The sequence below is a fragment of the Chitinophagales bacterium genome, from assembly GCA_013816805.1.
Classification (GTDB): Bacteria; Bacteroidota; Bacteroidia; order Chitinophagales; family UBA10324; genus MGR-bin340.
In genome coordinates this window covers 115344-173014 of sequence record JACDDS010000007.1, presented here as the reverse complement: position 1 = coordinate 173014, position 57671 = coordinate 115344, and the positions used below count along the sequence as shown (strand labels likewise).

Below are 57671 nucleotides of genomic sequence, written 5' to 3'. Positions count from 1 at the left end.
ATACCACTTATATCCTTACAATTGTAGATAGCTTTAATTGCACTAACACCGATACCGTCAATATAAATGTGATAAACTCGGTTACAGCCACTGCAGGCCCCGATACCACAATTTGCTACGGCGCTGCAGTCCAGTTGTCTGGTTCAGGTGGCGCAGATTTTACATGGACTCCTCAAACCGGATTGAATGCTTATACCATTTCAAATCCAATTGCCTCCCCTCTATCTACCACAACGTATCTTTTCAGAACCTTTACCGGTTCCTGCTCCAGCACAGATACGGTTACAATAGAAGTTAAGCCTATCCTGCCATTTGAGCTTAGTCCGGATGATACCATTTGCAAAGGCAGCACCATTGAACTTTCTGCCTGTTGCGGAACATCTTATAACTGGTCTTCTCCGAATGGGTTACAAGATCCTGCTTCATCCACTCAAATGATTACTCCTGACATTACTACTGTCTTCACAGTAACTATAGTCGATACCAGCAAATGCCCTGTAAGCCGGCAGGGATACATAACCATTTCAGTTGCTGTTCCACCTGTATTGACCACCATTCCGGATACATCCGTAATAAGCGGAAACAGCATACAATTGTATGCCTTTGGCGGTGGTACTTATGAATGGCTTCCGGCTGCGTCCCTGAGTGACAGCCATATTTCCTCCCCTGTCGCTACTCCTGATGTCACAACTACTTACACGGTTGAAGTAACATCTGTGGAAGGTTGTAAAGATTTCGGAACGGTGACGGTAAGGGTGAATGAAGACGTAGTGATTATTTTTCCCAATGCATTCACTCCAAATGGTGATGGTGTCAACGATTTTTTCAAGCCTTTTGTAAGCGGAGACTTTGAAACCGGAGTGTTTCAAATTTTAGACCGCTGGGGTCAGGTAATTTACGAGTCGAATGATCTTACTGCAGGATGGAATGGAAAAAGTAAAGGGATCCATCAACCTATTGGTACCTATATTTATTTCCTTGCGGGAAAGTCTCTTTTAAGTGGCCTACCGGTTCAGAGGAAAGGAAGCGTGACGTTACTGAGATGATACGATTTACTGAAAGAAGTTTTTATTTTCGCGGTCTTATTCCTTGCTGAGAAAACCATTATTATCAATTAAGCAATTGATTTTAAAGCCCGGGTGGTGAAATTGGTAGACACACCATCTTGAGGGGGTGGCACCGAAAGGCGTACGAGTTCGAATCTCGTCCCGGGCACTAAAACACCAAGAGGTGCGGGTTTCATCAAGCAACAAGAAAGTTCGACAAATAGTCGTGCTAATTGGTACTTCGAGATTCTAAATTGCACTTTCCATTAAAACGTTGTCATAGTATTACAATCAGCCTATCCAGCCGAAGGTGCGCTTAAACCTTTACCCTAAACCATCGCTCTAGCAGAGGATACGGCGTCAATACCTAACTTGCACTTAACTTTAGCTTATTCTCTATCAGTAAGAATAGTTCACAATCTGCCTCACGAACTTTCTATGCACTTCACCTAACATATGCTTTATAAAACAAGGGCTGTGATATTCACGCCGTGTTCAATAAAAAAAAATTCACCGTAAATTTGTACTGATTTCTTATAGTTAATAACCTATCGATACATAATTCAATCCACCATTTTTTAAATCCATAAAATGAGAATTATTTCTTCTCTAATAATTTTAATGTCTCTGTTTCGTTCGATTTCAGCCTTTTCACAAGCAGGAACCCTTGATAGCACCTTCGGTACCAACGGTACCCTTATCATTAATACAGGTCACCGGTACAGTGCAGGAAATGCAGTAGCCATACAGTCAGATGGAAAAATTCTGGTGGGCGGATCTGCAGCGGATGATGTTCTCTTTAAAGATTTTGCATTGGTCCGTTATATGCCAGACGGGACACCGGATAATACGTTCGGAACAAATAGTGTGGTAGTTACCGATTTAGGTATTGAAAATGGTGAAGCAAATTCTATTGCCATACAACCTGATGGAAAAATTATTCTGGCAGGATTTTATGGAAGCAACGGCGCCTCGAACTTTACTTTAGTGAGGTATTTTCCGGATGGCTCCATAGACAATACGTTCGGGAAAAGCGGGATTGTAAATATGGACTTTGCAGGATATGATATTGGGCATGCCATAGTACTTCAGCCGGATGGAAAAATAGTGGATGCAGGGGCCAGTTATCCCTACGACCTGGACCATGAGGTGGTAAGATTTACTACCGATGGATCACTTGATGACACTTTTGGGAGCGGTGGTAAAACCGTAACTCCGATAGGCTCCGGCGATGATGCAGCGTATTCTGTAGCGTTGCAGCAGGACGGAAAAATAGTGTCGGGCGGATATGCAAATGTGGAAGGCTATGTCAACTTCGCACTGGTGCGATATAATGAAAACGGATTTCCCGACAGTACTTTCGGAGTTAATGGAATAGTTGCTAATGAACACGGCTTTGGAAAAGGCGTTGGGGTGCAGGCCGACGGAAAAATCTTGCTATGCGGATACTCACACAATGACTTTGCCTTAATTCAATATAATAGCGACGGCTCGGTCGATAGTTCCTTTGGTACTGATGGCGTAGCCATCACTGACTTCAGCGGTAATTTTGACCTGGGAAATGCCATGGTCATTCTTCCCGAGGGAAAAATTGTAATTGCAGGTGAGTCTGATGTTGCTTTAGAAGGTGATTTTGCTTTAGCTCAGTACAACCCGGATGGCTCTGCAGACAAATCTTTCGGAAGCAAGGGAAAGCTGACCACTTCTTTCGGAAACAGTTCGAGTGCGCATGCTATAGCCTTGCAACCCGATGGTAAGGTAGTTGCAGCAGGTGTGGTTGATGATAGCGCAGGAACCAGCATAGCAGTGGCAAGATATACAGATGGCTTTGGAACTGCTGTTCAGAGTATACCTGCAATATTAAATTCCATTTCCATTTCTCCTAATCCATTCCACGATTTTGCAACTGTTGAATATGCGCTGTTGCAGGATGAAAAGCTGGCTGCCCGGCTAACCGATGCAAGCGGTAGTACCATTCAAAATATTTTTTCTGATCAGATTCGTTCTAAAGGCATTCATCATGAAATGTTGCATATGAATAAATCATTACCCGCCGGAAATTATTTCCTCGTTATTACAGACGGGCTGCACGAGGTAAGTGTCGCTGCGGTAAAACAATGATCACTTTTGCAAGGCATAAAAGTTTCCATCACATGACTCCACACACAATACAACAGCTCTTTTAATGTTGAGCTGGTAGATTGAATCTCCTGTAATTTTATTTAACGCTACAGAGTAGCGGCTGCTTCCCGATGCATAAATAATTTTATTGCCGTAAACAACCGGACTCACCGTGATCCAGCCATGGTCATTAAACCGATGCCAGATTTACTTTCCTGTTATCGCATTCAGGGCATTTAAATAGGAATTCCGGCAACCAAAATTGAGCATACTGTCAGAGATAAGCGGAGAACTTGTAATGCCGGTCTGGCTATAAATATCGGTATCATCGCCGTTTTAATCTCAAGATTTCACGTCCTGTTTCGGCATTAGGAGCGTGAATATAAGTGTTCCACCCTCCAAAGTAAACATCCTGGAGATGCACCTCCAATATCTCAGTATATACCATCAATAAAGAAACGAGTGGAAAAAATCATGATTCGTCAGAATTTGATTGTGATTTTTTATGGCCTCAAAAAATAACCTGTGAGGTAAAAGATAAAAAAGTAACAATCTATTTAAATAATAAACCTGTTTTTACAGATTCGTATTTAACAGAACCTGGCCATTTAGTCGGGCTGAGCATAAGCTTTGAAGGCACAGGTAAGATTATGGATGTGGATCTGAAATAATAATTAATCAAATAATATTGATTAATTATCCACCTTTAAAAATGTTTTCCTTTCCCATTGCGCAGGCACCTGGTTATTGGTAAAAACAGAATTCACCGCAACTACATATATATCTGGCGGAAATTGATTTGTTGCTATTTGAAAATGATTTACTCCAGCCTGCATTTGTAATATTTCACTTTCATATACCACCTTGCCCATTTTATTAAATATAGAAATGCGGCAGCTTTGCGGTAAAGCAGGCTCAAGAGTGAGATCAAGTACATTTGGAATAATGGCTTTAGCAATTAATTTAAAAGCACTTGTTATGAGGCCATTTTCTTCCAGCAAAGACAACGGTACCCGGATAAATTTCGGGCGATAAGTATCAGGGTCGAAATGATCCCTGAACACATTTTTACACTGAGAAGGGCATGCATCCGTACCGGTTGTATCAACTTTATCGTTCAGGTTATAAGAAATTAACAGTTCATTATTTTTTGTCCATTCGGGGTGGGGAAAAGCATTATAAGTGAGCATGTAATGTCCGAAAAGCTGATCTTCTATAGTATAAAGCAAGATTTGATTTGTAAATGGTCCGGTAGGGCCTGAACTTTTATATGCATAAATATTCCGGCCAAGTCCGCAGGTGAGATAGCCATTTTCCTGTGTGATAATGTAATAAAAATCTTTATCCCTGACTACACCGAAAGTTGGTGACACTACCTGATTAGAAATTTTTTTAGCAGCATTTGCACTTGATGACCAATCACTTCCCGTATAAAATTCCCAGGCGCCAGACATCAGGTTATCGAAACTGGTCCTGGCGACATATGGCTCATACACAATCCAATTAACCTTATTTCCATAGAGATAATATTTATCATCATCCGGATTATAAATTACCGCTTTCCCAAAAATAATTCCATTCATATCCGGTAGCCTGGTCATGCTTACAAGAGTAAAATCATGCAATGTAACTTTTGCAATGTATTGCCCAAGAAAAGCAAGCAGGCTGTTATATTTTCCCAGGAAAACATAAACGGTATCTCCCCTCACAAAACCATGATCGGGCCAAAACCAGCTGTTGCCAACTGTGCCTATTTTAAAATAAGTTTGGTTGACACCGCTTTTGGTTGTATCAATATATGTTTTCATATGATTAGGATCCGCTGAATCCAGAATGGTAAAACAATTGTGAACCTGGAACAAGCAGGGAATGGTATTATTAGAGGTATCTAAATCATTGATGTGGCTGTCTCCAAAAAGAAACATGGACTTACCATTTGGAAGTGCAATAGATATCGTGGCATCACCGGCAATAAAGCCATGAGTTTCACGAAAGTAATTTGTGAAAGTAGTATCGGCGTAAGAAGATTGCCCAAAAGATTGCAGGCTTACAAAAGCGTTAAGGACAACAATTAAAAGTGTATATTTTATTTTCATTTCAGATTCATTTTAATTACTATCAAATAAGGCAAAATTAATTTTACAGGCGAAAAGGTATTAATTCCGATGCAATAAAAGAACTGTATCCAGGCAGATGTAATCAGTCCTTAATTCATACGCTCGCCCATCAATAGAGGAAGGAACAGGAAAATAACAACATAGAATACAAGTGCAATAAGCGGTAAATCTAGCAATAGGCAAGCCCATTTTAACTTGCCGATGCGATACCAATAATAACTTCCTGTTATTAAACATGCCCCAATCAAGATAAAGAATATCATCGATGTTAAGGAAGAAGCATCCAAAGGATGCAGCTGAAAAAGGGTATTGATCAGCCCTTTTATTAAAAATAATTCTATAACAACAATGATAACCCACATAATCCAAAAAAAAACCTTCATTATCTACATTTTAAGATTTTGTCACCATTCCATTCTGGCTTGTGGAGCAGCATCTAATGAGGCAAAATCTCCTGCAATGTATTTATAGTAACCCACCATTGCAATCATTGCGGCATTATCGGTACAATATTCCAATCGGGGAATATAGAGGTTCCAGTTATTTTTTTCGCTTCGTAACTGAGCTTCCTTTCTTAACCCTGAGTTAGCAGAAACACCTCCTGCTATTGCAATCTCATTTATACCAAACTGAAGGGCAGCCATTTCGAGCTTGTTAATTAAAATAGAAGCAATTCGTGATTGAACAGAAGCGCATATATCGTTTAAATTCCCCCTTATAAAATCGGGATTCTCCTTTACCTGATCCCGTAAAAAATAAAGTATGGAAGTTTTTAACCCGCTAAAGCTAAAATCCAGACCGGGAACTTTGGGCTCAGGAAAAGAAAAACGCTTTGGATCTCCTGCTTTTGCATAGGTGTCAATGAGCGGACCGCCTGGATAAGGAAGACCCAATAACTTTGCTGTTTTATCGAATGCTTCCCCGGCTGCATCATCATTTGTTTCTCCCACGATTTTCATATCCAGGTAATCTGCTGCCAATACAATTTGGGTATGGCCGCCAGAAACCGTAAGGCACAGAAACGGGAAAGCAGGTTTATGGATTGTGTTCTGTTTAACATCATCTCTGCTGACAATAAAATTAGCCAAAACATGTGCCTGCATATGGTGGACACTTATGAGGCGAATATTCCAGGCAAGCGCAAGTGATTTAGCAAAAGAGCTCCCCACCATCAGCGAGCCTATAAGACCCGGGCCGGCAGTAAATGCAATAGCATTCAACTGTTTTCTGTTAATCCGTGACAGATTAAATGCTTCTTCAATAACCGGAATAATGTTCACCAGGTGTGCCCTGCTTGCCAGTTCAGGAACCACTCCTCCGTATTGCTCGTGTACTTTTTGCGAGGCGACCACGTTCGATAAAATAATGCCGTTTTCTAAAATTGATGCAGACGTTTCATCACAGGAAGATTCAATAGCTAATAGCGTGACATTCATGATTTATATAAATCCTGCTTGTGAAAATATGAAGTAATTTTATCGCTGGCTGAATGGTAAACTTTTCATTTGAATATTCTTAAAAAAATCGGGAATGCATTTCTGATATTGCTCGGAACTATTCTTGTACTGAGCGGGCTGCTTTCGGCGAAGCTTAACGATACCGATTTTCAAAATTACCTGACACAAAGGTTCACAAAATATCTTTCCCAAAAACTTAATACAGACGTCAGGATTGATCATGTTTCATATAAACTATTTCATAAGTTTTCACTCAATAATTTTCTAATAAAAGATTTAAATAACGATACCCTTATCTATTCTCAGAATATAGATGTTGAAGTCGCTTTTATTAATTTACTGGAAAAGCGGTTTGTCATTAATAAAATTGATCTGAATAATTCCCAGGTTTATCTGCACCGCGGGCGTAACGGTGACTACACCTTCCAATTTATTATAGATGCATTAGGAGATACAACCTCTTCTGCTTCCACTGATTCATCATCAAGCCGCGAAGAAAATGCACTGGTATACCTGCAACTGGACAGAGTTGAATTGCAAAAGATGCACCTGGTGTTGCTCGACGAACCTAACGGAACTATGTTAAACTTTCAGTTCCCGAAGACAAATATTGAAATTGAAAAGCTAGACCTGAATCAGCCGCAGATTGAGCTCAGAGATCTACTCTTCGAAAATGCGGATCTTCAAGTTTCAAAAATTGCTCCCTTAGAAATACCAGGTAATCCTGTTGTTACTTCTGCTCACCTGTTACCCGATACAGCAGTTATTCACATAAATACTCAACCGGTAAAACTATTTGTAAAAAACCTGCAGTTCAAAAATTCCCGCTTTACATATGACGATACTGCTGAACCGGTTACCCAAAATCAATTCGACAGCTTTCATCAATCTTATAAAGATTTGAACCTGCAGTTTTCAAATGCTTCGATGATAATGGACACCATAAAAGCAAAAATTGATAATATAAGCTTTGAAGAAAAAAGTGGTTTTAAAGTAAACCATATGAAATGTGAGGCCCGGGTTACGCCTAAAAGTGCAGAAGCAAAAATGTTGAGCATAATAACGCCGAATAGTGAATTGAACAATTTTTTCTCAATGAGTTACCTGAATTTTCATTCTTTTTTCGATTATAATTCCAGCGTGGTGATGAAAGCAATTTTAAAATCTTCTACCATTTCGACGACAGATATTTCTTATTTCTTTCCCCAGTTAAAAAGCAATAAGGAATTAGTGCAGGCTAACGGAATATTTGAGGGAACAGTTGACCATATTCACGGAAAGAATTTAAAACTACATACTGGCAGTGTTACCGAACTGGAAGGTGACTTTGATTTAAATGGATTACCGGAAACAGAAGAAACATATATTGATTTCCATGCAGAGCGCCTTACAACCGATTTTCAGGATATAAGGAAACTTATTCCGGCAATCTCATTTCCTGGCCAATTGTCACGCCTGGGCAAAGTGAGCTTTAAAGGATCTTTCACTGGTTTTTTTAATGATTTTGTTGCCTACGGAAATTTCAATACGGCGATCGGTGAGCTTACTTCAGATGTAAATATGAAACTGAATACGCGCTTCGATAATGCAACTTATGGCGGCCATCTTATAGCGAGAGATTTTAATATCGGCGCTTACGGTGGTAATGATAGTTTATTTGGGCCGGTAAGCTTTGATGCCCTTATTGAAGGTGAGGGATTATCCTTAGAAAATATAGATGCTAAACTGAATGGCTCTATTTCAAAACTTACTTTTAATAACTATCAGTATCAGAATATTCTGATGAACGGTGAATTTCAAAAAAAATACTTTACCGGTAAGGTGCTGATGGCTGACAGTAATATCCACCTTGATTTTACAGGGAGTGTGGATCTTAACCAGGCTTTGCCGGTCTTTGATTTTAAGGCATTAATAAATAATGCAAGGCTAAACGAGTTAAAACTTTCCCGTGAAAATTATAGTCTCTCCACGCAGATAGATATAAATATGACAGGGAATAATATCGATAATTTTATTGGATATGCTAAAACCATAAATACCACATTTTCTAAAGCAGACCAAACGCTTTTCATGGATACCATTGCACTTCATGTTACTGAGTCTAATGGCGTGAAGACATTTTCATTTAAATCACAGCCTGTTTCAGCTAATTTTAAAGGTGCTTTAACACTCACAGAACTTCCTAACACTTTTTTATTTGTGCTGAATCAGTATTTTCCTTCGCTGCCGTTGAGGTATCGCCATGACATGGTGCTGGAAGATCTTGATTTTGATATAAATGTGAAGGATTCAAAACCTGCCTTTTCTTTTTTTGTTCCCTCATGGCAGGGTATAAATAATTCTTTTGTAAAAGGCCATTTCAATTCCACTACCAATACCATTGCATTTACCGGCTTCATACCTTTCTTAAAATATCAAACCCTGTCGCTCGATTCACTGCATTTTAATGCAACCACATCCGGCAATTCTTTTCATTTTGTTTCAATGGCTACAGACATGAAAATCGGGGATTCAATACACATTTTTACTCCGGTTTTTGAAAGTAGTGTGGGAAATGATACCATGCATTTTAATTTAAGAACTGAGGAAACCAAAAAGAATTCACTGAATGTGTTTGCTGCGCTCACAGGCGATACTTTTGGTATTCGCATTCATTTTTTACCCAGCAATTTTATTTTGAATCATCTGATCTGGAAGGTTTCAGATAATAACCTGGTAACGTACTCTTTGGAGCAATTACAATTCTTCAATTTTACCATTTCGAATGAAAATCGCTTTTTGACTATATCCAATGGAGATTTTCAGCAACGAGCAACAAACCTGCATTTCAATTTTCAAGACCTGCCTATGGTTGATTTATACAACTTTGTTCGTATAGAAGGTATTGATTTGAAAGGCAATTTAAGCGGCAGCATGGAGGCGCTGAATATATTTCATAAGCCTCGCTTTCGGGCCAATACTATTATGGATAATTTAACCCTGAATAATCAGCATATTAAAAGGGTTAAATCGGATATCGATTTTAAACCACGTGGCGACATGGTGCTTGTTAATCTTGAAACAGAGGATAGCGCTTACGACTTTCAGGTGGAAGGTGTTCTTAATCCGGGCCGGGTCGATAGCCAGCTTAATCTCAGCATTAATATAAACCGGATGGACCTGAGACTCGGTGAAAGCTTTATTCCTGATATTCTTTCTGACAGCCGTGGTAATGCAAAAGGTAAATTATTGCTTAGCGGAACATTCACAAATCCTTTGCTTACAGGTCAACTCTTTATTCCTTCTTTAAGCACCAAAGTGAATTACCTCCAAACCACCTATCATCTTAAAAATGAAAAAATAACATTTTATGAAGATTATATTGAACTGGATTCAATAAAATTATACGACGAGAATAATGATATAGCGATTGCACACGGAGAAATTGTACACGATCATCTGCGTAATTTTAATTTAAACTTGTCGGTTTTCAGTAATCGTATCCTTGGTTTAAAAACAACTGAAAAGGATAATGACCTTTTTTATGGCACTGCTGAAGTTGGAGGCCTTATTCAGTTTTTAGGACCTCCGGATAATATGGAGATCCGGGCCGTGATTTCTTCTAAAAAAGGGTCTTCCATTGCAGTACCTGTTGATTATACGACTTCGGTATCGAATCAATCATTTATCCGGTTCAAAAAGCACGGAGTACCAGAAAATAATTTTAGAGGAATCTCAGAAATCAAGCCGGGGTTAACGCTCAATTTTAACCTTGATCTTACTCCGGATGCCAATATCCAAATCATCTTCGATAAAAAAGCAGGTGATATTGTAAGGGGTACGGGACTTGGAAATATCCGCATGGAGATTGATACCCGGGGTGATTTCAATATGTATGGCACTTATAACATTCAAAAAGGAGATTACTTATTTACAAAACTCAACTTCTTCAATAAATACTTCACTATAGAGAGAGGAGGAACGGTTTCCTTTTCCGGTAATCCGTATGATGCACAGATCAACATTTCCGCTATCTATAAAACACGCGCTTCCGTGGCAGACCTGGTTTCGGGCACTTCTGTATCTTTTAATGAACAGGATCGAAAAGAGCTTGAACAGCGATTACCGGTGGATGTTTATCTCAAGCTTACAGGTTCCTTATTATTACCGGATATTACTTTTGATATCAGGCTTCCGGATATTAACACGATCAACAGCACTGCTTACCAGCAATTAGAAAAGGTGAAGCAGGATCAAAATGAATTAAACAAGCAGGTCTTTGGCTTAATGGTATTAGGTCGTTTTTTACCCACTGCTTCAGGCCTCGGTAATCAAAATGTAGGTACTGATGTAAACAATAGTGTGAGTGAGTTCTTATTGAATCAGCTCAGTTACTGGACATCCCAAATCAATAAGGACGTAAATTTTAAATTCGATTATTCCTCTTATGAATCAAGTCTGAATGCTACCAATCCGAACGACGTTACAAAAAGAAATGAGCTGCAGGCTGCCATTACTTATCGGCTTTTTAATGACCGTCTGGCGCTGGAGGCAGGTGGCAACTTTGATTTTGGCGGACAGCCGCAAAGCGGAAGCACTTCTAATACAAACAACTTCGCGGGAGATTTTGCACTCGATTATGAAGTAACACCTGATGGGCGAATTGTTGCCAAAGCATTCAGCAAAAGTCAGTATGATGTAGTAGACGAAAGGTATAAAACCAAAAATGGGATCTCACTTTCATTTCAAAAGGAATTTGACAAGCTGAAGGAATTGTTTAAAAAGCAGCGATAGCTCTTTTATACGTTTAGTACTAATTTATATTGATACACTTTGTTTTATATTAATTGTGTAAGTATACTTCAGTTTTCGACATATATTTCTTTGTGTTCGACTAATCGATTTTTTCCAGTGTAATTAGTTATTAGATTTGCTGCCTGAAATTTTCGTTAAAATCATATAAACATGAAGCGTTACCAATTAATTTTAGTGTTCCTGTTCGTATTTTGCAGCATTACCAAAGCGCAAAATCATTTACCTCCTAATTTCTTTTTAAGTACACTCGACAATGGGCTGCAAATATTAGTGGTAGAAGATAATAGCGTTCCATTATCAACAATAGAGATATGTGTGAAAAACGGGAGCTATACAGAATCCGATGAATTCAACGGGCTCTCTCACCTTTACGAACACATGTTTTTTAAAGCAAACAAAGATATTCCCTCACAGGAAGCCTATCTGAAGCGTGTAAATGAATTAGGCATTCAGTTCAACGGGACTACTTCAGAGGAGCGTGTTAATTATTTCTTCACTATGCCTGTGCACAACCTGGATGCCGGCTTGCAGTTTATGAACAGTGCCATACGCTATCCTCTTTTCCTTCCTTCAGAAATGAAAAAGGAAGATCCGGTTGTAGATGGAGAATTTCAACGGGCAGAGTCTGATCCTACTTTTTCGCTCGAAGATAAATTTAACCGCAAGATGTGGGGCGGCTTATATAGCAGGAAAAATCCTATCGGAGACCATCAGATTATTCTATCTGCCACACAGGAAAAAATGAAAGTTATCCAGGGGAAATATTACTGGCCTAATAATTCCATCCTCGTTATAGCCGGAGATGTACACCATAACGAGGTTTTTGATAAGGTAAAAAATATATTTGGTGACTGGCAGCCATCCGGCTTTGATGCTTTTCAAAAATGGCCCATTCCTGAAGTAAAGCCCCTGGGTGGCGACACGTTAAATTTTGTGCTCACCAATCAGAATGCCAGAGTGCCTATCGTATTCCAGGGTTGGCATGGTCCCGATACGCGAAATGATGTGAAATCAACATATGCTGCTGATATATTCTCTACGATCTTAGGCCTTGCTTCTTCAAAATTCCAGCGTGAGTTAGTAGATAGCGGCCTTGCACTCCAGGCTGGTTTAAGCTATCAGTCTGCTAAGTATACAGGCCCCATCCAGCTTTTTTGTGTGCCCAATCCCGTGCACCTTAAAGAGTGTATGAAAAAACTGGAAGGCGAAATTAATCAGTTCGACAATGCTGATTATTTTACTGATGAACAATTAGAAACTGCAAAAAATCAACTAATTATCCAGGATACGTATAACAAAGAAAAAACATCCTCGTACGTGCATACTGTTACTTTCTGGTGGGCTTCAGCCAGTATAGATTATTATACAACATATAATGACATGGTAAAGCAGGTAACACGCCAGGATATACAAGACTATATCCATAAATATATAAAAGGGCACTCCAAAGTATCCGGCATCTTGCTTCCACCCCAAATGCAGGATGCAATGAAAATAAATAGTTATAATGATCTAATGAATTAAATTAAACTTTAACAATAGAAAGCATGAAAAGAATTTCATTGAACATAGTTCTCTCGTCAACATTATGTCTGCTTATGTGGACAGATGCATTTGCGCAGAATGGTGTTGAAGAATTAAATGTTGATGGTTTAAAAGTGTATTTTAAGCACACTCCTAAAGAAGTAATAAGTGTCAGGTTATTTGTTGATGGCGGTACTGCAAATTATACCCTCGATAAACAAGGAGTAGAGGCCATGGCATATAACCTGGCAGTTAATGGTGGAACTACTTCTAAAAACAAAGTGGCATTCAAAACTGCTGCTGAAAAAATAGGCACCGAATTCGGTTTTCAGGCCACACTTGATTATGGCGATATTGACATGACGTGTGTTAAGCCTTTTTGGGATGAATCCTGGGCACTGTTTACGGATGCGGTTATGCATCCTGCTTTTGATCCTTATGAGTTCAAGCTTATACAGGATCAAATGATAGCGAGTGCCAAACAAGCCGAGGCAAACCCTGACGCATATCTTCAAAAGCTTGCCTTACAGATGTCTTTCAAGCAGAAGAATTATGAAAAAGATCCCCAGGGCTCCTCTGCTTCTTTAACGGGCCTGACGGTAGATGATGTGAAATCCTATTACAGCAGCGTAATTGGAAAGGGTCGTTGCTTTCTGGTGGTGGTGGGCAATATTTCTGAAGATGATGTAACTTCAAAAGTGAAAGCAACACTGGCTTCTTTAACTAGTAAAAGCTTGGCAAAGAAAGGATCGCGCGTAGTGCTTAGCACTTCAGGTCAAAATATTGTAGACCGCGATATTTCTACTAATTATCTATGTGGTGTAATGTCAGGACCGCTTCTGAATTCGCCTGATGGCATTCCCATGATGATGGCGATGAATATCATGTACGATCGCTTTTTTGTAGAGTTGAGAACCAAGCGAAGCCTGTCTTATGCACCTGCTGCATATTTTAATTCCAATGCTATTACCAGTCCGTACAGCATGCTTTATATCTCTACCGACACGCCTAAAAAAGCCATTTCCGTAATGGTAGACCTGTTAAATAGTGTGAAGCGGGAAGGGTTTAAGCCTGAGGAATTAACAGACAAGAAAGAACAATTCCTTACTGCATATCTATCAGGGTTAGAAACATCTGCCGGTCAATCTAATGCCATTGGCAGATGGGCATTGCGCGGAAACGTAAAGATGTACGATGAATTTGTAACAAGGGCAAACGCAGTTACCCTGAAAGATCTTAACCGTGTGATTGACCAGAATACCGGTGCCATTATGTGGACCTATCTTGGACATAAAGCGGATGTGCAGCCAACAGATTTTGTACAAACCACCGTATATAAGAATAAGCCTTATTAAAGACCAATAGAACTCAATGTTATTTCAAAACGGGGATCCACTATGGCTCACCGTTTTTTTATTTTCAAACATTATATCACGCTGTTTCTCCTGAAAATTGCCTAAGTTATTAGAACAAGAATCTGCACTTCGTGATGGTCCAACCAATACTCAAAGATTTCTTCGATACCGATCATCCATCTATAGGTCAACAAATGAAAGCACCTTCCTGCATCCAGCTTCGGAAGCCGCCTGCACTTGCAGAGCAATTTGGACCAAGGTGCAACCTTGATTTCGGAATAGTGGCACTAATACCTAAATATCCGCCAGAAGTAAGTATCATTCGTGGAAGGTTATTGGTAAAAAAAATTATGTTTTGTGCTTGAGTTGTTTTGAGATTTAAATCTTCATTATGCCTCGCTTACCTTTGAGCCCGAATCCTCTGCTACTTTAGGTTTTGGTTTTCGATGTGGCTTTCTCGGAATGCTTCACCTTGAGATTATACAGGAAAGATTAGACCGCGAAGTGTTACTCCAATTTTGGCACACTATTTTACTAAACAGAAACTATTGCAAATAAGCCTTGCTGAATATCAGAATACATTACAATTATCCGCACAATATATTCTCAATAGATCATCACCTTCAATTGGCGATGGGTAGTAATGTATCCGCGAAACATCCCTTCAGTATTGTACGGCATTTCAATATGACCGGAGCGATCAATGGCAATGCAACCGCCCCTGCCCTTTTTTTGAGTGAGCTTGGTTTTGATGACGTAGTTGGCAGCATCATGCAGGCTAATAATCCGGTATTGCATTAGGGCTGAAATATCATACGCAACCACATTACGAATAAAATCTTCACCATGTCCGGTGCATGAAACAGCACACGTTTTATTGTTTGCATAAGTGCCGCAACCTATTAACGGCGAATCGCCAATGCGTCCGAAATTTTTATTTACTATTCCGCCGGTAGAAGTTCCCGCTGCAAGATTTCCGTAGCGGTCAATCGCAACACACCCGACTGTTCCAAATTTATCTTCTTCATTTTTATCAGCAGGACGTATCATTCCGGTTGTATCATTTAGATTTAGCGGAGTTGTATCACCAACAATTACTTTTTGCAATTGCAACTGACGGTAAGGTGTGAAAAAGTAAGAAGTGTCTACTGTTTCAATGCCCTGATATCGTGCAAATTTTTCTGCCCCTTCTCCCGAAAGCAAAACGAACTTGCTGCTGTCGAGAACTTTTTTTGCTGCCGTAATTGGATTCTTAATCGTCTTCACTCCCGTCACTGCACCTGCTTTAAGATTTTTTCCATTCATAATCGCAGCATCCATTTCAATGGATCCCTCATGTGTGAGAACTGACCCACGACCTGCATTAAACAACGTGCAATCTTCCATTACTTTTATTGCAACCACCACGGCATCAACGCTCGTTCCTCCGTTCTGCAACACTTCATAACCTGATTGCAGCGCAACTGCCATGGTGTCTTTGTAAGCCTGCTCTTGCTGAGGAGTGAGATTAAGCTTTTTTAGTGCTCCTGCTCCACCGTGTACAGCAATTGCAACCGGATGATTCACTTGTTGAGTTGTTGATTGAGAAAACATATTTTTTGAAAAAGAAGAAAGAAGAATGAATGTTATTAGAATTAATTCTGCAAAACCACAAGGATGCGCTTTCATTTTTTTTATCCTGTGCATTGCAAAAGCTATCTTCATTATTTAAAGCAGCGACCAGCAAATGAAAATTTAAATCCGGAAGTATGATGAAAAGCTAATCGCATAATTCCTTTTCTTGTTTGACTGATTTAGCTCATGTGTTATAGAATAGTAAAGCTCAGTTTTGAAGTGATCATTAAAGATATAGTAAAATCCCAGCGCACCGCGAATCCTGTCAACTTTATCGTGTGTTGGGTGATTAACAGGATACCATAGCTCTCCATAAATAAAAGGCGAGAAATAATAATTGTACCTGTAACGGATCGTTAACTTATCACGATTGTATAAAAGTGAATTTTGCCTGGTTTCGTTGATCACGATCGGGTAATATGAATTCTGAATTCTTGCACGAAGAGATGCCGAAAACTTTTTTAACCCTTTTGAATAAGAAATATCACCATAAATCATTTGTCGTGGGTGATAAATATTATTAAGATCGCGCTGCTGAATGAACCTGTAGTTTACACCGAAAGCAATATTCCGGTTGAGTTTATAAGTTATTCCTGCCTCCATAAATGCGCTGCCAAGCTCTGATAAATTTTGATTGAATAGCTGTTGGCTATAGAGGTTAAACGAAAACGACGGAGAGGCCTTCTTTTCCAACCCTAATCCTACTATACCCTGAAAATCTTTTTGCTGACCGCTTAAATCTTTTTGTAATAGAAAAATTAACAAAACTGAAACAATTACAAGGTATGAAAACCTATTCGTGATTTTTTCAGTCATTAGTATTCGATAGAATAATTTCTGGAGTAAATTAATCCACCCTTCTCATTATAGATTTTTTTTGAAATCAGCATGCCTTTGCTGTCGTATTCATAAACAGTTTTGCGAATAATGTTCCCTTCTTTGTTGCTCAAAGCTTCAGATACCAAATCGTTCAAGGTATTGTAAGTGTAATCAATTTTTTCGGTGATGTTGCCGGTTGCATCATAAGAAATTTTTCCAACCAAGTTGTTCCACTTGTCGTATTGCGTTTCTGTTTTCATCAGCACCAGGTTATCCGGTGAAAGATGAATGTATTGTACTTCATCATTATGACGGTTGAAGTGAAACTGCTCGTGATCTTTCATATTTCCATTTGCATCGAAGTCAATGCTCTCTATCACGTTGCCACGGGCATCATAGCGTAAGGTATTCTTCTTGATGATCGAGTCACCTTTTCTTGTATCAATTGTAACCGTGCTGATGGATTTTATCTTCCTGGCTTTTATATCCACTTGACTTTGAGAGAACAAAGGATTTGCATGAAGAAGAGCGATTAAAATTAAAAATTGCAATATGAAATGCCGCAAAGAAGGCACAAGGGAACAGAGACAAAAGTGAGTCATGATCGCTATTGAAAAATATTTATCGTGCCCACATCCACCGTTTGTTTTCTGTCAGTGATGGTTATGTTTTCAATTACAGGAACGCTTCTTCCCGGAACTGTGAGTGTTGAATCAAGAGAGTAAACATAAAGTGTGTAATCACCTTTATATAGATATTTGAATTCGAACTTACCATCGTACGTAGTTTTTATTCTCTTGTCGTAGCTGATGTCATTACCAAAAATCAAATACACATACACATCTGCACCGGGGTATTCGCTGATGAACTGTGTGAAGGTGGTGTTGTAATGCTTAACAAACAGAGAACCTTTAATTGAAGCATCACCGCCAATGCCGGCTTCTTTTTGGCACGATGAAAAAGAACACAATGTGCTTGCAACAACAATGCAGAGAAGGATGATCTGGCTGCACCGTTTGGCAGACACTATATAGCGAAAATTGTTGTTTTTGATCACCACTCCTGGGTTAAATAATTGAGATATGCGAAACGTATCTGAATTTCCATTTTATGATATTGCTATTTGATCTTCAAAGCAAAATTCATTGAGGTTAATCACCTGATCAATTTCTAATTCATCAGGAAGATTATTTGCCGCAATGATCATCGTTCGTTTCCTTTTTTGCTTGTTGATGCGTTCAACAATAATCTTTTTTGATTCAGGATCCAGATCATCGAATGCTTCATCGAGCAGCAAAATTTTTTTTCGTGTCATCAATGCACGGGCAAATATCAGTTGCTTGCGTTGACCGGCAGAAAGGTTTTTTCCAAAATCATCAAGATGGTAATCCAGGTTTTCTGCTTCAGTTTCCGCCACATTAAAATTCAGACGCTGCAACCATTGCGAAGCTCTTACTCTCTTTTCATCAGCCCTGCTGTATGAGACGGCTTTGAATACCGTGTTACCAATCAGCGGCGCTTCATCAGAAACAATAGCTATGTTGCGGCGAACAGTATTTGGCGTAATCAAATCGTAATCGTATTGATCAAGAAATATTTTACCTGATGTAGGTTGATAGATACCCTGAATCATTTTCATTATGGTGCTTTTGCCGGAGCTCTGCTTTCCTTTAATAAATGTTATAGTAGCTGGTTCAATTGTAAATGATATATTTTTTAAAATTGGTTGGTCAGCATTTGGATATTGAAAACAAACATTTTCAAAAGAAATTCTCCCTGAAATTTCTGCAATTTCACGATCTCCGGATTTCCGTTCACCAGCTAAATTTAGAATACGAAGCAGCTTGGTGAATGATACATTTCCCATATTCCAGACCATATTCGCTTTCAAAATTCTTTTAATCACCCCTTGCATGTAAAGAAACAGCAGCACAAAATCAAGCACATCACCGCGGTTAATTCCGTATGGTTTTACTTCCCTCTTCAAGCTCACAAAATACAGCAGCACGGTGAGTGTGCCAAACATCAATAGCGGCAACAATGCCTGAATTACTGAATAAATTTTCCAGTAAGTGATTCCGAATCCGTAAAGCTTCGCTGACTTTTTATTGTACTGAGTTTCTTCCGGAACTTCGCGATTGAAACTTTTAATCGTTAAGAATGCCTGCATTCTGTTGGCTACAAATCCCAGCAACGTTGAGCGCTGATTTCTCCTGTTCAGTGTTGCCATTCTCACTTTTTTATTTAGCAGAATGATGGTGGTACATGCAACAGCAATACCTGCAAGCATTATGAGTGTGAGCGTTGCGTTAATGGAGAAGAGCACAGCGACGGAAGCGAGCATGAAGATCACATCCCCGGTGAATTGAATGACTCCCTTAGTGATGAAGTGCTGAATGAAAAGCAAATCGCCGCTGTATCGAAGCAAATATTTTCCTGTTGGTTTTATTTGATTTATGGCAACCGATTGTGAAAGCTGGGTTTTAAAAAGCAGCTCGCGCAAGTCTCGTGAGAATCGCTCGCCTATCATTCCCGTAAAAAATTTTTCTACGAATGTGATGAGTGATTTTGCTATGATGATAAGAATAAAGAAGAGAAAAAAGTCAGAAACAGAATGCAGTGAAATGTGAAGTGCATTGAATAGCTTTCCCTTTACAGAATTATCATGCAGCACCAATTGATAAAATCTGCCTATGCTGAGAGGTATAAGAACATTAAGCAAACTACTGATGATGTTCGCAAGGAAGGTGAAGACCACCACAAGCTTATTGCGCTGAAAAAATTCAATTATGAGTTTGCGCTTACTTTGCATAATTTATCATTCACTGTACAATCATTTTCCAGAATAGACGGTTAGCTGAGTTGCCACAAATTTTTTTCCGGATTTATTTTAGCATCTGCAAATTTAATGATTCGCACAGGAGTGTTGCGGAAGGCAAATCAATCTTATTTAAGCTTCAGGCAGCTACCACCATCCTGTGTGAAATTAAGAGATCATTAAACTCACCGCTCATAATCTGAAACATGTCGAGTACAGGCATTCCGCTGTGTTCCTGCACTTCCTGGATCAGCAGCGGACTCATGGTGAAGCGACCGCTTAGAAATGCGGGCGTGATGTGCAATTCATTTAAAACTTCAATTCCCTGGAACGCGCTTAAGCTGTCACCGCAGCTGAACACCACCGAGTTGATTGTTGATATAAATTCTTTTGAATTCAATAGAAAATTTGTTTCGCGCTGCAGCAAGCCATCTGCAATTTCTACAACAATATAATCTGGTTTTTCTGAATAAAGCTTTGCAAGCAATGACTCATATAGATCGAGCAACTCTTCTTTATCTGCCATATAGGTTGAAGGAAATCCCATGTCAGAAAAATCAGTTACTACGTCTGCTCCGGCATCATAAACGAAATCACGATCTTTGGTATGAACAGTGCCTGTAAATTTCATGAACGCTACGCGCTTGCCTGTTCGTTTTAGTCCACGAGCTATGCAACCGGCAGTGGTTGTTTTACCACTGTCCATAGTGGAGCCGATGGAGAGAATCACTTTTGCATTGTTCGGAATCTCGGCAGAGAATGATACACGCTGTTTTTTATACCACCGACTGTTTATCACCTTCCCTTTTTCATCGCATACATATCCGACAATTCGCACCTTGGTTGGCTCAATGTCTTTTAACGCATAATTTTTTGATTTCACAACGCCTACCGCGCCGCCGGCAGCAAGAATGTCATAAAGCGGCAGGGGCTCTGCAGGCACATAGCCTTCAAACTGTGAGGTTGCATAGCGATCAGCAAAAGCCGCCATAATAAAGTCACCTTCAAAGATGGCTACATTTCGTTTCTCCTCGCCCTGTACGGTTTCATGTTTACCCAATGTAACTATTTCAAAAATCGCAACGTCGCCGCTGATAGGGTGATGCGTGGTTACTATTTTTTCATTGACCGTGTAAGACTGAATGTCTTTTGTTACAATTGTTTTCTTGATTCGCATGGCTATCTATTTAACGTTGGTAAATAATTTTTTCTGAATAAATAATTTTATTATTGGAAAGAATGTTACAGAGGTACATCCCCTGTTGAATTTCATTTGTAAGAGAAATTTTTATTAGTGCTTCATGAAATGATGTTTCGAAAATTGTTCTTCCTGCCATATCAACAAGCTGAATTTTTTTTTCTAAAGCGGAATTATCTGAGGTGACGGTTATGAAATCCGATGAAAGATTAGGAAATATGGAAAAGCTTTTAATTTGTTTGATAGTACTTTCTATTCCGGTAACCGACGAATATTTCAGCACGACTATGTCACGCTGGTTATCTTTTTTCCATGTGCTGCCTGCGACATAAAGATCGTTATTAACGAGGTAAATCAGATTTGCAGCATCAAGCGTATCTGAGCTTCCTCCCCATAAAGTTTGCCACGCAACAGTGCCATTCACATTATACCGGATTATAGAAATATCATAATTCAAATCCAACATGGTGCCGTTATTCATGTGCAATGCCAGATAAATATTTCCAAATTGATCTGAAGCAATTGCATCCGCAACATCATTGAGGTGATTACTACCGTCGAAAGTTTTCATCCATAGTTCATTGCCGTTTGCATCATATTGAACTGTAACAGCATCGAGATTTACTGCCGCAGAATTATCTGCATCTGTTGTTCCTGTGATTGTGACATTTCCAATTGGATCAAGAGCGATGTCACTTGCCAGATCACCACCACTGTTGTTAATTTTCTGTATCCATTGCATATCCCCTGCTGATGAATATTTTAGTGTAATAATATCAGATGAATCATTTCCTGAGGAAGCACTGTTGCCAACGAGATATACATTTTCATCTGCATCAAGCTCCATTCCTTTCGGCTCTTCATTGCCAACGCCGCCATCATACGTCTTTATCCATTGCTGTTCACCATCATTATTGTATTTGACCACAAGTATATCGTGATCAGATCCATTAAATGTTCTTCCTACTACATACACATTTCCACTGGGAGCAACGCGCAGAAAACTTCCGCGATCAGGTCCGTTGCCTGCGCCCGCATATGTTTTTTCCCAGACCAAATTTCCGTCCTCATCATACTTTAAAGTGGTTGCTTCATCATTGGAATTAATTGAAGGATCGCTGTCAGTTCTTCCGGTTACATAAATATTTCCTGATTCATCAGTTTTCATGTCATACGCTTTATCATAATCGTGTGCAGGAGAATCATAAAAGCGAAGCCACAAGCTGTCGCCCGTTGATGAATTGATTTTTATTATGGTATAATCTCCCGATGTTCCGCTGTTCTTTGTAAATCCTGCAACAATGATGTTGTGGTTGTTGTCAATTGCGCATGCGTCAGCTTCGTCTTCACTATCAGGAGAAGTGCCATTAAGATATCGGGTCCACACTGTGTCACCTTCTGGAGTAAGTTTTATGCTCAGAAAATCACGGTTGTGTTCGCGGCGAACAGTATAGCCAACTGCATACAAGTTTCCCTCCGCATCAATTTTCAAGTCACGAATATTATCAGAATTGTCACCTATACCATCAAACGTGTTTACAAAAAGTTGTGATCCGGCATTATTACATTTCAATACTATAGCATTCCGCTGCGCCGCATTATTTTCTGAATACCCGGCAACAAAAGTATTCCCATTCACATCAGTAATCATCGCGTTGGCAACATCTCTATTTCCACCACTGCCTGAAAAAACAGTTGCCCATTGCAGCGTTCCGGTTGAAGAATATTGAATAGTAACAATGTCATTTGAAACTACGGGAGTATTATCAGCATCGCTATAACCTGTTACATACACCTTGCCTTCGGAAACCGAAATGGATGTTGGAATATCATCATTTCCGGCAGCACCATCGTATGATTCACTCCATTGTTGCTGCCCGCTTGTATTATACATTACGGTTCGATAATCTAAATTCACAAATTCCGTTGCATCTCCATCGCTCTGACCTGTTACATACACATTGGCTGAAGCGTCAACGAAAATTGCTGTCGCCTCATCATTATCCACATTATCAAAAACTTTAGCCCACAGTTGGGTACCGGACGAATTATATTTTATCGTATAGTAATCGTGATTGCTTCCGTTACTGCTCCAGCCGGTTACATAAATATTATTTTCAGCATCGATCGACATTGCCTGGGCACGATCATTATAACTGCGATCTCCGTACATGAGCCATTGCTGGTTTCCATTTTCATCATAACTGATGGTGGCATAATCATCGTCTATACCATTGTAGCTCCTGCCTGTTATATAGATGTTATTTAAATTGTCAACCAATACTTTTACCGCGCGGTCAATTCCATTTCCTAATCCATTGTAACGCACATCCCATTGCTGGTTTCCATCGCTGGAATATTTTATTGTGACGTAATCATCATTAGAAATGGCTGTAGCATCTTCATCACTTTGTCCTGTAACAATTACGTTTCCGTTTCCATCAAGTGCAATTGAATTTGCCTCGTCGTATCCGTTAGCAACATCATAATTGTAAAACTGACTCCAGATAGTGTTGCCGTTTGCATCGAGCTTCATCGTGAGACAATCGTTTCCAGCATCAATGGTTTTTCCGAAGCCGGTAACATAAACATTCTGCGAAGCATCTACCGTAATTGCCTGAACTTCATCAGCTCCATTTCCGAAAGCATTATAACTCATTCGCCAGATCACATTTCCTGCTGCGTCCATCTTCTGAATGAGGTAATCACGATCGGTGTTGATATTCACCGTACTTCCACCGGTGTAAATATTTCCTGCTGCATCAGAAACGATGCAAGTAAAGCGATCAGAATAATCACCCTGTCCGTTGTATTGCGATACCCATGCAAGAGAGGGTTGAGCAAACAATTTAAATGATACAATCGTTAAAACTGCAATCAATAAAATTGTTTTCACTGCCGGATATTTTACTTGTTGAAAAATTATTCTGACTTTATTAATCTCAATTCCCGCTCTTCAGTACCATTGTTTATTTTAACCAGATATATTCCTGCTTTCCAGTCTTTACCAACATTTAATTCAGTTTCACTCACTCCCGAAAGGTGAAAAATATTTTGACCTATAAGGTTGAATACATCAAGTGTAACCGATGTATTTCCATTGTTAGTGAACTTAACCGTGAAATAATTGGAAGATGGATTTGGTGATGCAGTGATATTAAAAAGCTCATCTTGCGATGAAAGATTCTCTCCCTTGCAAACAATTTGCACTTTTTTTCCTGAAGAAGTTGCGCTACAACCGTTTGAATTTGTCACCGTTACTTTATAAGTACCCGCAGTTTTAGCGGTGTAACTGATGTTAGTAGCACCTGAAATTTTAGTGGAGCCATTTTTCCATTGATAAGTAAGGCCGGCTCCTGAATTGGCTGTTAAAGTCACGTTGTCACCTGCACAAATAGAAAGTGATCCGCTTGCAGTTATGGTGGCAGTGGGCAGAGGATTGACAGTGACCACTACGGTATCTTTTGCGGTTCCGCATCCAAGTCCATTGTCTACCGTTACTACATAAGATGTGGTAGATTTTGGATTCGCATTAGGGTTTGCAATATTCGCATTATTTAATCCTGTTGTAGGAGACCATGAATAGATCGATCCGCCTGTAGCATTTAGAGTAGTGCTCTTACCACTGCAGATTGCCACGTCTGGGCCGGCATTGGCAGCGGGAATGGGACAATATTTCAAAGTAAGTGCATCAAATCCATTAGTGCCCCTTCCGGTCGCATAGCCTGCAGCATAGACGTAACCTGAACCATCAACTGCGATAGATTTTGATGCATCATTGAAATTGGCAGAACCACTGTACCGGGCAGTCCATTTAGCGTTTCCTGCAACATCATATACAATTGTGATAAAGTCACTACCTGTTTCTAAGTCGGCGCTTTCTCCTGAAGCATAAATATTATTGAATTTATCAGCAGCAATCACATTGCCGCGATCTACAAGAGATGCAGAACCATTATACCGGTTCAACCACTTCTGTGCCCCGCTGGAAAGATCATATTTTATTGTAACAAGGTCAGCAGTATCACCGGCACTTGAAGGTGCACTTCTCCCTGTCACATAAACTCCGGAAGTAGTTGCAATTATTGCATTAGAATGATCAGTGAAATTGCCGTTGCCGTTATAAGTAGATGCCCATTGTTGTGCCCCATTTGTGTTGTATTTTATTGTAAGATAATCATCACCATGAGTGGAAGTGCCGGTGTTTCCCGTTACATACAAAGAACTGCTGCCATCATAAAACATATCATTTGGAACATCATCTTTGCCGTTAGCACCGTTATATTTAGTAAGCCATTGTTGTGCTAGAGAACCATCATACTTTATTGTTACAACTTCATAATCAGTTCCATTCGAGCTTTGCCCGGTTACATATATATTGCCTTCGTTCACAATAATCTTAATTCCTTTATCTATGCCATCACCTGTGCCGTTGTATCTCTTTACAGCTGACTGTGATCCTGCAGAACTATACTTGATAGTAGCTATATCATAATCGGTAACAAAGGAAGAAACGTTTTTATCGCTATAGCCGGTAACATACACGTTGCCGTTTGATAGATTTACTCCAATGGATGTTGCCACATCTGCTTCTCCAACATTATTGTAACGTGCAGTCCACAGAATATTTCCAAGAGTGTCCAGCTTCATGGTTATGTAATCATCGCTGGTGCCGTCCCCATTGCTGCTGCCGCATACAAATACATTTCCTAAGTTGTCCACTGTGATGGCCCTTCCCTGGTCATCATCCTGACTAAAATCATAAGTGATCTTCCACTGTGTGATTCCTGCTGAATTAATTTTAGAGACAAAAAGATCCTTGCTTTGTCCGGCGGTGAAAACATAACCAGTGACATAAATATTTTTTTTAGAATCAATGACCATCGCCTGCACTTTATCGGTGAAATCGCCCTTGCCATTATAATTTTTTATCCATACTGAAGAACCATTTGAGTTGTATTTAATCGCCGTTGCATCCTTTTGAGTAGTGAGGTTTTGTGTTCCTCCAACGACTATCAGGTTTCCGGATACATCCATCACAAATCCTTCTGCATTATCATCACTACCTGCATCAGTACCTGCATAAAAAGCTGACCATTGAAGATCTCCTGATGAGTTATATTTTACAGTTATAAAATTATCTGCTTCAACAGATGCTAATGAATTTACATCGCTTTTTCCTGTTACAAACACGTTTCCTGAACCATCAGCAATTAGGTCACTTGCATCTTCATTGTTAAGCACAGCATTTCCAAAAGTCTTTGCCCATTGCTGGCCGCCTGATGAATTATATTTGACAGTTAGTATATCATAATTAATGTTTGAGGATGAATTCACATCAGATTGTCCGGCAACAAAAACTTCGCCTGCACTATTCACCCGAATCTTATTACCATAATCATCATCGCCGCCGTCATAAAATTTTGTCCATTGGGATACGCCGGAAGAATTATATTTTATAACCAGCACATCATAATTATTTGAGTTCTTAGTGCGCCCGGTAACGTAAAGATTTCCCGATGCATCACTGGTAATAGATGCACCGCGATCATTCCCGGAGCCCCGGTTATAAACAGTCTTCCATGTCTGTGTGCCTGTTGTGCTGTATTTGATAGTAATCACATCATCATCTACCGAAGAAGCTGTTCTTCCGGTAATAATACATCCGCCGGTATTATCACTTACCACGCCATTGCCCCGATCTGTTCCGTTGCCGGTTCCATTATAACGGATAGCCCATTGCAGAGCACCTTGGGTATTATATTTCAGAGTGAGGATGTCGTCATTTTGGTTATAAGTAGAATCCCCGTCGCTTGATCCGTTGATGAAAACATTGCCGCTGTTATCCACTGAAATCCCCAGCGGGGCATCGTCCTGGTTAAACGAAGAATTGTATGCTCTTGACCATAGCAAACTACCACTTGCATCATACTTCTGTGTGAGAATATCAGTTTTGTTGATAGTGCCGCCATAGGATTCGCCGGTGACATAAACATTGTTAGATCCATCAATGCCCATGTAGATAATTTTATCATAACCATTTCCTGCGCCATTATATTGGCGAGTCCAAAGCGTGTCGCCGCTTGAATTCATTTTTACGAGAAGATAGTCTTTATCCTGACCACTATTGAAGGTATAACCACCGAGGTAAATATTTCCGGTGCCATCTTGCACAATGGCATCATAGCGATCAGAATTATCGCCGCTGCCCACCTGCGAATTTGTCCAGACAGGTGTGAGTTGGGCATGCACGTTAATACTGATTATCAGAAGAAAAGAAGTAAGTATATTTTTCATTAGGAATGATTTTATTATTTTAAATTAGGATTAGAATTGCTGATAACGATTATATATTTATATTAAAATCACCTGATCATTGTAACACTTGTGAATCAATCAGGTTCTGTATTTCTAAACATTGACGATGAATAATTTTAACTTGCCGGATTGAAATTTTTAGATTCTGAACCGACAACAACAACAAGAGAAGAATAGTCTCTACAATAAAAAATGAGATAGAATTCCTGTTGCTTTGTATTCGTAGCTGCTTAAATATTTTTCAACAGGATGTAATTTACATAAATAAAATGGTTACTGCAAGTAAGGTTAAGCGTTATGATTTGGTTACTCAAATATGCTACCCCTTCATTTACCCGGCGAACAGCAATAATTTATCAGAGGGAGATAACAAAAACTTCTTTAGGAAAAGGCGAATCTTTAATTTAAACAACTGAACAATGAAAAATTTAAACAACTGAACAATGAAAAAGTTCCTGCTCATAAATTTAAAATTGCAAGCTGTCTTAGCTTCAAATTAACTTTTTCAATTCTCACTTGTGAACTATTTTTTCGAGCCTGTTTGCTATTGCTTTGCCTAGTGAAGAAATTCGCCAGTCAGTTTTCAGCATATATGCTTTTGGCAACTGCAGCAGATCTATAGAAGCTGAGCTTTAATATAAATGCTCCGCAACAGCCGGTAAATTATTTATTGAAGGGAGATTAACAAGATATATATTATCTGAAAACATTTTATTTCGGTGCTCCTGTCAAAATTCTTCTGATTGTTCTATTGTATGAAGCAATATTGCATCTGCAGAAAGAAGTTGAAGTTCATCTGTGAAGTATACTGGAATTTGAGGCGCATAATGCCGGTATCTTGTCCCAGGGATGATTGTTACATTCTTTGTACCAGAAATATTGTGAATGGAAACACCGGGAATAACTGGTTGATTTTTTTTTCGCCAATAACTCCGTGGCGAAGTATAAAAATTTTATCGTCATGTCGTGCATCAATAATAATTGATTCTAAACCCACTTTTTAGAATCCTCCAATCTGATCAATGGAATAAAAGTGACATATAAGGCATCCACTGATAAAAGTAAAAACAACTGTACTAAAAATGTTTTCATTGAATAGGTTTCGTTGAAGAGATTAATTCTGCGAGTATTAAATGAAAGATATAAAATAAAGGAAGTTTTTATACTATTATAATTCAGCTTGGTCGCGCATACGTACCATTAAACAAATGCATATCAGTTAATTTTGCGCCACATTTAAATTGAATGAATTACCTCTTTGCAGAAAATATTTCGCGCTCCTTTGCCGATAAAAAATTATTCAGCGGATTAACCATCAGCATCAACAAAGGGCAGAAAATAGGGTTGATTGCTAAAAATGGCCTGGGAAAAACATCCTTGCTGCGGATACTTACCGGAGAAGAAAAGCCGGAAACTGGGTCTGTGCTACTCCGTAAAAATTTACGCCTGGGATTTTTAGAACAGGAACCTGCCCTTCGTGAAGATCAAACCGTGCTTGAAAATATTTTCGATACCGATCACCCCGTTATAAATGCAGTAAAGCTTTATGAGTTCTGCCTGGATAATAATAGCCAGGGTCCGGAAATGCAGCATGCGCTCGAATTGATGGACGAGCATGATGCATGGAACTTTGAGGCAAAAGCAAAAGAAATTTTATCACGCCTGGATATCCATGCCTATTCATCACTGGTGAAAACACTTAGTGGCGGGCAACGGAAAAGAGTCGCGCTTGCCCGGCTTTTGCTTCATGAACCTGAATTTTTAATCCTTGATGAACCGACAAATCACCTTGATCTAACTATGATCGAGTGGCTGGAACATTTTCTCGATAAGAACTGCAATACATTACTGATGGTAACTCATGACCGTGATTTCCTGGATAATGTATGCAAAGAAATTATTGAGCTCGACGATGGAAAAATATATTACTATGAGGGCAGCTACCAGTACTACGTAGAGAAAAAGGCCGAGCGAAAAGAAAATGAATCACAGAATATTGATAAGGCCAGAAATACATTACGTAAGGAACTGGAGTGGATGCGGAAACAGCCAAAGGCGAGAACTACAAAATCCAAATCACGTATAGATTCTTTCTATGAGTTGAAAGAGCGGGCATCGAAGAAAATAGATGAAAGCGAGATGAAGGCTGAAATCAAGATCACGCGCCTCGGCGGAAAGGTTTTAGAATTTCATCATGTGCACAAAGGATTTGATGATCTAAGAATTCTTTCAGACTTCAGCTATAAGTTTAAGACAGGTGAACGGATCGGTGTGATCGGAAAGAATGGTGTTGGCAAAACCACCTTTCTCAATTTATGCCTTCTACTTGAAAAGCCCGATTCAGGAAAAATAGTGGTTGGTGAAACCGTGTTGTTCGGATACTTCTCTCAGAAAGGGATGGTAATTGATGAACAGAAGCGCGTGATCGAAGTAGTGCGTGAAGTAGCAGATTACATTACCCTCAACAAGGGAAAAACCTTAACTGCTTCACAGCTGCTCGAAAGGTTCCTTTTTAATCCCGATCAGCAATACGTGTATGTCTCAAAGCTTAGCGGCGGCGAAAAAAGAAGATTGTATCTGCTCACCATCCTTATGAAAAATCCGAATTTCCTGATCCTCGATGAACCGACAAATGACCTGGATATCATCACTCAGAATGTGCTGGAAGATTTTTTAGATGATTTTCCCGGTTGCCTGCTGATCGTTTCACACGACCGGCATTTCATGAAAAAAATCACAGATCACCTTTTAGTCTTTGAAGGAAAGGGGTTGGTTATTGATTTTCCGGGTAACTACTCTGAATACCTTGAATGGAAAGCATTGGACGAACAATCAGATGCAGCATCGGAAGAGATAAAAAAAATAGACTCAACAATATCACCAGGAAAGCTTCATGTAAAAATAAAGCTCAGTTATAAAGAGCAGCGTGAAATAGAGCAACTGGAGCTGGATATTGCCGCTTTGGAAAAACGTAAAAAAGAATTGACCGGCTTTTTAGAAACGGCTCTACCCTACGAACAGCTGCAAAAATATTCATCTGAAATAAATAATCTTATTGATTCCTTAGATAAGAAATCCAACCGCTGGTTAGAGTTATCGGAATATGCCTGAAAACCATTCACTCCTTAAGCATATCTTTTAATTAAGTTTTCAACAATCAATAATTTCAGTTCTCTGTTGTTCTTTACGTGGGCTTTTCTTTTAAGAATGCAAACAATTGTTCTGTTAGTGTTTGATCTGCTTGATTAATCGGCCTTCTCCCCACCATTTATCGTGTTGCATAACCGATTTATAGAGTTATGTCAGACATTAGGTACAGACAGAAGTAGGTTTGAACCCGATTATATATTACAAAACTATATATCAACCTATTTATGAAAAAGTTATTATTTGCCTTGTTCCTATTTCCTTTCTGGCAATTACAGGCGCAGCAAACACACAAGAGTTCTTATCATCTGCACGTTTCCGGATTTGTTCAAAATAAAGGGCAGGTTTATGATCAGAATGGAAAAGTAAATAACACCGTAAAATTTCTTTATGCCCGGGATGACTTTCATTTAACACTGAAACCCGGAGGATTTAGCTATGAGGTTATTCAGCAAAAGTCCTCTGCAGAGGGTTTTCCAGAAAGCGGGTTTACTGACAATGATGAATTAAAGGAATGGCGGGATAATCAACCGACACAGACATCCGTAAACAGAATAGATGTAACACTAAAGGGTTCCAATTCTGAGGCGCCAATCTGCATGGATGAAAATACGGGAGTGAGCCTGAACTATTATACCAATGGAAACGCGGTTACCAACGTGCAGTCGTTCAATCGGATAGTTTACAAAAATATATATCCGCATATTGACCTTGTTTTTCAAAATCAGCAATCTGAAAATGGTGATTATCCTGAATATTCATTTATTGTTCATCCTGGTGGTAATGCTAAAAAAATAGAAATGAATTACGCTTGTTGCGGAAATCTTCATTTGGATGACTACCGTACTTTATCTATTAATGCGGTTAATGGATATGTAAAAGAAAGTGGCTTGCGCGGATATTGGTTGGAAGATGATGCAGAAGCAAATGTTTACTTTCAATTAAAAGAAAATACCCTCTCGTTTAATGTTCCTGAATCTAAAAGTAAAACACTTGTTATCGATCCGGCTGTACTTTGGGGAACATACTTTGGAGGGAAAAGTTCTGAAAACTGGGATACGGAAAGTGAAATAACGCTCGATAATGAAAGTAATATACTCCTTGCGGGATCCACTCAAAGCACAACGAATATTTCAACTATAGGTGCCCAAATGCAAACATTTGGAGGTAGCCGGGATATGCTTCTTGCCAAATTCAGCTCCGATGGCTCTCATACATTACAATGGGCTACTTACTTCGGCGGCAGCAACCAGGACATTGCTTATGGTGTATGTTGTGATCGACATGACAATATTTTAATAACCGGCTTCGTAAAAAGCTCCAATGTAATGACGCCGGTTCCCAATGTGTTTCTAAAGCTGCAGGGTCGGAGCGATGTTCTTTTAGCGAAATTTAATTCCGGCGGAATATTGATTTGGAGTACATTGCTTGGAGGATCGGATGATACGGACCCTGAAAATGGGAGAAGCCTTATTTGTGATGATGCAGACAATGTATATTTCTGCGGATATGTTACCAGCAGCACCGGAGTGGCAACAACCAATGCACATCAAACCGTTTATGCAGGAGAAGGTGATGCAATACTCGCGAAATATTCAAAGGACGGTGAGAAAATCTGGTGCACTTATTTAGGCGGTACCAGCCAGGACAGGGGTCATGTATTGTGTCTTGATAATTCAGGCAATCTTTATTTTGGAGGTACGGCGCAAAGCAGCAATAAAAGTCGCTGGATCTCCGGTGGTTTTCAAACTGCTAAAGGCGGTAATGTAGATGCCTTTTTTGCTAAGTTTGATATCAATGGAAATTATTTTTGGTCTTCTTACTACGGTGGTTCACTAGGTGAGCACGGCAGGGGTATAAAATGTGATTTATCAGGCAATGTATACTTCACAGGATGGACAAACAGCAGTGAAAATATTGCCTCTTTAAATTGTTTCCAAAGCAGAAATTATGGCACCGATGGCTTTATTGCCAAATTCAATCCGGAGGGAGACAGGCTTTGGGGTACCTATTTCGGTGGATCGGGCCAGGATTTATTCTACGGCCTGACAATCGACGATGAAGCAAATCTATATTTATGCGGAACCACCAGCAGCTCAGATATTTCTTATGGAGATGCATACCAGAAGACAATCGCAAGTCCTCAGGATGCCATGTTCGCTAAATTTGACGGGAATGGAAACAGGATATGGACATCGTACTTCGGTGGAAATGCAAATGATGCGAGCTATGACATTGAGAGAGACAGCTCCGGAATGCTTTATCTCGTTATAGATACCTGGGGACCTCTGCCGGTTACAACAGGTCAATCCACCGTGAGCGGTGCGGATGATTTAACCGTTTTTCAGATTGATGTGAACCCGGGAACCGCCCCTATAAACCGGGAAAACGAAATCTTAAAAAATAATATTTCAACAACAATCGGCATTTCTCCCAATCCTGCTTCGGAATATATTACCATCAAAAATATTGAGTCAGTATCAGGTAATGCAGAAATAAAGGTGGTTGATCTATCCGGCCATGTAGTAATAAGTAAGCAAATAAATGTGCAGCAGGAAAATCCAGAAATTAAGTTGAATGTGAATGAACTTAAAAATGGTTTTTATGTTGTCATTTTTAAACATGATCAAATTACTTATTCAGTTAAAGTAATGATCAGTCATCAGCAATAAATATAAACAGTTAGTATGCGTAATAATAAACCGCAAGAGGTCAAAAAAGTCTTGCGGTTATTTTATTGGAAGGCTTATAGCTTCAATAAAATAAATACATAATAATTGAAACATTTAAAGTTAAATTTTAATAGAGATTTTTTTATAACCTGCTCTCAGAGCTTATACTGCTTACTTTATAATGCCTCTTATCTTGGTCGGTTATTTTTTCCTGTTCGCACTATAAAATGTCCGATTTATAGAGATTATTTGATGATTATTCACCAAGATGATTTAATTTCTACTTCACTAACATATTTTCTATTAACCATTTTTAGAAGCACTTTTCAAAATGAAAATTTTAACACTTATTTAAAACCCTGTTACAGCTATGAAAACTATTTTAATTATCTGCATAATTATTCCTTTATGGCAACTGCACGCACGTTCAGAGTCGCAAGATAAATTGCGGTTTCACACGGATGGTTTTGTACAAAACAAAGGACAGGTTATTGATCAGGATGGGAATGTAAATCACAAGGTTTCATTTATTTATACTAATGGTGATTTCCATCTTGCGCTCACTCCTTCCGGGTTTAGTTATGAGTTGCTTCATGAAACAGTTAATATAAACGCTTTTCCTGAAAGCGGATTCACCGATCCCGATGAATATCAGGAATGGAAGGATGCACAAATATCGCGGGTTTCATCGTGCCGCATAGATGTATCACTAAAAGGAGCAGACATGCATCCGGAAATTAGGCCCGATAATGGTACCGGAACCGTTCTCAATTATTATACATCGGGGAATATTATTACCAATGTCCCTTCATTTAATCGCATCACTTATAAAAATATCTATCCACATATCGATTTGGTTTTTGAAATTCATTCGTCAGAAAATGGATCTTATCCGGAATATTCATTCATTGTGCATCCTGGTGGAGATGCCCGACGGATAATGATGAGTTATTCAGGTTTAAGTGCTATTAAGTTAGAGAATCCATTCAATTTAGATATTTATACTTCAAATAGATTCATTAAAGAAACCGGATTAAACGGTTATTGGCTCGAAGACCCTTCGCCTGCAGCTGTTTCTTTCCGGTTAAAAAATCATACTCTTTCATTTAATGCCCCGCACAGCAACACTAAAACACTCATCATTGATCCGGTAATCGTTTGGGGAAGTTTTTTTGGTGGAAAAAGCTCTGAAAATTGGGATACTGAAAGCGAGATAGCATTAAGCAATGAAAACAAAGTAATTCTTACCGGCTCAACGCAGAGCAGTTCTTATGTAGCAACCAATGGTGCGTTCATGCAAACTTATGGTGGTAATAGGGATATGCTGTTAGCAAAGTTCAGTTTAGATGGTACTCAAATAGAATGGGCAACTTATTTTGGAGGCAATGGCCAGGATGTAGCATATGGTGTCTGTTGCAATGCAGAAGATAATATATTGATAACCGGATTTGCTAAGAGTCAGAATATTCCGACATCTATTCCAAATACATTTTTAGCCCTGCAGGGAACAAGCGATGTAGTAATTGCGAAATTTTCAAGCTCAGGGATGCTGATTTGGGATACATTGCTTGGCGGCATTAACGATGCTCAACCTGAAAACGGGAGAAGCTTAATATGTGATGCAAACATGAATATTTATCTCTGCGGTTTTGTGACAAGCGACAATAATGTAGCTACAGAAGGAGCTTATCAGCCTGGTTATGCCGGTTCCGGAGATGCTTTTCTTGCTAAATATGATAAGAATGGTACAAAGATTTGGTGTACATATTTCAGTGGCATCGGCCAGGATCGGGCGCATGCTCTATGTCTTGATCCTTTTGGAAATGTCTATTTTGTGGGTACAGCTAAGAGTAAGAAAAATTTTATATCGAATGGTTTACAAACAAAATTTGGTGGCCTTAATGATGCCTTTCTTGCGAAATTCGATACTTCAGGAAAATATTTTTGGTCCACTTATTATGGAGGTACAGGTGGCGAACATGGAAGAGGAGTGAAGTGCGATGGACTCGGGAATATTTATTTTACCGGGTGGACAAACAGTACGGAGCCAAATGTTATTTCGACATCCGGAAGCTATCAACAGAATCTTGGGGGCTCGCAAGATGGGTTTCTTGCAAAATTTACACCCGATGGAAGACGCCTATGGGGAACCTATTTTGGCGGAATCAGCATTGATTTATTTTTCGGTTTAACGATCGATTCGCAGGCTAATTTGTATCTGAGCGGTGGAACAAAGAGTGAAAATAACATTGCAACAACGGATGCCTTGCAAGACACAATCGGCGGTGGACAGGATGTTATGATTGTAAAATTTGATTCTTCGGGATATCGTATGTGGTCATCTTACCTGGGAGATAGTGTAGATGATAATTCCTATGATATTGAAATAGATAGTTTCGGTATGATTTATTTGGACGTAAATAGTGTTGGACCTCTTCCCGTTTCTTCAAATGCGTGGCAGACCTTTGCCAGAGGCAAAGATGATTTGGCTGTGTTTAAAATCGACATAAATACTAATCCTCCTCCGCCAAGAATTAATTCTGCAGTGTATAATATACTATCTTCTAAAATACTTATTGGTCCTAATCCGGCGTCTGATTATATTCAAATCAGCAATTTTAATTCAGAGGAAGGGAAGGCAGAAGTAATCATTCATGATGTGAATGGACGCATTTTATTGGATAAGCAGCTATTAATTTCTGAAGAAAATCCTTTTATTAATATACCGGTAAATCAAATTCCTGAAGGTTTATACATTATAGCTGTTAAACAAAATGAATTTGTAATATCACGTAAGATTTTAATAAGCAGAAAACAATAAAGAATTAATTTTTACAACAAAACAAGGGTCGTTTCACATGTGAAACGACCCTTGTTTATTTTCAACCAGCTTTCTAACATCGTGAGAGTGTTTGGTTTACTGTAATTGCTTAGGATAAAAAATTTCAGAATCTCCACAATAGATGTTTCACATTTTCGCTTTCATATAAGTTTGCCATTTTTTCAACACCGTGGAAAAATCTGCCGGTAAATCTGAATCAAAAAAGACAAATTGCCTGGAAGAAGGATGAATGAATCCTAAAGATTTCGCATGCAGTGCATGCCTTGGAATAACCTGAAAACAACTTTCTACAAATTGTTTGTATTTTGAATACACGGTTCCTTTCACAATTTTATCACCGCCGTAAGTTTCATCATTAAAAACAGGATGGCTGATAAACTTCATATGCGCCCTTATCTGATGGGTACGACCCGTTTCCAGCCTGCATTCAATCAGGGATACATAGCTAAGGTTTTGTAATTCCGTGTAATGTGTCACAGCTTCCTTTCCATAATCACCATCCGGAAATACATCCATCATTTTTCTGTTTTTCAGTGATCGCCCGATATTGCCGGTGACTGTTCCCTGCAACTGTTTGAAAGTTCCCCATACGATAGCCTGGTAGGTTCGCTGTATGCTATGGTCAGAAAATTGCCTGCCCAAAAAATTCATTGCATGTTCATTTTTTGCAACCACCAATAAACCGCTGGTATTTTTATCTATGCGGTGCACGAGGCCCGGCCTGAATTCATTTTTTTTCTGAGCCGGTAAGTTCTGAAAATGATAGACCAGACCATTTACCAGAGTCCCGGTATAATTCCCTACTCCGGGATGTACTACTAATCCAGGTGGTTTGTTCACCACAACTATATCATCATCTTCATATATAATGTTGAGCGCAATATTTTCAGGCTCTACATCATGCTCCATCTTAGGTTCAGGCAACATTACCCTGATTACATCGCCCGGTTTTATCTTGTAATTAGATTTAACTGCAATGTCATTCACAAAAACCATTTCGTCTTCAGCAGCCTTCTGAATTTTATTTCTTGATACCGATTCGATACGATTAAATAAAAATTTATCTATGCGCAAAGGGGATTGGCCTTTATCAGCAACAATGCGATAGTGCTCATATAGGCCTTCTTCGACTGGATCAACCAGGGAATTATCTATACCGGTATTCTTTTGCAATCTGTTGGTAATTTAAAGAAGAGAATAAGTAAGAAAATTTCTGCCCATCTTTGATACAAGAAAGGATAACAGAGGATTAAAACCATAACTATTTAATCATTACTCCTCTTTTTCCTATGAGCGGAATTTCCGTGAAATTGTTTTTAATAATACTTTCTGTTACAAAAACGTAACGCTTGTCAAAGAGGATTCCCTGATACCAAAAGCTCACCCAAAACTCATTATTGATACCAAATAACCGCTCATCAATCCATTCCACTTTTACATAATCCTCCGCGGCTATTTTTTCAAAGAATTGCCTGAGCGTGCTGGTTTTAACATTTTTTCCGTCAATATTGCCGTATCCTTTGGAGCTGATAAGGACACCATCAATGGGACTTTTTTTTAGATTTACCAGGTATACAATCCATTCTTCTACTCCCACTTCAGAAGTTTCAGGAACTACTGCCATGGCAACATCTTCCACCCTTTCAAACGGAATATCTTTCTTCATCTGTTCTTTAAAAATTTTGGGACGCCCAGTCTATCATCAAACGTACATCTTTGAAACAGGAGCCTTCCGGTGGTGCCCTCAAATGACCCAGCCTCACAATAACCAGGTGTTTATCCGGAACTACTATTATGTATTGACCATTCAAGCCCCGGCAATAAAATACACCAGGACGCTCCGGCATAATCCACCATTGGTAACCATAATAATCGGTTGTTTTTCCTTCGTCATCTTTTAAGCCAACGGGCGAAAGAGACTGCACCACATAATCCTGGGACACAATTTGTTTCCCTTTCCAGTTTCCTTTGTGCAAATATAAATCCCCTATCCTGGCAAAATCGCGTGCATTACTGTTAAAGCAGCAATAGGCTTTTTCACATCCGTCTTTATGATCCAGCGACCATAAAGCAGGATGTTCCGCACCCAATGGTTTCCATAACTTTTCAGAAGCATATTCGCTTACTGTCTTTCCAGTGGCATTTTTAAGCACAAGGGAAAGGAGTTCTGTATCCCCGCTTCTGTACGAAAAAATTTTACCAGGTTTTTCATGGGGTTTTAAGGTAACCATCTGCCCATACAAATCAGTACCATAATACCCCTTTGTGGTTTGTGAAAATAGCCCCGAATAATTTTCATCCCAGCTGCTGCCACTGGTCATCATTAATAAATTACGTATGGTGATTCCAGCAATAGAGGAATCTTTAAAATCATGAATATAATTGCCGATAGGATCATCGAGAGAGATTATTTTACCTTCTTCTTTAGCTATTCCAATTAAAATACTAATGATAGACTTAGCCATGGAAAATGAATTGGAAAAAGTATCGGGTCCATAGCCATCCGAATATTCTTCAAACTGTAATGAATCATTTTTTAGTACAAGGAATGCCACAGCTCTGGTTGAATCCAGTTGGCGCTGCAACCCCGGATCGGGCTTTATTTTATTGTAGGTGCTGGAAACAGGCCATGGCTGAGGAGGTCCATTTTCAACGGTCCGGTTGTAAAATAATTTATAGTCATCAATGTCAGCATATGTATAAATAAGTGCTTTATATATATAAGTATTACCTGTGACAGCCGTGATTATAAAAATTACAGCGATCAATATTGCAATGCCTAAAATTATTTTTTTCAGGGCTTTCATCTAATGCGATAAAATAATTGCAAAAATAATTGATGCACCTGAATATTCGCGGTAGGGGTTTAATGCATCATCCGGTGAAGGTTGCCGGTGAACAATTTTTATGAATTAACCAAAACTAAATCTGCGTTAAACAGATTAAAAAAATGGGGTTTCAATTTATCCTTTACCTCATCCATATTTATTTCCCTTCCTAACTCCTTTCTCATAGATGTAACTCCCTTATTACTAATACCGCAAGGAATAATAAGATTAAAATAATCAAGATCTGTATTTACATTAAAAGCAAATCCATGCATTGTAACCCATCGGCTGCAGCGAACTCCAATAGCGCAAATTTTACGTGCCTTTGATGGTGATGCAGCATCAAGCCAAACCCCTGTTTCACCACTGGATCTTCCTGCCGCAATACCATATTCCCAAAGGGTAAGTATAATGGCTTCCTCGATTATTCGAAGGTATTTGCCGATGTCGGTAAAGAAATAATCAAGATCAAGAATAGGGTATCCCACAATCTGTCCGGGGCCATGAAAGGTGATATCCCCTCCCCGGTTAATTTTGAAAAAAGAAATTTTCTTTTCATTCAGTAAATCCTGGTTTACCAATAAATTTTTGATAGAACCACTTTTTCCAAGAGTATAAACAGGAAAGTGCTCACAAAAAATCAAATGGTGAACTGGTATGTATTCCGGATCAGGTGAATTACGCAAGGCAATCTTTTTCTCAATAATTCCATTGAATAATTTCTCCTGGTAATCCCATGCGGACTTATAATCAATTACACCCAGATCCTGTAAGTGTATTGTACGATATGTATTCGGATACTGGATTGATATTGTTGTCTGTAAATCGTTTTGCATGCTGATATAGCATTGTAACACTAATAAAATAAATCCGTTTCCGAACTAATAAATGATTAGCTCAGCGGATTCAGGTAATTATTAAGACTATGTTCCGGACAATTAATTTGCCAGCTCCATTTTCAGATAATCAATAACATTCACCTCTGAAGCGTCTACTTTTCTTAAACTTGAAAGATACCAGGAAACCCAATCCCCTAAGTGGATAAGGTAGAGGGATTTTTCAATGAAGCTATCGCCCTTGGAATAGATTTCGATAATGTGCCGGGTGTATTGCGAGATAATATTTTTAACAATATTCATCCGGTGCTGAGTTCTGGTATAATCGATATCATTCCTTAATAAGAGTACTGCAAACTTTCCCGGTGTTCTCCAGCCAACTAATTCGTTGTGATTCATTTCAGGGATTACATGGTGCCAGCAAAGCACTTTAGAGTTTTCATTAAGCTGCTGCCTCCAGCGCATCGCAACAGCCTCCATATTAGCTGCGCTGTATATGATCGGAATTTTTTTGTTCAGCTTTTTTGCAATCTGTTTTGCAAGTTTCTGAATATGCTTTTCTTCCTTATCCAAATGAATAATTGCCTCCTGGATACCGACTACAAATCCATCATCAATCAATCCATAGTAGTAAAAGATAAAAAGCTGCTGAATAAATGAATATGTTAAACAAGCACGCGGCGGCTTTCCTCCTGGTATAATTACATAATCTAATCCCGCCTTCTTTGCTATGCTGATCAAAGAACCTCCTGATGATATACAAACTATTTTACAGCCCCGGTTAATACCTTCCTCAAGCGCATGCAGCGTTTCTTCGGTGTTACCTGAATAAGAAGAGGCAATTAACAGAGTATGCTCATTCGCAAATTCCGGCAAAAAATAATCCTTACAAACCACAAGGGGTAATTTCATTTTCCCTGCAATTAAACCTGCTACCAGGTTACCGCCAATGCCTGATCCGCCCAGGCCTGCTATCACTATATTCCGTATATCTTTATGCCGTGGCGTTAACTCTATTTTACGTCCAATTTCAATTGCTTCAGCCATTTGCTTCGTAAAGCCCGCAATCAGGTTATCCATCATAATTTACTTAATTTTAGTTGAGATCATTCTTCAAATTGATGAGTAAACATAATGAATTGGGTGTAAAAGGAGAAATTCTCGCTTTAGAATTTCTTGAAAAAAAAGGTTATGTGATTCTGGAGATCAATTGGCGCTTTTCTCATACTGAAGTGGATATAATAGCGAAACAACCTAACACGCTGGTAATTGTTGAAGTAAAGACACGCACAGGTGATCAGTTTGGTTTTCCTGAAGAGGCTGTTGGAATAGAAAAACAAAAAAACCTTGCCCGTGCAGCAGACGAATATTTAGAAAGAAATAACCTGGATATGGATGTGCGATTTGATGTTATCTCCATAACGTTCAAGAATGACCTTCCAAACATTTATCATATCCAGGATGCCTTTTTTCCTTATGAAGTATAATTCTTACTCCTTAAGTAATACCATTAATCAACCGTTGTCAATTGTGCGTTTACTTCTTTGCAATACTCAATCATTCTTTCTGCCACTGAGCAGGTACAAAACTGCCATACGGATCGCTACCCCGTTTTCTACCTGATTCAGAATAATTGAATATTTTGAATCCGCCACATCGCTCGTTACTTCAACTCCGCGGTTGATAGGGCCGGGATGCATTATAAAAATTTCTTTTCCGATTTCATCCAGTAATTTTTTATTGATCCCGTAAAACAGGGCGTACTCCCGAAGAGATGGCAGATACTGTATTTCCTGACGTTCCAGCTGAATCCTTAGAATATTTGCTACGTCGCACCATTCCAAAGCTCTACGAACGTCATATTCCACTTTCACATCAAGGGATTCAATGTGCATCGGGATTAAAGTAGGCGGTCCCGTTACCATCACTTCGACTCCTAATTTTTTCAGACAAAAGATATTGGAAAGTGCAACTCTGGAATGCTGTATATCTCCAATGATTGCAACTTTTTTCCCCTTTAGACCTCCCAATTTTTCTTTTATAGAAAAGGCATCTAAAAGCGCCTGGGTAGGGTGTTCATGTGTTCCATCTCCGGCATTTATAATATTTGCATTGATATATTTTGATAAAAAAACTGGTGCTCCCGCACTGGGATGTCGCATTACTACCATATCTACTTTCATGGCCAGTATATTATTCACTGTATCAATGAGCGTTTCTCCTTTTTTCACTGACGAAGTGGATGAAGAAAAGTTAACGACCTCTGCACTAAGCCGTTTTTCTGCCAGCTCAAATGAAATCCTTGTACGCGTGGAATTTTCAAAGAAGAGATTTACAATAGTAGTATCGCGAAGTGAGGGAACTTTCTTTATTGGCCGGTTAAGAACTTCCTTAAACTCCTCCGCTGTTTTAAATATGAGCTGTATGTCTTCATAAGTCAGATACTTTATTCCTAAAAGATGTTTTACACTTAATGCATTCATCCTTCATCTGTTTTAGCAGGAACTATCCAGATTCTATCCATCCCCTCAATCTCCTGCCATTCCACTCTTACATTTTCTGATGTAAGGGAATCAATTGTTTTACCTGTGTAATCAGGCTGTATTGGAAGTTCACGGGTAAATCTTCTGTCAACAAGCACCAACAACTCTATTTTTGAAGGACGTCCAAAATCAAGCAATGCATCCATAGCTGCACGAACCGTTCGTCCGGAAAATAATACATCATCAATGAGGACTACTTTTTTATTTTCCAGTGAAAACTTAATCGTAGTAGATTTTGGAATGAGCTGTTTTTCAGCCTTTCTGTAGTCATCACGATAAAAGGTAGGGTCAACAATGCCACTTAAAATCCTTTTACCGGTGATTTCTGAAAGTTGTGCGTATATACGGTTAGAGAGATAAATTCCCCTTGGTTGCACGCCTATAATTACAGTTGCATCAAAGCCCCTGTGTATTTCTATTAATTGATAGCAGAGCCTGTTGATGGTTAACGCGAATCGCTTACTATCGAGTATTATACGCGGCTGCAATTTTAAATTTAATTAGATGTGTTGTCAAAAGATTTGTCTTTGGTAATATGTGTATAATCAGAAAATAAAAACCTTAGAGTTTGTAAAGATAGTATTCGGTTAATATCGTTTTAAATTAAACTTTACGACACCATCGTTGTCCTTAATGAATTGAAATTTGTAATCTTTCATTTTTTCCTCTTATTTTGGCGAGCTTTCAGAACCTACCAATGAAAAAAATTATTGGATTTATTGTGATTAATTGCTGGGTAATAAATCCCGGTTTTATAATGGCTCAACTATCAACCAGCCCATGGCAGTTTAAAACGGCCGGCATCCCCTTTTCTCTTCAGAAAAAAAACGCATTTTTTAAAGAGCAACATGCTGATCTTAATTCGGAAATTTCCCAGCGTTCGAAACATTCCTTTAATACAGATTTTACGAAGGAAGAAACAGATCCAAGAACAATTACAAGTACCATTATTGGCAACACTTATTTTGATTTACAAACTAACGCTTCTATTTGCAATAGTTTTTTCAGGGACAATAATGCGACGCTTAATGCTGTTTGGAATTTTGCTCCGGCTGACGATCCCACGTATTTACTTCGAGGTACCGGGTATAATAGCTCCGATGGCACTAACTGGGAGGCTATCCCTACACATCGGATTGAAATTACCGAAAATGGATGGCCCAGCGTTACACGCAGCAGCGCCGGCCAGGTACTTATATTAACACATAATCTGATCTATGGTCAGCTTCAGCTTTCGCGTTTATTGAATCCCCTTACCAATCTCTGGTCTGAAAATCTAAATATTTTACCTACATCAGCAATTGGCGGAGTATGGTGGCCGCGCATGGTAAGCGGCAACACGGGCAGTACTACACTTCACGTCATTTCTTTAACGTTACCCCAATCACGCGGAGGTGAACTATACAACAGCCAGGATGGTGCACTGCTTTATTCGCGCTCTGTGGATGATGGAACCACCTGGGATATTTCCAACCAAACTATAAATGATATTGGACCAGGAGAATATTTTAGGATCCGTCCTGATAATTATGCAATTGATGCGAATGGAAGCAGCGTAGCCATTGTGACCGGAGGTTTCGGCAATGACCTGTTGTTACTGAAGTCGACAGATAACGGAAGTACATGGAGCAGTCACATTATTATGAAGTTTCCTATTTCACACTTTAATGATGAGCTCACCGATGTAAATGGAGATGGCATTGCAGATACTCTTGATTCAAATGATGGATCGCTTTCGGTGCTTATTGATAATAGCGGCAGTGTGCATGTTTGGGCAGGATATGTGCGCATCTTTAACAGTGATGTTACAGATCATACGATAAGCTATATTCCCACTTCAAATGGTATTTTATACTATGATGAAAGCATGGGTGACAATTCACCACGTACCATTGCGGGTGCCTTAGATCTAAATGGTAATGGAATTTTGGATGTTACAGATTTTGGCACCTTTAATTCAGGGCTGGCTTCCCAGCCAAACGCTTCCATTGATGCAGATGGAAACCTTTACCTGGCATATGCAGCCGTAGTTGAAAATGATCCTGATGCAACAGGAAAAGATGTACGACATACCTACCTGACTTCTTCACGGGATGGTGGATTAACATGGTCTTATCCTTCAGATGTAGTTTTTCCATCTAATAATGAGGGCATCTTTTGTTCTATGGCCCGCCGGATTGACCACACTATTCAATTTACTTACCAGCGTGATGAATGTGCAGGACTTAGCACGACTTATGGTTTTCCTGATAACTGCAATACAGGAAAAGAAAATAAAATTATCTATTCAGAAATTCCTGCAGAGCAGATTTTAGGTATTGATGATGCAGTTAATAACTCCCTTATCAACCTTTATCCCAATCCTTCAAAAGGAATTATTCATTTTGATAGCCCTGCTCTAATCGGTCAACAAGCTTCTGTAACAGTAAGCGATCTCCAGGGCAGATCTCTTTTTAATTTTGATAAGGTTCTGCTGAAAAATAACGCCTTTAACTTTCCGAAGTTAAATAATGGCATTTACCTGTTGAATATACGCACAGAACAGTTGAATTTAGCAGAAAAAATTACCATTGTAAAATAATTCTATTTTTCAGCCTTATAATGCTGTTAATATTCACTTGAATATACTTAACAGTTATTTTCCAGAACTAAGATTGTAGAGGTTAACTTATCCTCTTAACTATTTCAGTTTTATATTCTTCAATCCTCCACTTTCAAACAAAATTCCGTGCCACCCTTGTTGCAAAGTTCTGATCGACATCTTTTGCAAAAGAATAACTGAGGAGATAACAAGTGGTGTAATCAGTAAAGCTCTTTTGATCATATTCTGATTGTATTGATTTATTTTTTCTGTTATTACTTGAGTGAAATAGAAATTTTCGTAAATAAAATTAATTTTTCACTTTTATAATACATTTCTAACCATTCTTCTTCCATGTATATTCATTAAATTTCGTTAATGATTGAATGGAAATCTTTTCCTTTTGTCCGGTTCCTTATTCCTTTCATAATAGGCATACTGGCCTATGTGTTTGGACATCTGCATATCTCGTTCATTGTGCTGGTTCTCAATTACGTGCTTTGTATTTTTTTACACCTTATCTATAAGAATAAAAAAGTCCGGGCATATAGAAATGGTTGGATTACCGGACTCGGTTTTCAGGTTTGTCTTTTTCTTTCCGGAAATGAAATTGCTTTCTTAAGTATTGATCAAAATCGTCCTGAGCATTACACGCACTTTTATGATAAAGGAAATGCAGCGATCGTTCGGCTGCTGGAACCTCCTATTGAAAAAAATAAATCATTTAAGGTAACTGCCGAAGTATTATCAATCGGGCAAGGATCATATCAGCATTCTACCTGCGGTAAAGCAATATTGTATCTTCAAAAAGATACTGCTGCTTCAAAATTATATTATGGCAATATATTGCTTATAAAAAATGCTTTTCAAGCTATTCCACCTCCTAAAAATCCTGATGAATTCGATTATAAGAAGTTTCTTTATTTCAATAACATTTATGCGAGTGCTTACTTAAAAAAAGACAATTGGAAGTTATTACCAATAAATCAATCCAATCCGTTATTCGATCTCACTTTTTGGCTACGGGATAAAAGTATTGAGGCCTTTCAGAAATACATTCCTGACACTCAGGATGCTGCTGTAACGGAAGCCCTGGTTGTAGGCTATCGTGACAAGATGTCTTTTGATATCATGCAATCGTATGCGGCGGCGGGTGTAATCCATGTGCTCGCTGTTTCCGGATTGCATGTGGCACTGCTGTTTTCGCTCCTTAACCGTATGCTGTTCATCCTTGAAAAAAAGAGATATGGAAAACAGGTCAAGTCTTTAATCATAATTATATTAATCTGGACGTTTGCATTACTCACAGGATTATCAGGCTCGGTGGTACGTGCCGCCATGATGTTCACTTTTTTTACGATCGGCAAAAATTCAAATCGAACTATCAGCACATTAAATATGCTTGCCTGTTCTGCATTTATAATATTAATGTTTAAACCATTGCTAATTACCGATGTCGGATTCCAGCTTTCCTATATTGCTGTTTTAGGAATTAGCGAACTATTTCCGCATATCAACCGATGGCTGTATCGAACTAATAAAACTGTTGATTTTATTTGGAAAACGATTGCTGTTTCATTAGCTGCCCAGATTGCTACTCTCCCTCTCACTGTTTTTTATTTCAGCCAATTTCCTGCCTATTTTCTATTCGCCAATTTGCTTGTAATTCCTTTGAGCGCCCTAGTACTTTATACAGGCATAGCATTAGCTGTATTCCAAATTATACAACCGCTGGCAAAAATATTAGGCTCTTTAACATATGGTATGGTCCATTTCTTAAATTACTATATCGGTAACATTCGCGAACTGCCTTTTTCCGTTCTGTATCTCTCTTCATCTACAATATGGCAATCATTACTTTTTGCGACATTTATACTGCTGCTCATTCGACTGCTAATTACCCGAGAAAAGTTATATTTATTTGGAATCACAATTACAATTTGCATACTATTTATAATCAGCGCCTATAATCTTCTTCATATTAAAAATGAAAAATCCATTACTGTCTATAGTTTTGTGGGGAAAAGTTGTCTTGAATTTAACAACGGTGGAAATGCAGTAGCTATGAAGTCAGATAGTCTCTTCAATGAGCAGGAACAATTCTATTTGAGACACCACTGGCAATTGTCTAACACAACGATTACAGATTTTATCCCAAGTGATTCTGCTTCAGATGAAACAGCTTTTTTACAGGGTACTTTATGGAACAGGGATCAATTTTTTCAGTTCTATAATTACAGATTGCTTAAGATAAATAAAAAATTACCATTCAATTCTTCTAGTTACAGAATGAAGCTGAATGCAGTTATTATTTCAGGAAATGCAGATGTTTCTGTTAATGAGATTACAAGCTGGTTCGATACTCCGCTTATAATTTACAATGGTGATAATAGTACTTACAGACTTAATAAATGGATGAAGGAATGTAATGGTCTGCATATCGATACCTATAATGTAGCATCAAAAGGCGCACTTAAAATAAGTCTCTAAATAAACCTATAAAATGCAATATGGTATCAGGCGCTCTTAATGATTTCTACAAACTCATCAGCTACTAAAGAAGCTCCACCGATTAAGCCACCATCAACATCTGACTGGGATAACAGGCTTTTTGCATTTGAAGGTTTCATGCTACCACCATATTGTATCGTAATATCATCGGCTATGTAAGACCCATATTTTTCTTCAATCAGCTTGCGAATGAAAGAGTGCATTTCCTGGGCCTGGTCCGTGGTTGCCACCTTACCTGTACCTATAGCCCATACGGGCTCGTAAGCAATTACAACTTCTGAAAAGTCTTCTTTACTAAGGTGAAATAAGCCTTCCCGGATTTGTGTTTCCACCAAAGCAAAATGATTGTTTTCTTCCCGGACTTTAAGGACTTCACCGCAACAATAAATAGGAATTAACCCTTCACCCAACACTGCGTTTACTTTTTTAGACAAGAGATTGTCCGTCTCACCAAAATATTGCCTGCGTTCACTATGTCCAAGAATAACGTACCGGGCACCTGCTGATTTAACCATGGCAGCAGATATTTCACCGGTAAATGCTCCATCCTTTTCAAAATGACAATTCTGGGCAGCACAGAAAATATTTTTTTTTCCGCTTATAGCAGTAGCAATTTTTTCAAGAGAAACAAAGGAGGGGCAAAAAATAATAAGAGTATTATAATTAGTTGCCTCAAGTAGCTGCAGGGTTCTATTTACAAGAGATATTCCATCATCTACGGTTTTATTCATCTTCCAGTTACCAGCTATAATTTTTTTCCGCATGGTGTTTTAAGTTTATAGTCCGGCAGACTCATTATTTGTTTTCAAGGTTATAAACTTCAGAAAGTATTTCTGCATCCATTTCGCTTAAGGTTATCTCTCTTCTTTCCATAACACGTCTTGCCACTTCCAACGCCTTGTCAATTTTATAGTTTTCAAATCCTTTACTTCCACCCCATGTAAAAGAGGGAACGAAGTTGCGGGGAAATCCGGTGCCAAATATATTTGCAAATACCCCCACTACAGTTCCGGTATTAAACATCGTATTAATACTGCATTTAGAGTGATCACCCATGATCAGGCCACAAAACTGCAGCTCTGTGTTCTCGAATCTTTTTTCAACGTAACTATATAATTTCACAAACGTGTAATCATTCCTGAGATTCGAATTATTTGTACCCGCACCGAAATTACACCACTCGCCAACTACAGCATTTCCAAGATAACCATCATGTGCCTTATTAGAATTGGCAATCATAATTACATTATTAAGCTCGCCGCCTACCTTACAATTGGGACCTATTGAAGTAGGGGCATATATCTTAGAACCCATTTTCACAACTCCTTCCTCACCTAATGAAAAAGGTCCCCGTATCATTGCGCCTTCCATTACTTCTGCATTCCTACCAATATAAATAGGACCCTGGGACGCATTTAAATATGCAAATTCAACAGATGCACCCTCCTCTATAAAAATGTGATGCCGGTTAGTAATCTTATTAGACTCGTAAAGAGCTGCGGATCTCCTTTTGTATGTAATTAATTTAAAATCATCTCTTAATGCTTCACCATTTTTTGTAAAAATATCAGTGAGCTTGCGGATGCTTCTTATGGCAGATACAGGGGGCGCAATTTTACAGTCTCTGATAATTTCTGTAGTATTCAAGCTATTACCTGTTATATCAAACGATGCAATGCATGCGGCTACAAGGAGGTCATTTTCTGCAATTGCCTCGCCTTGTTGCAAAGCCAGAACCTGTGCCACCAGACGTGGATCCGGTAAAACTGATCCGTTAATTAACCAGTTAGAATCTTTGAGTATTAGGGGAAATTTCTTTCGGAGATATTGCTGCGAAAGGTATGAAGGCCTGCTGTTCAACGATCGCTGCCACTTCTCGCGGATGGTAAGAATGCCCAGGCGGATTTCAGGAACTGGTCTTGTAAAGGTTAAGGGTAAAAGGTGATCTCTGCAATCATCATCAAACAGAATAAAATTTTTCTCCGCCATAGAATGAATTAAAAAGCCCTGCTTTGCAGCAGGGCCTGATTATCTGTGAGATCTTAAGAATCCTTTTTGGCGTATTTCTTCTTAAACTTGTCTATACGGCCTGCCGAATCAATAAATTTCATTTTGCCCGTATAATAAGGATGAGATGTGTTGGATATTTCCAGCTTTATCAACGGATAATCTTTTCCATCTTCCCAGGTAACGGTTTCCCTGCTTGGTACGGTTGAACGGGAAATAAATGATTGACCGTTAGACATATCTTTGAAAACTACGAACCGGTAATTTTCCGGATGAATTCCTTTTTTCATTATGAAATCTTAATTTTTGAGGAGTGCAAAGATATACAAATGCTGTGTCCTGACAAATTAATGAGTTATAAACCATCTTATCTGTCATGACATCAGATCTGCTGAAATAAGCCGGATAAATTCTGCCCTTGTTTTGTCGTTTTCAAACTCGCCTGTGAATGCTGATGTAGTAGCTACAGAATTTTGTTTTTGAACACCCCGCATCATCATGCACAAGTGCTTTGCTTCTATTACTACTGCAACTCCTAAAGGTTGCAAAGTCTTCTCAATGCAATTAAGAATCTCATGTGTCAGGCGTTCCTGAACCTGCAAACGCCTTGAGAATGCATCCACCACACGTCCTAATTTGCTTAGCCCTACTATATGTCCATTAGGAATGTATGCAATGTGTGCCCTGCCAAAAAAGGGTAAAAGATGATGTTCGCACATTGAATACATTTCAATATCCTTTACAATCACCATTTCACTGTATTGCTCTTTAAACATGGCGGAACGCAATATTTCCTCAGGATTAATTTCGTAGCCCTGTGTTAAAAAATATAATGCTTTGGCTGCCCGCGTTGGAGTCTTAAGAAGACCTTCACGTTCTACATCCTCACCCACTGCTTCTATAAGACTTTTATAATTAAGCGTTATCTCTTTTAAATTTTCATCATCATAAGCTTCCACTTTTGTATAACGCTTTTCGGTTTTTCCCAATTTTTTATCAGAACGGAAATTAATGTCAGGTGAATTCATATCTGCATTTTAAACAATAATAATAACCATTTCAAATTTTAAATAGTTTAGAATCAATTCCCAAAATATTCGACATAATTGTTTTCAGTCTCAAACAGCTTAATGCTGTACATGACACATCCCTGTAAATGTGATTGAAGTTGGTCCCAAATAGCCATGGCCAGGTTTTCAGTGCTTGGAATTATTCCTTTAAGAAATTCAACTTCAAGATTGAGGTTTTTATGATCAAGGCGATCAATTACCACTCTGTTAATTATTTTACTTAAATCCTGGAGGTTTAAGATCATTCCTGTTTCAATATTTGGAATGCCACATACTGTTATATAAAGGTTATAATTGTGTCCATGAAAATTTTTATTAGAACATTTTCCAAATATTTTTTCATTTTGCTCATCACTCCATGCAGGGTTAAAGAGTCTGTGAGCCGCGTTAAAATGTTCCTTTCTGGTGAGATAGACCATCAGTGATAAAGCTGTGAAATTGTTTGCAAATATATAAGATCGGTTAGATTGGAGTATTTTGACTTAATTACCCTGCAAGTGCAGCGCCATGAATACTTATATTGTAGATAATGTTATGCAATGAAGCTGTTAATAGTATCTTCTACCTGGCAGGAAGTAAAGCCACTTGAATTATTTCTTCTGAAAAAGGATGAAACAAGGCTATACAATGAACATGCTATTGAATTACTTATAACAGGCGTTGGCGGAGTGACCACATCTTATCATTTAGGAAAAATACTTCCTGTTAGTAATTGGGACTTAGCCATTCAGCTCGGCATCTGCGGCAGTTTTAATCCTAATTTTCCAATAGGTTCTCCTGTAAATATTATCTCAGATTGCTTTGCAGATCTGGGAGCGCAGTCTGATGAAGTTTTTTTGGATGCATTTGAATTGGGGCTTATAGAAAAAAGCAGATTTCCATTTGAGGATGGTTGGCTTAATAATCCTCATACATTGAATTGCCAATCCGTTACCGAATTACAGCGTGTAAAAAGCATTTCAGTCAATACAGTTTCCGGCAATGACGTTTCCATAATCAAAACTGTAGGACGATATCATCCTGATGTGGAAAGCATGGAGGGAGCAGCTTTTGCATTCTGCTGCCTGTTGGAAAGCATTCCATTCCTGCAATTGCGCGCCATTTCAAATTATGTTGAAAAAAGAGATCGCACAAAATGGAATATTCCATTAGCAATTAAAAATCTGAATGATACGGCAATTAAACTTTTACAAGAATTACTAACGATAGGATCAGAACCCTGAAAGGAGATATTTTGTAATACCTATTTTTTCATGAGGTAGTAAAAATAAACCATTGTTAAAATTCCCATTAACATTATGAGCTTTATTACACTGCTGACTAAAGAATATTGCTTTTTGGAATCGGCTTTATAAAGTAAATAGCAAGCAATTCCAATTGGGACCTCGAGGGTAGTAAAAATATTAAGGACGGAAATAAAGTCGCCTCCTCTAACCTGCCTTAACTGGAGATATATGAGAAAAGACAGGATAAGGGCAGCGATGCCAAAAACAACCAGCTTAGTTTTTTTTATACCGATAGCTATGGGTAATGTCCTGCAGCCATAGTATTCATCTCCTTTTACATCTTCCATATCTTTCACCAGTTCCCGGATCATGGAAATAAGAAATGCAAACAAAAAATAAAAAAAAATGATGATAAAAATGGAATATGCTGCAGCGTTAATTGCGGGACTTTCAGGATAAAATAATTGACGCTCATATAAGACAACTATCAGGATTACCATAGCCGTTAACAGTGAGATCATAATATTACCTATCAGCATCCTGCGCTTGTAGCTTGTTGAATAAAACCAAAGCAATCCTGCAATAGTAGCGTGAATAAAGCCCAGCTTTACGTTATGGGCGCGATGGGCCGCGTATAAGGAAAGTAACACTCCAACCCCGGTAAATAACTGATGAAGCACCATAGCAGTTCTTCTTCGTATAGTCCGGTCAATAAATATACGCTCTGGTTTGTTTATTACGTCGATCCTGACATCGAAATAGTCATTGATTATATATCCAGCTGCTGCAATCAACACTGTTGAAAATACAAACAGGAAAAAAGTAAAAGGGTTTAAGGTAGGAACGGCGTTTGCCTGTGCCAATATCGGAACAATGATCGTATACTGGACCAAGTATTGGCTTAATGCTATATATAACAAATTAACATACCGGATGAGACGTAAAAAGGATATGATTTTTTTCATACAGAAGAAAACAGTCACAAAACATGAACCGAAGCTCGTTTTTAATTAAATCCATTTATCCTGGAGCTTCATTACTTTCTCTAATATATCCCGCACACAACCCTTTCCACCATTATAAGGCGATATGTATTTTGATATCGCGATAATCTCAGGAGCTGCATCCTGCGGGCAACATGTAACCCCGCAAAGCTGCATCACTTCCAGATCCGGTATATCATCACCTATGTACATTGTTTTGGACAGATCAATATTTAACGCATTGATAATTTGCAGCAATGCAGATTTCTTATCCTGAACGTTTGCCAGCACATATAAAATACCCAATCCATTTAATCTTTGTACTACACCCGGAGAATTTGCACCGGTGATCACAATTACAAGAAATCCTTTTTTAACGGCAAGCTGCAAGGCATATCCGTCGCGGATATTCATTGTCCTTAATTGATCGAAGGAGTTGGTAATAAGCAGAGAACCATCAGTAAGCACGCCATCTACGTCAAGAATAAAAGCGGCTACGGAGCGAAATAATTCAAAATAAGGAACCTGTAAATCGGATTTTTCTTCTAACATTAAACTAACGTGAACCTCTATTAGTAAAATAAAATAAATGCGAAAGGTAATGACAACTGAGCAATTCAGAGGCTGACCTGGATGTGGTTAATAATTACTCTTAATCATTCCTGGTTTGAATATCTGTCGTCATTAGCCGGTATAAATTCATTAATTGCTCATCATGATTTAAAAATTCAAGATGCCTGTTAATGGTATCCTCATCATTACGGGCAGCAGGTCCGGTTTGTACCTCATTTGGGTTATGGGTTTCAATCTTTCTGATAGTTTCCCGAATTAAAGGCTTCAGAATATCAAATGAAAGGTTGTTTTTCATAAGTATTTCTTGTGCTATAGAAAATAAATGGTTCGAAAAATTATTGGCAAATACAGCTGCCACATGAATGGCTAATCTCTTGTCATCATTTATTTCAACAACTGTTTTGCTTAGCAGATGTGCTAACTTTTTTAATACTTCCAGGGTTGGTTTATTGGCTGCATCGAAACAGATGGGAATCGCTGAAAAATCAAGCGATATATTCTTGGATATTGTTTGCAGGGGATAAAATACTCCATAATTTTTGGTTACAGAACTCAAGATATCCATAGGAATACTCGCAGAAGTATGGGCCACAATTTTATCAGGTAAAAATAACTTAGGTATAATTTCTTTTATTGCATCATCTTTTACCGCAATCAAATAGATATCTCCGTCCTGTTCAATTTCCGAAATCTTTTTTGTGAAGGGAATATCCCTTAGTGTACTATTCCACGTTGCTGAAAGATGACGGCTGAAAACCTGTAAAATATGCTGCCCATTGTTCCTGAGATGGCACGCAAGCTGAAACCCTACATTCCCTGCACCGAGCATCACAATACGGTATTTTTTCATTTATTAAGGTTATTTTTATCATTAAGCCTTAAAAAATCAGTCATCAGTGCCAGCCATATGGATTTCAGTATTATAATATGTTAACCGACAACCTTAGTATTCATATTTTTCTTTCCAGCGTCTTTTTAAAAATTCGCGTAACTCGTTTTCGCGCTGATTATTCCCTGGATTATAAAATTTCTTACCCCTTATTTTTTCAGGGAGAAACTCCAGGTCTGCAAAATTATTTTCAAAGGAATGGGCGTATCGATAATCCTTACCGTAATGTAATTGCTTCATCAATTTTGTAGGAGCGTTCCTAAGGTGCAGGGGAACCGGAAGATCACCCTGATCCTTTGCAGCAGACAGAGCTTGCTGAATGGCTTCATAAGATGCATTACTTTTTGGTGAGGTGGCAAGATAAATAGCAGTTTGAGATAAGATTAGTGTACACTCAGGATATCCTATTACATCAATTGCCTGAAAACAGCTATTTGCTAAAACGAGAGCGGTGGGGTTAGCATTTCCAATATCCTCTGATGCAAGAATTAGCATTCTCCTGGCAATAAATTTAGGATCTTCTCTACCTTCCACCATTCTTGCCAGCCAGTAAACAGCAGCATTAGGATCACTTCCACGCATTGATTTGATGAAGGCCGAAATAATATCGTAGTGCTGCTCTCCACTTTTATCGTACAAAGCAATTTTCTGCATGGCAATTGAAGTCACCAATTCATCAGTAACAATAACTTCTTTTTTAGGAACTGTATCTGAAACCAGTTCAAAAAGATTCAAAAGCTTTCTGGCGTCCCCGCCGCTTAAACGGAGCAGCGCTTCGCTTTCTGCAATCGTTATTTTTTTTTGCTTCAAAAATTCATCTTCTTCAATCGCATGGTTAAGCAGATGCAGCAGATCAGTCTTTTCCAAAGGTTCCATTACATATACCTGGCATCTGGAAAGCAAAGGTGAGATTACCTCAAAAGACGGATTTTCTGTGGTGGCACCAATTAAGGTAACAATTCCTTTTTCCACTGCTCCCAATAAAGAGTCCTGCTGCCCTTTGTTGAAGCGATGAATTTCATCAATAAATAAAATGGCCTTACCCGATTTCCGTGCAAGCTCAATTACCTCGCGGACATCTTTTACACCAGAATTAACAGCACTCAGCGTAAAAAAAAGTTGTGTTAATTCATACGAAATAATATGGGCAAGAGTAGTTTTCCCTACTCCGGGCGGGCCCCAGAGAATCATGGAAGGAATTTGCTTTTTTTCAATCAGGTTTCGCAACACTTGCCCCTCCCCTAATAAATGCTGTTGCCCAATAAATCCATCCAGCGTTTTAGGCCGCATGCGTTCCGCTAAAGGAATTTCCTTATTCATTTAATTACTAATCATTGTGAAAAATACAATTTTATGGAGATGCTTTATAAACAAAGGCTGTGCACAGTATTTTTTAACTGTAGTATCAAGCTTGACTACTTGTAATTATTTTTGCTCTAATCTTTAACTATTGTATAAGCTTGTTTTTAAGCCATTTTTTTTTCTTTTCCCCCCCGAAGAGGCGCATTATTTAGCTATTAATCTTTTAGAATTTATTATTCGTATTCCTGGTGTAAAATGGCTGATGAAACAAAGCTTTCAGTCTTCCGCCCTTTCCCTGCAAAGAGATCTTATAGGATTACACTTTTCAAATCCTGTTGGGCTGGCCGCAGGTTTTGATAAAGATGCAAGGCACCTGGAAGCATTAAGTCTTTTAGGATTTGGGTTTATTGAGATCGGAACGGTGACTCCACTTCCTCAGCCTGGCAATGAACCCCCGCGCTCTTTTCGGTTGCCTAAGGACGAAGGGCTTATTAATAGGATGGGATTTAATAACGAGGGCGTTCATGTGGTTGCTTTAAGGCTGAAAAAATGGAAGAGTTTTAGTAAAACCCCGTTGATTATAGGCGTGAACATTGGAAAAAATAAAAATACACCGCCTGAAAACGTGATAAGGGATTACGAAATTTGTTTTCATGAATTATTTGATGTGGTTGATTATTTCACCGTGAATGTAAGTTCACCAAATACACTCGGGTTACGGGAATTGCAGGAAAAAGAACCCCTTAAAAAACTTTTAACCCGTTTACAGGAAATAAATAATGAGAAACAATTCCCAAAACCCATTCTGTTAAAAATAGCACCCGATCTTCCCAATAGCCAGATTGATGATATTATAGAAATAATCCTGGAGACTAAAATTGCAGGTATTATTGCAACGAATACTACTATATCGAGAGAACATTTAATTACTTCACAGGAAGAAATACATAAAATTGGAAACGGCGGTTTGAGCGGTAAACCCCTGAGTAAAATATCAACACATTTCACCAGATATATTGCTGAAAAGGCTAAAAAGCGATTCCTGATTATAAGTGTTGGTGGCATCCATTCTGCTAACGATGCAGCAATGAAACTGGAGGCTGGAGCAGATCTGGTTCAAATATATACGGGTATGATATATGAAGGTCCCGGACTGATTCAAAAAATCAATAAATCTTTAGCAAAGAAAATTACCTGAAATTACTTTGGCTCATTTAAAGAGAACACATATTGTATCACGTTAGAACCCATTTGCAGGGCCTGCAGGCGGATATTTTCAGGATCATTATGCACATCATCCCAGCCATCGCCGAGATCACATTCATAATCATAAAAGACTATCAGACGTCCTTCATAAAATAATCCAAATCCCTGGGGAGGTTTTTTATCATGTTCATGGATCTTGGGCAACCCATTTGGAAAATTGTATTTCTGATGGTAAACGGGATGAGAAAAAGGGATTTCTGTAAAATCCAGCTCGGGAAAAATTTTTTTAAATGCCGGTCTTACATAAGGATCCATTCCGTAATCATCATTTACTATTATAAATCCTCCGCCAATTAAATAATTTCGAAGGTTCTCTGCATCTTCATTGGTAAAGACCACATTTCCGTGTCCTGTCATATACACAAAAGGATAATTAAAAAGGTCGGGGCTGCCAGGTTCTACAGTAGCATGATCCGGATCGAAATTGGTACCGAGATTTTTATTACAGAAGGCAGCAAGATTCTTTAATGAATTTACATCATTGTACCAATCACCTCCTCCACTGTATTTCATCAAGGCTAGCTTTATTGTGGGCACAGGTGAAAATGAAATGAAAAGAAAGGAAACCAGCGGTATTATAATAAAAAGTAAAAGAGGTATTGAGCAATTTTTTAAAAACTTCTTCATTATTGTAAATATTCTAGTTAAACGAGTTCAGCATTTGAAAAGTGTGAACTGCCACTATACCTGCTGTTTCTGTTCGCAACCGTGCATTTCCCAGACTTACACTGACATAACCGTTTTTTTCCGCATCCTCAATTTCATCATTAGAAAAATCTCCTTCCGGACCGATTAAAATAATGGCATCCTGATTAAGCTGCATAATATTTTTTAACAACGGTAGTGTATGGTGCTGGCAATGACAGATGTATTTATTCTGATTTGAAAATGGAATTTTGAAAAATTCAGTACACTTCGTAAGGGTGTTTAAAGTGGGAAGCCAATGACGCAACGATTGCTTCATAGCTGAGATTGCAATTTTCTGAAATCGTTCTTCCTTTACATTTTTTCGCTCTGATCGTTTGCAGGTTAGTAGTGTAATCTGATTAACTCCTATCTCAACGGCTTTTTCTAAAAACCATTCAAGCCGATCTATGTTTTTAGTTGGAGAAATTGCAATGTGTACCAATGGCTTTTTTAAAATTTCAATTTCTACAACCTGTGTAACTTCCAGGATACATTGGTTTTGATCCGCCTGCAAAATAATTGCTTTA

The 57671-nt window shown here is 38.7% G+C and carries 44 protein-coding genes and 1 tRNA gene (2 of these 45 cut by a window edge); 15 read left to right on the top strand and 30 right to left on the bottom strand.

Annotated elements, in window-relative coordinates:
• From H0W62_07925 to H0W62_07915, 3 genes are all read left to right on the top strand, one after another.
• Positions 1-1046, top strand: partial view of a gliding motility-associated C-terminal domain-containing protein gene (locus H0W62_07925; GenBank protein ID MBA3648462.1) — the 3' end only. It extends 1531 nt beyond the left edge of the window; 1046 of the gene's 2577 nt are visible here — the last part of the coding sequence; its start codon lies beyond the left edge, outside the window; the stop codon is at positions 1044-1046.
• Between the two features lie 87 nt (positions 1047-1133).
• A tRNA-Leu gene (locus tag H0W62_07920) sits at positions 1134-1215 on the top strand.
• Positions 1216-1637: 422 nt separating this feature from the next.
• Entirely contained in the window at positions 1638-3167 is a 1530-nt protein-coding gene (locus H0W62_07915; GenBank protein MBA3648461.1) for a hypothetical protein, read from the top strand.
• 692 nt (positions 3168-3859) lie between these two features.
• Here the strand turns inward: H0W62_07915 and H0W62_07910 are convergent.
• From H0W62_07910 to tsaD, 3 genes are all read right to left on the bottom strand, one after another.
• Positions 3860-5263, bottom strand: coding sequence for a DUF5005 domain-containing protein (locus H0W62_07910; protein ID MBA3648460.1), 1404 nt, complete (start codon positions 5261-5263; stop codon positions 3860-3862).
• Positions 5264-5373: 110 nt separating this feature from the next.
• A complete protein-coding gene (locus H0W62_07905; GenBank protein ID MBA3648459.1) occupies positions 5374-5667 on the bottom strand; it encodes a hypothetical protein in 294 nt (97 codons plus the stop codon).
• Between the two features lie 21 nt (positions 5668-5688).
• On the bottom strand, positions 5689-6720 hold the full coding sequence (gene tsaD, locus H0W62_07900) for a tRNA (adenosine(37)-N6)-threonylcarbamoyltransferase complex transferase subunit TsaD (GenBank protein MBA3648458.1): 1032 nt from the start codon (positions 6718-6720) through the stop codon (positions 5689-5691).
• A gap of 69 nt (positions 6721-6789) precedes the next feature.
• On the opposite strand from tsaD, the gene H0W62_07895 reads away from it, so the two are divergent.
• The 4 genes from H0W62_07895 (at position 6790) to H0W62_07880 (ending at position 14779) form a co-directional block, all read left to right on the top strand.
• A complete protein-coding gene (locus tag H0W62_07895) occupies positions 6790-11514 on the top strand; it encodes a translocation/assembly module TamB domain-containing protein (protein MBA3648457.1) in 4725 nt (1574 codons plus the stop codon).
• Between the two features lie 171 nt (positions 11515-11685).
• Positions 11686-13059 carry an insulinase family protein gene (locus H0W62_07890; protein ID MBA3648456.1) on the top strand — a complete coding sequence of 458 codons (1374 nt, stop codon included), beginning with the start codon at positions 11686-11688 and terminating at the stop codon, positions 13057-13059.
• Between the two features lie 23 nt (positions 13060-13082).
• Positions 13083-14414: an insulinase family protein gene (locus H0W62_07885; GenBank protein ID MBA3648455.1), complete on the top strand. Its 1332-nt coding sequence runs from the start codon at positions 13083-13085 to the stop codon at positions 14412-14414.
• A 134-nt stretch (positions 14415-14548) separates the two neighbouring features.
• Complete coding sequence (locus tag H0W62_07880; protein ID MBA3648454.1) at positions 14549-14779, top strand: hypothetical protein; 231 nt, start codon at positions 14549-14551, stop codon at positions 14777-14779.
• Between the two features lie 241 nt (positions 14780-15020).
• Here the strand turns inward: H0W62_07880 and H0W62_07875 are convergent, their stop codons facing one another.
• The 9 genes from H0W62_07875 to H0W62_07835 form a co-directional block, all read right to left on the bottom strand.
• Complete coding sequence (locus tag H0W62_07875) at positions 15021-16082, bottom strand: isoaspartyl peptidase/L-asparaginase (protein MBA3648453.1); 1062 nt, start codon at positions 16080-16082, stop codon at positions 15021-15023.
• A gap of 66 nt (positions 16083-16148) precedes the next feature.
• Positions 16149-16844: a DUF2490 domain-containing protein gene (locus H0W62_07870; protein MBA3648452.1), complete on the bottom strand. Its 696-nt coding sequence runs from the start codon at positions 16842-16844 to the stop codon at positions 16149-16151.
• The gene (locus H0W62_07865; GenBank protein ID MBA3648451.1) at positions 16844-17449 is read right to left on the bottom strand and encodes a hypothetical protein; all 606 of its coding nucleotides are present in this window, start codon (positions 17447-17449) and stop codon (positions 16844-16846) included. Before H0W62_07865 ends, H0W62_07870 begins: the two co-directional genes overlap by 1 nt.
• Positions 17450-17454: 5 nt before the next feature.
• Positions 17455-17904, bottom strand: coding sequence for a hypothetical protein (locus tag H0W62_07860; GenBank protein ID MBA3648450.1), 450 nt, complete (start codon positions 17902-17904; stop codon positions 17455-17457).
• A 51-nt stretch (positions 17905-17955) separates the two neighbouring features.
• Positions 17956-19659, bottom strand: coding sequence for an ABC transporter ATP-binding protein (locus H0W62_07855; GenBank protein ID MBA3648449.1), 1704 nt, complete (start codon positions 19657-19659; stop codon positions 17956-17958).
• A 145-nt stretch (positions 19660-19804) separates the two neighbouring features.
• Positions 19805-20842, bottom strand: a complete 1038-nt coding sequence (locus H0W62_07850; GenBank protein ID MBA3648448.1) for a hypothetical protein — start codon at positions 20840-20842, stop codon at positions 19805-19807.
• Between the two features lie 10 nt (positions 20843-20852).
• A complete protein-coding gene (locus H0W62_07845) occupies positions 20853-23759 on the bottom strand; it encodes an SBBP repeat-containing protein (GenBank protein ID MBA3648447.1) in 2907 nt (968 codons plus the stop codon).
• A 26-nt stretch (positions 23760-23785) separates the two neighbouring features.
• Positions 23786-27160: an SBBP repeat-containing protein gene (locus H0W62_07840; GenBank protein ID MBA3648446.1), complete on the bottom strand. Its 3375-nt coding sequence runs from the start codon at positions 27158-27160 to the stop codon at positions 23786-23788.
• 749 nt (positions 27161-27909) lie between these two features.
• On the bottom strand, positions 27910-28083 hold the full coding sequence (locus H0W62_07835; protein MBA3648445.1) for a hypothetical protein: 174 nt from the start codon (positions 28081-28083) through the stop codon (positions 27910-27912).
• Positions 28084-28426: 343 nt separating this feature from the next.
• Here H0W62_07835 and H0W62_07830 point away from each other — a divergent pair, with 343 nt between their 5' ends.
• The 3 genes from H0W62_07830 to H0W62_07820 all read left to right on the top strand — a co-directional run bounded on the left by H0W62_07830 (position 28427) and on the right by H0W62_07820 (position 35821).
• Complete coding sequence (locus H0W62_07830; protein MBA3648444.1) at positions 28427-30292, top strand: ABC-F family ATP-binding cassette domain-containing protein; 1866 nt, start codon at positions 28427-28429, stop codon at positions 30290-30292.
• A 263-nt stretch (positions 30293-30555) separates the two neighbouring features.
• Entirely contained in the window at positions 30556-33000 is a 2445-nt protein-coding gene (locus H0W62_07825) for a T9SS type A sorting domain-containing protein (protein MBA3648443.1), read from the top strand.
• Between the two features lie 370 nt (positions 33001-33370).
• The gene (locus tag H0W62_07820) at positions 33371-35821 is read left to right on the top strand and encodes a T9SS type A sorting domain-containing protein (protein MBA3648442.1); all 2451 of its coding nucleotides are present in this window, start codon (positions 33371-33373) and stop codon (positions 35819-35821) included.
• Positions 35822-35968: 147 nt separating this feature from the next.
• Here the strand turns inward: H0W62_07820 and H0W62_07815 are convergent, their stop codons facing one another.
• The 5 genes from H0W62_07815 to H0W62_07795 form a co-directional block, all read right to left on the bottom strand.
• Positions 35969-36997, bottom strand: a complete 1029-nt coding sequence (locus H0W62_07815; GenBank protein MBA3648441.1) for an RluA family pseudouridine synthase — start codon at positions 36995-36997, stop codon at positions 35969-35971.
• Between the two features lie 106 nt (positions 36998-37103).
• Positions 37104-37508, bottom strand: a complete 405-nt coding sequence (locus tag H0W62_07810; protein MBA3648440.1) for a hypothetical protein — start codon at positions 37506-37508, stop codon at positions 37104-37106.
• Between the two features lie 7 nt (positions 37509-37515).
• A complete protein-coding gene (locus H0W62_07805) occupies positions 37516-38649 on the bottom strand; it encodes a serine hydrolase (GenBank protein ID MBA3648439.1) in 1134 nt (377 codons plus the stop codon).
• A gap of 98 nt (positions 38650-38747) precedes the next feature.
• Positions 38748-39506: a lipoyl(octanoyl) transferase LipB gene (gene lipB, locus H0W62_07800; protein ID MBA3648438.1), complete on the bottom strand. Its 759-nt coding sequence runs from the start codon at positions 39504-39506 to the stop codon at positions 38748-38750.
• 102 nt (positions 39507-39608) lie between these two features.
• Positions 39609-40589: a bifunctional phosphoglucose/phosphomannose isomerase gene (locus tag H0W62_07795; GenBank protein ID MBA3648437.1), complete on the bottom strand. Its 981-nt coding sequence runs from the start codon at positions 40587-40589 to the stop codon at positions 39609-39611.
• 38 nt (positions 40590-40627) lie between these two features.
• Here H0W62_07795 and H0W62_07790 point away from each other — a divergent pair, with 38 nt between their 5' ends.
• On the top strand, positions 40628-40993 hold the full coding sequence (locus tag H0W62_07790; protein MBA3648436.1) for a YraN family protein: 366 nt from the start codon (positions 40628-40630) through the stop codon (positions 40991-40993).
• Positions 40994-41059: 66 nt separating this feature from the next.
• Here H0W62_07790 and H0W62_07785 read toward each other — a convergent pair whose 3' ends face one another.
• Together H0W62_07785 and pyrR are read right to left on the bottom strand one after the other, a co-directional pair.
• Entirely contained in the window at positions 41060-41989 is a 930-nt protein-coding gene (locus tag H0W62_07785) for an aspartate carbamoyltransferase catalytic subunit (protein MBA3648435.1), read from the bottom strand.
• Entirely contained in the window at positions 41986-42537 is a 552-nt protein-coding gene (gene pyrR, locus H0W62_07780) for a bifunctional pyr operon transcriptional regulator/uracil phosphoribosyltransferase PyrR (GenBank protein ID MBA3648434.1), read from the bottom strand. Before pyrR ends, H0W62_07785 begins: the two co-directional genes overlap by 4 nt.
• A 209-nt stretch (positions 42538-42746) precedes the next feature.
• On the opposite strand from pyrR, the gene H0W62_07775 reads away from it, so the two are divergent.
• Together H0W62_07775 and H0W62_07770 are read left to right on the top strand one after the other, a co-directional pair.
• Positions 42747-44630, top strand: a complete 1884-nt coding sequence (locus H0W62_07775; GenBank protein MBA3648433.1) for a T9SS type A sorting domain-containing protein — start codon at positions 42747-42749, stop codon at positions 44628-44630.
• Between the two features lie 378 nt (positions 44631-45008).
• Complete coding sequence (locus tag H0W62_07770) at positions 45009-47120, top strand: ComEC family competence protein (protein MBA3648432.1); 2112 nt, start codon at positions 45009-45011, stop codon at positions 47118-47120.
• Positions 47121-47146: 26 nt separating this feature from the next.
• Here the strand turns inward: H0W62_07770 and H0W62_07765 are convergent, their stop codons facing one another.
• The 5 genes from H0W62_07765 to H0W62_07745 form a co-directional block, all read right to left on the bottom strand.
• Entirely contained in the window at positions 47147-47905 is a 759-nt protein-coding gene (locus tag H0W62_07765) for a triose-phosphate isomerase (protein ID MBA3648431.1), read from the bottom strand.
• A gap of 31 nt (positions 47906-47936) precedes the next feature.
• Entirely contained in the window at positions 47937-49130 is a 1194-nt protein-coding gene (locus tag H0W62_07760; protein MBA3648430.1) for a GlmU family protein, read from the bottom strand.
• A gap of 53 nt (positions 49131-49183) precedes the next feature.
• Entirely contained in the window at positions 49184-49438 is a 255-nt protein-coding gene (locus tag H0W62_07755; protein MBA3648429.1) for a type B 50S ribosomal protein L31, read from the bottom strand.
• A gap of 84 nt (positions 49439-49522) precedes the next feature.
• Positions 49523-50176, bottom strand: a complete 654-nt coding sequence (gene folE / locus H0W62_07750; GenBank protein ID MBA3648428.1) for a GTP cyclohydrolase I FolE — start codon at positions 50174-50176, stop codon at positions 49523-49525.
• Between the two features lie 53 nt (positions 50177-50229).
• The gene (locus tag H0W62_07745) at positions 50230-50637 is read right to left on the bottom strand and encodes a 6-carboxytetrahydropterin synthase (protein ID MBA3648427.1); all 408 of its coding nucleotides are present in this window, start codon (positions 50635-50637) and stop codon (positions 50230-50232) included.
• Between the two features lie 120 nt (positions 50638-50757).
• On the opposite strand from H0W62_07745, the gene mqnB reads away from it, so the two are divergent.
• The gene (gene mqnB, locus H0W62_07740; GenBank protein MBA3648426.1) at positions 50758-51441 is read left to right on the top strand and encodes a futalosine hydrolase; all 684 of its coding nucleotides are present in this window, start codon (positions 50758-50760) and stop codon (positions 51439-51441) included.
• Between the two features lie 20 nt (positions 51442-51461).
• Here the strand turns inward: mqnB and H0W62_07735 are convergent, their stop codons facing one another.
• The 4 genes from H0W62_07735 to H0W62_07720 form a co-directional block, all read right to left on the bottom strand.
• A complete protein-coding gene (locus H0W62_07735) occupies positions 51462-52409 on the bottom strand; it encodes a geranylgeranylglycerol-phosphate geranylgeranyltransferase (GenBank protein MBA3648425.1) in 948 nt (315 codons plus the stop codon).
• Between the two features lie 45 nt (positions 52410-52454).
• On the bottom strand, positions 52455-52979 hold the full coding sequence (locus H0W62_07730) for an HAD hydrolase family protein (protein MBA3648424.1): 525 nt from the start codon (positions 52977-52979) through the stop codon (positions 52455-52457).
• Between the two features lie 100 nt (positions 52980-53079).
• The gene (locus H0W62_07725) at positions 53080-53850 is read right to left on the bottom strand and encodes a DUF2520 domain-containing protein (protein MBA3648423.1); all 771 of its coding nucleotides are present in this window, start codon (positions 53848-53850) and stop codon (positions 53080-53082) included.
• 93 nt (positions 53851-53943) lie between these two features.
• Positions 53944-55209, bottom strand: a complete 1266-nt coding sequence (locus H0W62_07720; protein MBA3648422.1) for a replication-associated recombination protein A — start codon at positions 55207-55209, stop codon at positions 53944-53946.
• A 130-nt stretch (positions 55210-55339) separates the two neighbouring features.
• Here H0W62_07720 and H0W62_07715 point away from each other — a divergent pair, with 130 nt between their 5' ends.
• A complete protein-coding gene (locus H0W62_07715) occupies positions 55340-56389 on the top strand; it encodes a quinone-dependent dihydroorotate dehydrogenase (GenBank protein MBA3648421.1) in 1050 nt (349 codons plus the stop codon).
• 2 nt (positions 56390-56391) lie between these two features.
• On the opposite strand, the gene H0W62_07710 is transcribed toward H0W62_07715, so the two are convergent.
• Positions 56392-57084: a DUF4159 domain-containing protein gene (locus H0W62_07710; protein ID MBA3648420.1), complete on the bottom strand. Its 693-nt coding sequence runs from the start codon at positions 57082-57084 to the stop codon at positions 56392-56394.
• 13 nt (positions 57085-57097) lie between these two features.
• Positions 57098-57671: the 3' portion of a 16S rRNA (uracil(1498)-N(3))-methyltransferase gene (locus tag H0W62_07705; GenBank protein MBA3648419.1), read on the bottom strand. 131 nt of this gene lie beyond the right edge of the window; 574 of the gene's 705 nt are visible here — the last part of the coding sequence; its start codon lies off the right edge, out of view; the stop codon is at positions 57098-57100.

What these genes read in the sequence shown, in the direction of transcription:
- H0W62_07915 (MBA3648461.1), top strand. Translation starts at nt 1,638, where the DNA reads ATGAGAATTATTTCTTCTCTAATAATTTTAATGTCTCTGTTTCGTTCG.
- H0W62_07735 (MBA3648425.1), bottom strand. Translation starts at nt 52,409, where the DNA reads ATGAAAAAAATCATATCCTTTTTACGTCTCATCCGGTATGTTAATTTG.
- H0W62_07890 (MBA3648456.1), top strand. Translation starts at nt 11,686, where the DNA reads ATGAAGCGTTACCAATTAATTTTAGTGTTCCTGTTCGTATTTTGCAGC.
- H0W62_07770 (MBA3648432.1), top strand. Translation starts at nt 45,009, where the DNA reads ATGATTGAATGGAAATCTTTTCCTTTTGTCCGGTTCCTTATTCCTTTC.
- H0W62_07795 (MBA3648437.1), bottom strand. Translation starts at nt 40,589, where the DNA reads ATGATGGATAACCTGATTGCGGGCTTTACGAAGCAAATGGCTGAAGCA.
- H0W62_07820 (MBA3648442.1), top strand. Translation starts at nt 33,371, where the DNA reads ATGAAAACTATTTTAATTATCTGCATAATTATTCCTTTATGGCAACTG.
- H0W62_07805 (MBA3648439.1), bottom strand. Translation starts at nt 38,649, where the DNA reads ATGAAAGCCCTGAAAAAAATAATTTTAGGCATTGCAATATTGATCGCT.
- H0W62_07785 (MBA3648435.1), bottom strand. Translation starts at nt 41,989, where the DNA reads ATGAATGCATTAAGTGTAAAACATCTTTTAGGAATAAAGTATCTGACT.
- H0W62_07765 (MBA3648431.1), bottom strand. Translation starts at nt 47,905, where the DNA reads ATGCGGAAAAAAATTATAGCTGGTAACTGGAAGATGAATAAAACCGTA.
- H0W62_07725 (MBA3648423.1), bottom strand. Translation starts at nt 53,850, where the DNA reads ATGAAAAAATACCGTATTGTGATGCTCGGTGCAGGGAATGTAGGGTTT.
- folE (MBA3648428.1), bottom strand. Translation starts at nt 50,176, where the DNA reads ATGAATTCACCTGACATTAATTTCCGTTCTGATAAAAAATTGGGAAAA.
- H0W62_07790 (MBA3648436.1), top strand. Translation starts at nt 40,628, where the DNA reads ATGAGTAAACATAATGAATTGGGTGTAAAAGGAGAAATTCTCGCTTTA.
- H0W62_07910 (MBA3648460.1), bottom strand. Translation starts at nt 5,263, where the DNA reads ATGAAAATAAAATATACACTTTTAATTGTTGTCCTTAACGCTTTTGTA.
- H0W62_07865 (MBA3648451.1), bottom strand. Translation starts at nt 17,449, where the DNA reads ATGACTCACTTTTGTCTCTGTTCCCTTGTGCCTTCTTTGCGGCATTTC.
- H0W62_07810 (MBA3648440.1), bottom strand. Translation starts at nt 37,508, where the DNA reads ATGAAGAAAGATATTCCGTTTGAAAGGGTGGAAGATGTTGCCATGGCA.
- H0W62_07905 (MBA3648459.1), bottom strand. Translation starts at nt 5,667, where the DNA reads ATGAAGGTTTTTTTTTGGATTATGTGGGTTATCATTGTTGTTATAGAA.
- H0W62_07720 (MBA3648422.1), bottom strand. Translation starts at nt 55,209, where the DNA reads ATGAATAAGGAAATTCCTTTAGCGGAACGCATGCGGCCTAAAACGCTG.
- H0W62_07830 (MBA3648444.1), top strand. Translation starts at nt 28,427, where the DNA reads ATGAATTACCTCTTTGCAGAAAATATTTCGCGCTCCTTTGCCGATAAA.
- H0W62_07870 (MBA3648452.1), bottom strand. Translation starts at nt 16,844, where the DNA reads ATGACTGAAAAAATCACGAATAGGTTTTCATACCTTGTAATTGTTTCA.
- H0W62_07885 (MBA3648455.1), top strand. Translation starts at nt 13,083, where the DNA reads ATGAAAAGAATTTCATTGAACATAGTTCTCTCGTCAACATTATGTCTG.
- H0W62_07745 (MBA3648427.1), bottom strand. Translation starts at nt 50,637, where the DNA reads ATGGTCTATCTCACCAGAAAGGAACATTTTAACGCGGCTCACAGACTC.
- H0W62_07840 (MBA3648446.1), bottom strand. Translation starts at nt 27,160, where the DNA reads ATGAAAAATATACTTACTTCTTTTCTTCTGATAATCAGTATTAACGTG.
- mqnB (MBA3648426.1), top strand. Translation starts at nt 50,758, where the DNA reads ATGAAGCTGTTAATAGTATCTTCTACCTGGCAGGAAGTAAAGCCACTT.
- lipB (MBA3648438.1), bottom strand. Translation starts at nt 39,506, where the DNA reads ATGCAAAACGATTTACAGACAACAATATCAATCCAGTATCCGAATACA.
- H0W62_07875 (MBA3648453.1), bottom strand. Translation starts at nt 16,082, where the DNA reads ATGAAAGCGCATCCTTGTGGTTTTGCAGAATTAATTCTAATAACATTC.
- H0W62_07825 (MBA3648443.1), top strand. Translation starts at nt 30,556, where the DNA reads ATGAAAAAGTTATTATTTGCCTTGTTCCTATTTCCTTTCTGGCAATTA.
- H0W62_07775 (MBA3648433.1), top strand. Translation starts at nt 42,747, where the DNA reads ATGAAAAAAATTATTGGATTTATTGTGATTAATTGCTGGGTAATAAAT.
- H0W62_07850 (MBA3648448.1), bottom strand. Translation starts at nt 20,842, where the DNA reads ATGCGAATCAAGAAAACAATTGTAACAAAAGACATTCAGTCTTACACG.
- tsaD (MBA3648458.1), bottom strand. Translation starts at nt 6,720, where the DNA reads ATGAATGTCACGCTATTAGCTATTGAATCTTCCTGTGATGAAACGTCT.
- H0W62_07730 (MBA3648424.1), bottom strand. Translation starts at nt 52,979, where the DNA reads ATGTTAGAAGAAAAATCCGATTTACAGGTTCCTTATTTTGAATTATTT.
- H0W62_07760 (MBA3648430.1), bottom strand. Translation starts at nt 49,130, where the DNA reads ATGGCGGAGAAAAATTTTATTCTGTTTGATGATGATTGCAGAGATCAC.
- H0W62_07755 (MBA3648429.1), bottom strand. Translation starts at nt 49,438, where the DNA reads ATGAAAAAAGGAATTCATCCGGAAAATTACCGGTTCGTAGTTTTCAAA.
- H0W62_07855 (MBA3648449.1), bottom strand. Translation starts at nt 19,659, where the DNA reads ATGCAAAGTAAGCGCAAACTCATAATTGAATTTTTTCAGCGCAATAAG.
- H0W62_07880 (MBA3648454.1), top strand. Translation starts at nt 14,549, where the DNA reads ATGGTCCAACCAATACTCAAAGATTTCTTCGATACCGATCATCCATCT.
- H0W62_07710 (MBA3648420.1), bottom strand. Translation starts at nt 57,084, where the DNA reads ATGAAGAAGTTTTTAAAAAATTGCTCAATACCTCTTTTACTTTTTATT.